General features: G+C 68.3%; 42 protein-coding genes and 1 tRNA gene. 15 read left to right on the forward strand and 28 right to left on the reverse strand.

The window, feature by feature from the left end; translation table 11 throughout:
* Positions 1-255 precede the first annotated feature (255 nt).
* Positions 256-330, forward strand: a tRNA-Met gene (locus AB4Z01_RS20780).
* 110 nt (positions 331-440) lie between these two features.
* On the opposite strand, the gene AB4Z01_RS20785 is transcribed toward AB4Z01_RS20780, so the two are convergent.
* The 6 genes from AB4Z01_RS20785 to AB4Z01_RS20810 form a co-directional block, all read right to left on the reverse strand.
* The gene (locus AB4Z01_RS20785; RefSeq protein ID WP_441696974.1) at positions 441-2,555 is read right to left on the reverse strand and encodes a beta-galactosidase; all 2,115 of its coding nucleotides are present in this window, start codon (positions 2,553-2,555) and stop codon (positions 441-443) included.
* A gap of 86 nt (positions 2,556-2,641) precedes the next feature.
* Positions 2,642-4,390: an ABC transporter ATP-binding protein gene (locus AB4Z01_RS20790; RefSeq protein WP_441696976.1), complete on the reverse strand. Its 1,749-nt coding sequence runs from the start codon at positions 4,388-4,390 to the stop codon at positions 2,642-2,644.
* Between the two features lie 11 nt (positions 4,391-4,401).
* Positions 4,402-5,577, reverse strand: a complete 1,176-nt coding sequence (locus AB4Z01_RS20795) for an ABC transporter permease (protein WP_441696979.1) — start codon at positions 5,575-5,577, stop codon at positions 4,402-4,404.
* On the reverse strand, positions 5,577-6,563 hold the full coding sequence (locus tag AB4Z01_RS20800) for an ABC transporter permease (RefSeq protein ID WP_441696982.1): 987 nt from the start codon (positions 6,561-6,563) through the stop codon (positions 5,577-5,579). Before AB4Z01_RS20800 ends, AB4Z01_RS20795 begins: the two co-directional genes overlap by 1 nt.
* Positions 6,564-6,582: 19 nt before the next feature.
* A complete protein-coding gene (locus AB4Z01_RS20805; RefSeq protein WP_441696985.1) occupies positions 6,583-8,691 on the reverse strand; it encodes an alpha-amylase family protein in 2,109 nt (702 codons plus the stop codon).
* A 47-nt stretch (positions 8,692-8,738) separates the two neighbouring features.
* Positions 8,739-10,667, reverse strand: coding sequence for an ABC transporter substrate-binding protein (locus tag AB4Z01_RS20810; RefSeq protein WP_441696988.1), 1,929 nt, complete (start codon positions 10,665-10,667; stop codon positions 8,739-8,741).
* 248 nt (positions 10,668-10,915) lie between these two features.
* Between AB4Z01_RS20810 and AB4Z01_RS20815 the strand changes: the two genes are divergently transcribed.
* Positions 10,916-11,932, forward strand: coding sequence for a LacI family DNA-binding transcriptional regulator (locus AB4Z01_RS20815; protein WP_441696991.1), 1,017 nt, complete (start codon positions 10,916-10,918; stop codon positions 11,930-11,932).
* Positions 11,933-12,063: 131 nt separating this feature from the next.
* Here the strand turns inward: AB4Z01_RS20815 and AB4Z01_RS20820 are convergent, their stop codons facing one another.
* Together AB4Z01_RS20820 and AB4Z01_RS20825 are read right to left on the reverse strand one after the other, a co-directional pair.
* A complete protein-coding gene (locus AB4Z01_RS20820) occupies positions 12,064-13,956 on the reverse strand; it encodes an ABC transporter ATP-binding protein (RefSeq protein ID WP_441696993.1) in 1,893 nt (630 codons plus the stop codon).
* Positions 13,956-15,713, reverse strand: coding sequence for an ABC transporter ATP-binding protein (locus AB4Z01_RS20825; protein WP_441696996.1), 1,758 nt, complete (start codon positions 15,711-15,713; stop codon positions 13,956-13,958). Before AB4Z01_RS20825 ends, AB4Z01_RS20820 begins: the two co-directional genes overlap by 1 nt.
* Before the next feature lie 393 nt (positions 15,714-16,106).
* Between AB4Z01_RS20825 and AB4Z01_RS20830 the strand changes: the two genes are divergently transcribed.
* Positions 16,107-16,334, forward strand: coding sequence for a hypothetical protein (locus tag AB4Z01_RS20830; protein WP_429226552.1), 228 nt, complete (start codon positions 16,107-16,109; stop codon positions 16,332-16,334).
* Positions 16,335-16,388: 54 nt separating this feature from the next.
* Here AB4Z01_RS20830 and AB4Z01_RS20835 read toward each other — a convergent pair whose 3' ends face one another.
* From AB4Z01_RS20835 to AB4Z01_RS20885, 11 genes are all read right to left on the reverse strand, one after another.
* Positions 16,389-16,988 carry a hypothetical protein gene (locus AB4Z01_RS20835; RefSeq protein WP_441696999.1) on the reverse strand — a complete coding sequence of 200 codons (600 nt, stop codon included), beginning with the start codon at positions 16,986-16,988 and terminating at the stop codon, positions 16,389-16,391.
* A gap of 250 nt (positions 16,989-17,238) precedes the next feature.
* Positions 17,239-18,528: an ABC transporter substrate-binding protein gene (locus AB4Z01_RS20840; RefSeq protein ID WP_441697002.1), complete on the reverse strand. Its 1,290-nt coding sequence runs from the start codon at positions 18,526-18,528 to the stop codon at positions 17,239-17,241.
* Positions 18,529-18,548: 20 nt separating this feature from the next.
* Positions 18,549-19,382, reverse strand: a complete 834-nt coding sequence (locus tag AB4Z01_RS20845) for a carbohydrate ABC transporter permease (RefSeq protein WP_441697005.1) — start codon at positions 19,380-19,382, stop codon at positions 18,549-18,551.
* Positions 19,372-20,265, reverse strand: coding sequence for a carbohydrate ABC transporter permease (locus AB4Z01_RS20850; protein WP_441697008.1), 894 nt, complete (start codon positions 20,263-20,265; stop codon positions 19,372-19,374). Before AB4Z01_RS20850 ends, AB4Z01_RS20845 begins: the two co-directional genes overlap by 11 nt.
* Before the next feature lie 77 nt (positions 20,266-20,342).
* Complete coding sequence (locus tag AB4Z01_RS20855) at positions 20,343-21,200, reverse strand: TauD/TfdA dioxygenase family protein (protein WP_441697011.1); 858 nt, start codon at positions 21,198-21,200, stop codon at positions 20,343-20,345.
* 105 nt (positions 21,201-21,305) lie between these two features.
* The gene (locus AB4Z01_RS20860; RefSeq protein ID WP_441697013.1) at positions 21,306-21,941 is read right to left on the reverse strand and encodes a TetR/AcrR family transcriptional regulator; all 636 of its coding nucleotides are present in this window, start codon (positions 21,939-21,941) and stop codon (positions 21,306-21,308) included.
* Between the two features lie 90 nt (positions 21,942-22,031).
* A complete protein-coding gene (locus AB4Z01_RS20865) occupies positions 22,032-23,414 on the reverse strand; it encodes a dipeptidase (protein WP_441697016.1) in 1,383 nt (460 codons plus the stop codon).
* Positions 23,411-24,169: an SDR family NAD(P)-dependent oxidoreductase gene (locus AB4Z01_RS20870; protein ID WP_441697019.1), complete on the reverse strand. Its 759-nt coding sequence runs from the start codon at positions 24,167-24,169 to the stop codon at positions 23,411-23,413. Before AB4Z01_RS20870 ends, AB4Z01_RS20865 begins: the two co-directional genes overlap by 4 nt.
* Positions 24,170-24,182: 13 nt before the next feature.
* Positions 24,183-25,208, reverse strand: coding sequence for a ketopantoate reductase family protein (locus AB4Z01_RS20875; RefSeq protein WP_441697022.1), 1,026 nt, complete (start codon positions 25,206-25,208; stop codon positions 24,183-24,185).
* Positions 25,205-25,906 (reverse strand): creatininase family protein, encoded by a 702-nt coding sequence (locus tag AB4Z01_RS20880; RefSeq protein WP_441697025.1) that lies wholly within the window; start codon positions 25,904-25,906, stop codon positions 25,205-25,207. Before AB4Z01_RS20880 ends, AB4Z01_RS20875 begins: the two co-directional genes overlap by 4 nt.
* Positions 25,903-26,892 (reverse strand): GntR family transcriptional regulator, encoded by a 990-nt coding sequence (locus tag AB4Z01_RS20885; protein WP_441697028.1) that lies wholly within the window; start codon positions 26,890-26,892, stop codon positions 25,903-25,905. The genes AB4Z01_RS20880 and AB4Z01_RS20885 overlap by 4 nt, the downstream gene beginning before the upstream one ends.
* A 208-nt stretch (positions 26,893-27,100) precedes the next feature.
* On the opposite strand from AB4Z01_RS20885, the gene AB4Z01_RS20890 reads away from it, so the two are divergent.
* From AB4Z01_RS20890 to AB4Z01_RS20920, 7 genes are all read left to right on the forward strand, one after another.
* Positions 27,101-28,681 (forward strand): ABC transporter substrate-binding protein, encoded by a 1,581-nt coding sequence (locus AB4Z01_RS20890; RefSeq protein WP_441697030.1) that lies wholly within the window; start codon positions 27,101-27,103, stop codon positions 28,679-28,681.
* Between the two features lie 157 nt (positions 28,682-28,838).
* A complete protein-coding gene (locus tag AB4Z01_RS20895) occupies positions 28,839-29,777 on the forward strand; it encodes an ABC transporter permease (protein ID WP_441697033.1) in 939 nt (312 codons plus the stop codon).
* Complete coding sequence (locus AB4Z01_RS20900) at positions 29,774-30,613, forward strand: ABC transporter permease (RefSeq protein WP_441697036.1); 840 nt, start codon at positions 29,774-29,776, stop codon at positions 30,611-30,613. Before AB4Z01_RS20895 ends, AB4Z01_RS20900 begins: the two co-directional genes overlap by 4 nt.
* Positions 30,610-31,599 (forward strand): ABC transporter ATP-binding protein, encoded by a 990-nt coding sequence (locus AB4Z01_RS20905; RefSeq protein WP_441697039.1) that lies wholly within the window; start codon positions 30,610-30,612, stop codon positions 31,597-31,599. The genes AB4Z01_RS20900 and AB4Z01_RS20905 overlap by 4 nt, the downstream gene beginning before the upstream one ends.
* Entirely contained in the window at positions 31,596-32,624 is a 1,029-nt protein-coding gene (locus AB4Z01_RS20910; protein ID WP_441697042.1) for an ABC transporter ATP-binding protein, read from the forward strand. The genes AB4Z01_RS20905 and AB4Z01_RS20910 overlap by 4 nt, the downstream gene beginning before the upstream one ends.
* Entirely contained in the window at positions 32,614-34,134 is a 1,521-nt protein-coding gene (locus tag AB4Z01_RS20915) for a carboxypeptidase M32 (protein WP_441697044.1), read from the forward strand. Before AB4Z01_RS20910 ends, AB4Z01_RS20915 begins: the two co-directional genes overlap by 11 nt.
* Before the next feature lie 209 nt (positions 34,135-34,343).
* The gene (locus AB4Z01_RS20920) at positions 34,344-34,523 is read left to right on the forward strand and encodes a hypothetical protein (protein ID WP_441697047.1); all 180 of its coding nucleotides are present in this window, start codon (positions 34,344-34,346) and stop codon (positions 34,521-34,523) included.
* A 250-nt stretch (positions 34,524-34,773) separates the two neighbouring features.
* On the opposite strand, the gene AB4Z01_RS20925 is transcribed toward AB4Z01_RS20920, so the two are convergent.
* From AB4Z01_RS20925 to AB4Z01_RS20955, 7 genes are all read right to left on the reverse strand, one after another.
* Positions 34,774-35,991: an AGE family epimerase/isomerase gene (locus AB4Z01_RS20925; protein ID WP_441697049.1), complete on the reverse strand. Its 1,218-nt coding sequence runs from the start codon at positions 35,989-35,991 to the stop codon at positions 34,774-34,776.
* Positions 35,992-36,018: 27 nt separating this feature from the next.
* On the reverse strand, positions 36,019-37,536 hold the full coding sequence (locus tag AB4Z01_RS20930) for a phosphomannomutase/phosphoglucomutase (protein WP_441697052.1): 1,518 nt from the start codon (positions 37,534-37,536) through the stop codon (positions 36,019-36,021).
* Positions 37,537-37,702: 166 nt separating this feature from the next.
* A complete protein-coding gene (locus tag AB4Z01_RS20935; RefSeq protein WP_342237089.1) occupies positions 37,703-37,978 on the reverse strand; it encodes an HU family DNA-binding protein in 276 nt (91 codons plus the stop codon).
* 110 nt (positions 37,979-38,088) lie between these two features.
* Positions 38,089-38,820 (reverse strand): ABC transporter ATP-binding protein, encoded by a 732-nt coding sequence (locus AB4Z01_RS20940; RefSeq protein WP_441697055.1) that lies wholly within the window; start codon positions 38,818-38,820, stop codon positions 38,089-38,091.
* On the reverse strand, positions 38,817-39,623 hold the full coding sequence (locus AB4Z01_RS20945) for an ABC transporter permease (RefSeq protein ID WP_441697058.1): 807 nt from the start codon (positions 39,621-39,623) through the stop codon (positions 38,817-38,819). Before AB4Z01_RS20945 ends, AB4Z01_RS20940 begins: the two co-directional genes overlap by 4 nt.
* 48 nt (positions 39,624-39,671) lie before the next feature.
* Positions 39,672-41,057, reverse strand: a complete 1,386-nt coding sequence (locus AB4Z01_RS20950; RefSeq protein ID WP_441697061.1) for a hypothetical protein — start codon at positions 41,055-41,057, stop codon at positions 39,672-39,674.
* 253 nt (positions 41,058-41,310) lie between these two features.
* A complete protein-coding gene (locus AB4Z01_RS20955; protein WP_441697064.1) occupies positions 41,311-42,717 on the reverse strand; it encodes a glycosyltransferase family 4 protein in 1,407 nt (468 codons plus the stop codon).
* 307 nt (positions 42,718-43,024) lie between these two features.
* Here AB4Z01_RS20955 and AB4Z01_RS20960 point away from each other — a divergent pair, with 307 nt between their 5' ends.
* From AB4Z01_RS20960 to AB4Z01_RS20970, 3 genes are read left to right on the forward strand one after another with little or no spacing between them, the layout of a single operon-like run.
* Complete coding sequence (locus tag AB4Z01_RS20960) at positions 43,025-44,215, forward strand: polysaccharide biosynthesis/export family protein (RefSeq protein WP_441697067.1); 1,191 nt, start codon at positions 43,025-43,027, stop codon at positions 44,213-44,215.
* Between the two features lie 25 nt (positions 44,216-44,240).
* Positions 44,241-45,749 carry a sulfatase-like hydrolase/transferase gene (locus AB4Z01_RS20965; protein WP_441697069.1) on the forward strand — a complete coding sequence of 503 codons (1,509 nt, stop codon included), beginning with the start codon at positions 44,241-44,243 and terminating at the stop codon, positions 45,747-45,749.
* Positions 45,750-45,774: 25 nt separating this feature from the next.
* On the forward strand, positions 45,775-46,584 hold the full coding sequence (locus tag AB4Z01_RS20970; RefSeq protein ID WP_441697072.1) for an alpha/beta fold hydrolase: 810 nt from the start codon (positions 45,775-45,777) through the stop codon (positions 46,582-46,584).
* Positions 46,585-46,599: 15 nt separating this feature from the next.
* Here AB4Z01_RS20970 and AB4Z01_RS20975 read toward each other — a convergent pair whose 3' ends face one another.
* Positions 46,600-47,931 carry a glycosyltransferase family 4 protein gene (locus AB4Z01_RS20975; protein ID WP_441697075.1) on the reverse strand — a complete coding sequence of 444 codons (1,332 nt, stop codon included), beginning with the start codon at positions 47,929-47,931 and terminating at the stop codon, positions 46,600-46,602.
* A gap of 447 nt (positions 47,932-48,378) precedes the next feature.
* On the opposite strand from AB4Z01_RS20975, the gene AB4Z01_RS20980 reads away from it, so the two are divergent.
* Positions 48,379-51,411 carry an alpha-mannosidase gene (locus tag AB4Z01_RS20980; RefSeq protein ID WP_441697077.1) on the forward strand — a complete coding sequence of 1,011 codons (3,033 nt, stop codon included), beginning with the start codon at positions 48,379-48,381 and terminating at the stop codon, positions 51,409-51,411.
* 256 nt (positions 51,412-51,667) lie between these two features.
* Here AB4Z01_RS20980 and AB4Z01_RS20985 read toward each other — a convergent pair whose 3' ends face one another.
* Complete coding sequence (locus AB4Z01_RS20985) at positions 51,668-54,268, reverse strand: glycosyltransferase family 4 protein (protein ID WP_441697080.1); 2,601 nt, start codon at positions 54,266-54,268, stop codon at positions 51,668-51,670.
* A 337-nt stretch (positions 54,269-54,605) separates the two neighbouring features.
* On the opposite strand from AB4Z01_RS20985, the gene AB4Z01_RS20990 reads away from it, so the two are divergent.
* Positions 54,606-54,871: sugar phosphate nucleotidyltransferase (locus AB4Z01_RS20990; protein ID WP_441697082.1), on the forward strand; the 266-nt coding region annotated here is incomplete at its 3' end.

Consider the following 54,871-nt stretch of genomic DNA (forward strand, 5'->3'; position numbering starts at 1 on the left):
GCGGCGGCGGGGCGGCCGCCGGGGCGGCGGGGGGCGGCGAAGCGGGCGGCGCGGCCTCCTGGGCGAAGGCCGGCGCGGCGACGGCGGCGCTCAGCAGAAAGGCGGCGGCGAAYCGGCGGACGGAGAGGGGCATCGCGGTCATGCCTCTAGGTACCGGAAGCATAGCCGCTGCGGCAAGCAGAGGTGGCGTTCTGCGACACTGTCCCGGGTGGCTTGACAGGGGCGGCGGCGGGCGCGTATACGCTCGGCCCCGATGGCTGGGTAGCTCAGTGGTAGAGCAGGGGAATCATAATCCCTTGGTCGGGGGTTCAAATCCCTCCCCAGCTACCAAGATTGGAACCGCGGAAACTCGCGGCTTTCCCTTGTAATTCAAGGCGCTTGCAGGCGGGATGGCGTTAAATCGCTATCCCGCCTTTCTGTTCTCGCTTTGTCGATTGCAATTAGACGAGCCGGACCACCAGAGCGTCTCGGGGCGGGAGCACCACTTCGCCATCCCCGAACCGGGCGCTTTCGGCCGCCCAATGAGTCGCGCCGAAACGGAGCGTCCCGTACCGGCTTGCGAGCGTGACGGTCGAGCGCTGGGTCTCGCGCGTCGGGTTCACCACCCAGAGCATCTTGCCCGCTTCGCCCTCATGCAGCCTGGCCTGAATCGCGCTGTTCGAGAGCCGCACATGCGGCTCTCTGCCGGTCCAGGTGAAGACGTCGGCAAAGTAGCCCCGGTTCGCCTCACCGGAGGTCCTGAAGTAGCCGACTCCCGGATGAGTGCCGACCAGCAGTGTCCGGCCGCGACCGTGGCTGTGCTCGACCATCGCAAGCCGGCCATCGGCGAACCGGCCGCGCTCGGTCCCGCCCGCCGGCGTGTAGCTCTGCAGKAACCCGCCGCCCGTCACGGTGCGGCCGGCATAGGCGAAGCGGATGCGGTCGCCGATATCGGGCATGAACTCGACCTCGTGCTCGCGCACTCCGAAGACACGGTGCAATCCGTGGTTCGGCTGCACGACGCCGACCTTGCCGCGGTCACCGAAATAGCCGATGCAGGCCTCGCTGATGAGGGTGCCGCCCGCTTCGACCCACCGGGCCAGCCTCTCCGCATGGGCCGCCGTCAGCATGATCGGGTACGGCGCATAGATCGTGTCGTAGGCGTCGATGTCGTCGACATGCACCCAGTCCGCCTGGATGCCGTTGTCGAAGAAGCCGCGATAGGCGCCCCACATCGCCTCGGCATAGGTCTCCGGGCGGTGGCGGTGGTTGAGCAGAAGGTCCCAGGCCTGGGCTTCCGGGATGACCAGGAGGCCGATATCGCCCTTCACCGGCCGCGCCGCGAACACCTCCTTCTGCTCGGGCGCGTTCGCCCACTTCGCGATGGCGCTGGCCATGTCGGAGCGCGGCGTCCGCGAGCCGTCCATCGCGTAGGAGCCGAAGGCGCCGAACAGCGGCCCGTCGAGCAGCGGCCGCCAGCGCAGGTTGAGAACGCCGGTCGCGCCGGCGGCGAAGGAGGTCATCGTCCAGACGCGAATGTCCTCCGGCTCGGCGACGCGGCCGTCCTCCTTGTCGCGGCCGAGCACCTGCGGTTGCAGCCAGAGCGGTCCGCCCTGCCGCTCGGCATGCCACCACGGTTTGCCCCGGGACGCCGCCCGCGTGAGGTCTGCGCCATAGAAATTGCGCCAGGGCTGGTTGCCCTTGCGCGCGGGCACCCAGGTCATGCCGTAGATCTCGACCTTTGAGGCCGCCAGCCAATCGTCGCAGCCATTCGCGGCCATGTTGGGAATGGCGCCGGCGATGCCATGCGCGGCGATCAGGCAGTCCTGGTCCACCGCGCGGATCGTGTCGATGCGCCACTGCATCTGGCCGTAGAAATTGTCCCGCCGGAAGTCGATCCAGTCGAGACCCTCTGGATAGGCGGCGATCTCGGCCGGCGGCTCGATGTCGTCCCATTCGGCATAGGAGTAGCGATGCCAGGCTTGGGCGAGCGTCTCGAGATCGCCGTATTTCCGCTTCAGCCAGTCGCGAAAGGCGGCCTTGGCGTAATCCGAATAGTCGACATCGGCGGCGTAGTTGACCTCGTTCCAGACATCGTAGCCGAGCAGCGCCGGATGCCCCTTGTAGCGCGTGGCGAGCGCCGTCAGGAAGGCGCCGGCCGCCTGCTTCACCTCGGGGCAGTTCATGGTCAGGGCCCCTGCCCCGCCGCCATTGTTGGCGAAGCCGCCCACCGCCGCACTGACGCCCATATTCGAGGTGAGCGGACGCCCGTCCATCCGGACCTGCCGGGCATGGGCGAATTTGCGGTAGGCCCAGTCGGGGACCGTGTGGGTCAGCTCGGCGATGATGGTCTTGAGGCCGCTTTCGGCCGCCAGGTCCATCTGCCGGTCGTAGTCGTCCCAGTCATAGACTCCGGGACGGCGCTCGATGACGCTCCACATGAACCAGTGGCGGAAGATGTTGAGTCCATCCTCGGCCGCCGTCCGGTAGTCCTGCTGCCAATCCTCGCGGGGCGGATTGGACTTGCGGAAATAGACCGCTCCGAACGGAATCTGCGGGACCTTGTCCGTGGGCATGGGACGCTCCTCTGGCGCAACACTCTTCCTTCGGCGGACGCGGTCCTGCGCCGCCGCCTCAATCGCTGGCGTGTGGATCCCCGGGGCTAGCTGGTCTTGCCGGCCGATGCCTCCCCGGGGACGAAACGGGTGCGGTGCATCATCCGCTTTCGGCGCGGATCCGGGCTTGGCACGGCCGAGATCAGGCTGCGGGTGTAGGGTTCGCGCGGCGTGGTGCAGATCTCCTCGGCCGGGCCCATCTCCACCAGCCGGCCCCGATGCATGACCGCGACCCGGTCGCAGAAATAGCGGACTACCGAGATGTCGTGCGAGATGAAGACGAAGCTCAGGCTCAGCCGCCGCTGAAGCTCGAGCAGCAGGTCGAGGATCTGCGAGCGGATGGACACGTCGAGCGCGGCGGTCGCCTCGTCGGCGATGACGATGCGCGGGTCGAGCGCGAGGGCGCGGGCGATGCCGATGCGCTGTCGCTGCCCGCCGGAGAAGGCGTGCGGATAGCGCTCCATCGCGAGCGGGTCGAGCCCGACCAGGTCCATGAGCTCGGCGACGCGCTTCGTCAGGGCCCGCCCTCGCGCCGTCCGGCTGACATGGAGCGGGTCGCCGATGATCTGCTTGACGGTCATGCGCGGGTTCAGCGAGGCGAAGGGATCCTGGAACACCAGCCGGACATCGCGGTGGAACGCCTTGAGCCCCGGCTTGCCGAGCCCCGTCACTTCGACCGGCTGCCCCTTGCCGTCGACATAAGTGATGCGGCCCGCGCTGGGCTCGATCGTCCGCAGGATCAGCCGGCCGAGCGTCGTCTTGCCGGAGCCGCTTTCGCCGACGATGCCGAGATTTTCGCCCGGAAAGAGGTCGAGGCTGACATCGTCGACTGCCGTGACCGCGTGCTCGCCACGGCCATAAACCTTCAACACGTTGCGCAGCGAGAGCACCGGCGACGCCTCGACCGGTTCGACGGCAACGGGCCGGGTGAGCGCGCGCCGGTTCTGCTCCAGCTTCACCGTCGCGTTCAGAAGCGCGCGGGTATAGGGATGCTTCGGATCGTGGAAGATGTCGTCGGCGCTGCCGCGCTCGACGATGCGGCCGTAATGCATCACCGCCACCTCGTCGGCGATCTCGGCGACCAGCCCCATGTCGTGGGTGATCAGCAGCATCGCCATGCCGCGGCTGTCCTGCAGCCGCTTGATCAGGTCGAGGATCTCGGCCTGGGTGGTCACGTCCAGAGCGGTCGTGGGCTCGTCGGCGATCAGGATGTCAGGGTCGCAGGCCAGCGCCATGGCGATCATCGCCCGCTGCCGCATGCCGCCCGAGAACTCGAAGGTGTAGCGGTCGACCATCCGGTCGGGATGCGGGATCTCGACCTGGCGCAGCAGGTCGATGGCCGCGTCGCGTGCCGCCTTCTTGCCGAGCCGGCGGTGGAGGCGCAGCGCCTCGACGATCTGGGAGCCGATCGTGTGCACGGGCGAAAGCGAGCTCATCGGCTCCTGGAAGATCAGGCCGATCCGCCCGCCCCGGATCTTTAGCAGCTCCGGGCTGCGTTCCTTGAGCCCGGCGATGTCGATCTCGCCGCCATGGCCCCGCAGCAGGATGCGGCCGCCGGCGATCCGTCCTTTGCGGTCGACGATGCGCAGCAGCGCCCGCGCGGTCACGCTCTTGCCCGAGCCGCTTTCGCCGACGAGGCAGAGCGTCCTGCCGCGCTTCAGCTCGAAGCTGACCTCCCGCGCCGCGTGGAGGATATGGGTGCGCAGGTTGAAGTCGAGGCTGAGCCCTTCGACCCGCAGCACCACATCGGCCTCGCTGGCGGCCGCGGCGGGCCGGTCCGCCGTCATCAGTCCCATCGCCGCCCCCGTCATGAATCGTAGGGGTCGGCGGCGTCGCGCAGACCGTCGCCGAGGAAGTTGAAGGCCAGCACCGCCAGCACCACGGCGCCGGCCGGCCAGACCAGAAGCCACGGCGCGCCGGCGATGGTGCGCACATTCTGCGCCTCCTGCAGCAGCACGCCCCAGGAGACCACCGGCGGCTTCAGCCCGATGCCGAGGAAGGACAGCGCCGTCTCCGCCACGATCATGGTCGGGACCGCGAGCGTCACCACCGCGAGGATATGGCTGGTGAGCGAGGGCAGGATGTGCCGGAAGATCAGCCGGCGCTCGCCCGACCCGTCCAGCCGCGCGGCGGTGACGAAATCCTCGCCCCGCAGGGCGTAGAACCGGCCGCGCACCTCGCGCGCCAGCCCGGTCCAGCCGAACAGCGAGACGATGAGGGTGATGACGAAATAGACCTGGAGCGGCGACCAGGTGAGCGGGATCGCGGCCGCCAGCCCCAGCCAGAGCGGGATGGTCGGCATCGCGCTGATCACCTCGATGATACGCTGGACAACCATGTCCACCGCGCCGCCGTAGAAGCCGGAGAGACTGCCGAGGGTGACGCCGAGCAGCAGGCTGATGCAGACGCCGATCAGCCCGATCGACATGGAGACACGGGTGCCGTAGATCAGCCGGCTCAGCAGGTCCCGGCCGAGCTTGTCGGTGCCAAGCAGATACATCGTGTCGCCCAGCCGCACCGGGCCGATCAGATGCCGGTCCATCGGGATCAGGCCCCACAACCGGTAGGCCGGGCCCTTCACGAAGAAGCCGATCGGCACGACCTTGGCTTCGTCGGCCACATAGCTGCGACGGAGCGAGGCCTGGTCCAGCTGCATGGAGTAGCCGGTCACATGCGGCAGGAAACGCGAGCTGCCGTCGGGCTCGGCCGCGAAGAACCGGATCTTCTGCGGCGGCGCGTTGGTGAATTGCGGCCGCGCGGCATCGGGCAGCGCCGGCGCCAGGAACTCCGCGAAGGCGCCGACGAGATAGAAGATGAGAATGACGACGCCCGAGGCGACCGCCACCTTGTTGCGGGCGAAGCGCCGCCAGATCAGCGCCCACTGCCCGGCCGCGGCGATCTCGCCCCCGCTGGTCTTAGGCTTCAGGAGGGTGACGGCGGGTGCCGTCTCCGCCGGCCCGTCGATGAAGATGTGCTCGCTCATCAGGTGAACCGGATCCGTGGGTCGAGCAGCGCCAGAAGGATGTCGGAGACGAGCATCCCGATCAGCGTCAGCACGCCCATCAGCAGGATGAAGCTGCCGGCCAGGTACATGTCCTGCGAGATCAAGGCCCGGAGCAGCAGCGGCCCTGCCGTCGGCAGGTTGAGCACGATGGCCACGATGGTGGCGCCCGAGATCAGCTCCGGCAGCACCCAGCCGAGGGCCGAGACGAAGGGGTTGAGCGCGATGCGCACGGGATAGCGCAATACCGCGCGGTATTCGGGCAGGCCCTTGGCCTTGGCGGTGATCACATAGGGCTTGTTCAGCTCGTCGCTGAGATTGGCCCGCAGGATCCGGATCAGCGCCGCCGTGCCGTGCGTGCCGATGATGATGATCGGAATCCAGAGATGCGCGAGGAGGTCGCCGATCTTGGCCCAGGACCACTGGGCGTCGATATATTCGGGGGAATAAAGCCCGCCCACGCTCTGGCCGAAATACTTGTAGGAGAGATACATCAGCGTCAGCGCCAGGATGAAGTTCGGCACTGCGAGACCGAGGAAGCCGAGGAAGGTGAACCCGTAGTCACCGAGCGAATGGCGGCGCATGGCAGAATAGATGCCGATCGGCAGCGAGACGGCCCAGACGAAGAGCAGCGAGGCGAGCGAGATCGCCAGCGTCGAGCCCATCCGTTCCCAGATCAGATCGGCGACCGGACGGTTCCATTCGAAGGAATAGCCGAAATCGCCGCGGAACAGGATGCCGCTCATCCACTTCCAGTACTGCAGCCAGACAGGATCGTCGAAGCCGTAGATTTCCCTGAGCCGCGCCACCTGCGCCGGATCCACGTTCTGGCCGGAATCCGTCATCATGGCGATCATCGAGGTGAGATAGTCGCCCGGCGGAAGCTGGATGATCAGGAACGCGATGATCGACATCCCGAACAGGGTCGGGATCATGTAGATCAGGCGCTTGATGACGTAGCGCAGCATGGCCGTCCGCGCTCCCTGTTCAGGCCCAGGTGATGTGCACGGCCTCGACCAGATCGATCCCCGGCACCGCCACCCTCACCCGGCCCGCCTCCACCCGCGCCTCCGCCGCCTCCCCGGAGACCAGCAGCCGCGCCTCGGCGAAGGAGCGGCCGGGGGGGATCGCCACCGAGACCTCCTGCCGCCCGACGGGATAGATCTCCCGCGTCGGTCCCTTCATCATCATCGGATTGGTCAGGTTCTGCAGCGCGACCACGAGCCCGTCCTCGCCCTCGCGCAAAGCGACATCCAGCACCGACCGCCCGGTCACCTCGACATCCGGCCGCTTGCCCAGCGCCCAGCGCACGGCGTTGGCGATCAGCCGCTGGTGATCGGCGGCGAGCACCTCCCAGAAGATCCCGCCGATGTTCCAGGGGATATAGACGGTGCGCGCCCCGCCCGGATGCTGCCGGGCCACCACCGCGGCCCCCTGCGGCGCCTCGCGCGGATAGACCTCCTCCATCGGCAGGTCCGGAAAATCGGGCACCGTGAGGAACGGCACCTCGGCATCGGCCGCAGCCTCTACGGCGATCAGATGCGTGCCGCCGATGATCCGCGCCGCTCCCTCAAAGCCCTCCGCGATCGGATGGCGGCCGTTGACCGCGACATAGCTGTTCTGGACCGCCCCCCGGGACGGCTTCGTCGCCGTCACGCCGAGCAGGCCGCCAAGCGCCAGGGTCCCGCGTGGGCGGTTGTTCTCGTCGCGCGTCGAGGTCTCATGGGCCGCGACCACGCTGCCCCCGCGGGCGACATAGGTCTCCAGCGCGGCGCATTGCGCATCGGAGAGGCAGGTCGCGTTGGCGAGGATCACGACCTTGAACCGGTCCAGCCGCTCCGGCGTCATCGCCTGGTCCGACAGCATCTCGAAGGGCAACTTCTCCTCGACCAGCGCCTGGTAGAAGCCGAGATCGTCGGCCTCGGCCTCCTTGCGCGTCTCCGGCCCGTGATGGCGCAGGGTGGTGGCCGGGTCGAGGATGGCGATCTCCGCCGCCGGCCGCGTCGCCGACAGGACCGGCTCGAGCGTCGCATGCAGGCCGAAGCTCTCGACGACCGGCACGACCCAGCGCTTGTCCGGCACCACACCGTTGAACTTGGTGAACCACGGCAGCATGCCCTGGACCACGCCGTCGAGCATCCACGACCGGATCTCCGCGTCCGTCGTGACCGCATCCTTCCAACGATACTTCTCCTCCGGCCCGATCGAGGTGATCAGGACCGCCGGGCGCTCGCGGAAGGTCGCCCGCATCCGCTTGCCGTTGCGGCCGGACATCCAGACCGGCTCGGTGCCGCGCCGGCCCTGGTCGTCGACGACCAGGAACGGGCAGTGCCGTTCGATCAGCTTCAGGTCGAACTCCATCAACGACACGCTGCCCATGTTGGGTATGAAGCTGGTGTTCGGCTTGATCGCCTTCATCGCCTCGTCCCATTCGACCACGAGGCGGCTCAGCACCGTGCGCCGCCAGGCCGTCCAGGCCAGCCAGGCCGGATCCTCGGGATCGGCGGCGAGCGGAAGGTCGTGGCCGGACGCGTCGCGGAAGTTCCGCCGGCAGGTCTCGCAGTAGCAGACGCCGTGCCCCTGCCAGCGATTGGCGAAGATCGCGTCGATGTCGTAGCCGCGGGTGATCTCGCGCAGCACGTCCGGCATGAACTTGAAGTTGTAGTCGCTGTAGGCGCAGGTGACCCAGACGCTCGGATAGGCCCAGTGGCGGCGCCGGTTGCCCTCCTTGTCGACCGCGATCCACTCCGGATGGGCATCGGCCGCGTCCTGGTGGACGGCATGCGGGTCGACCCGCGCCATGACATGCATGCCGAGGCGCCGGGCACCCTCGACCAGCGTGCCGAACGGGTCGGTGTCGCCCAGATATCGGCTCACATAATGGAACGGGACCTTCGACGGATAGTAGGCGATGTAGCCGCCGGCGCTGAGGCAGGTCGCGTTCGACCTGCTGCGCCGGAACAGGTCGATCCAGAACTCCGGATCGAAGCGGATCGGATCGTCCTCGGCGAGGGTCAGCTGCGTCCAGCGCGTCGCCGAGTTGTACCAGTCGGCTGTCCTCAGGCCCCCGGCCGATGGCGCAACGATGTCCAGCATGTCTCGCTTCCTGTGTCTCGGTCGAAAGATGCAACGAGGGGCGCCGGTCAGGCCTTGAAGAACTGCTCCGGCCGCGCGGGACCCGGGGTCGGCCAGCCGAAGGAATTCGGCATGGTCTTCGGGACGTTGACCATGCTGGTCTTGACGATGCCGTAGCCGTCCGGCGGCAGGCTGACGCCGAAGGTCATGAACAGATCCGCGGCATTCTCCAGGATCTGCCGCATCAGTGTCTTCTGCTGCTCGGGATCGCCCGTGGCCAGCAGCTTCTTGTAGAGATCCTGCTGCGCCTTGACGTCCGGCGGCGGCTCGACCGCGTCGGGGTTCTTCGGGTCGAGATAGTAGAGCGACCAGGCGGGGGCGAAGAGCGAGTTGGTCGAGAACGGCACGAAATAGCGGGCATCGAGCATGGCGGCGATGCCGCTGTTCGCCCCGAACTGATGCGCCGTCGCATCGAAGTCGCGCCCGCGGCGCACGCGCGTCTCCCAGAGGGAGCGGTCCATGCTGCGCACCTGGGCGTCGATGCCCACGGCCTGGAACATGGGAACCACCAGTTGGAACATATCGAGGAAGGTGGTGCGGGTCTGGTCGAGCTCGAAGATGACCGTCACCCGCCGCCCGGACTCGTCGAGCCGGTAGCCGTCCCCGTCCTTGTTCGGGACGATCTTGTCCAGCATCGCATTGGCCGCGTCGGGATCGTACTGCGTGAAATCCTTGGCCAGCCGCTCGACATAGAGCGGGTCGCCGGGCCGGATCGAGGCCTGCGCCGGCCCACCCTGCCCGACGAACACGGCGTCGATCAGCGCCTGCCGGTCGACGGCGATCGAGAGTGCCTGGCGGAACTCCTTGGTGTTGAACAGCTTGTTCTTGACCGGATCGGTGTGGTTGAGATTGAGCTGGAAGACCATCACATTGGCGGCGGTCTCCTTCAAAGTGTAGAAGCCGTAGCCGCCCTTCTCCTGGCCGTCGAACAGGACCGGTTTGTTCGCGGGTGTGGCGATGTACTGGTCCATCATGTCGATCTCGCCCTGCAGCACCTTCAGCAGCAGGACTTCGGGATCAGCCACCATCTGATAGACGATACGGTCGAAATAGGGCAGCTGGGTGCCCTCCGGATCGACCTTGAAGTAATAGGGATTGCGGACCGCCAGCGCCTGCTCGGTGCTCTGCCCCGGCGCCACCGTGAACATCCAGGCGTTGAGCGTCGGCCGGCCCGGGTTCTGGAAGAAGGTGTTGTCGTCGGCCAGGCCGATCTCGCGCTGGAACAGCGCGATCCAGCTTTCGAGCCCCCTTTCCTTGGCGAGCTTGTCGGCATCCGGATTGTAGCGGGCGTGAAACTGCTGCAGGTAATGCTTCGGCGTGCGCGTCAGCTGGTCCTGCTGCGCCCAGGCGAGGTTCTGGACGAAGAAGCCGTTGGGCGACGGGAAGACGACCTTGAACGTCGTCTCGTCGATCACCTCGATGCGGGCCGGCTTGCCGTCGGCAAACCACCAGGTGTTGCCGCCGGTGTTGGTGTCCTTGTCGGTGAAGAAGGCGTCGTACCAGAACTGGACATCCTCGGTCGTGAACGGATGCCCGTCTGACCATCGGTGGCCCTTGCGCAGGTGGAAGGTGTATTCGGTGGCGTCGGCATTGACGCTCCAGGACTCGGCCGTGTTCTCGACCAGGCCTGACCAGTCGGGGTTGAAGCGGACGAGCGGCTCATAGCCCTGATACCGGACCACCATCGACAGCGACCCGCCGCCGACCAGCGCGTGCTTCCAGTCGCCGCCCTGCTGGCCGATGCTCTCCAGCGGCGTGACGACCAGCGGATTGGCCGGGAGTCGCTGCGCTGCGGGCAGCAGCTTGCCGGCCGCCACCTGGTCCTTCAGGAAGGCTGATTCCTTGATCTCGGCGGCTCGGGCAAATCTGGGCAGCACCAGCGATCCGGCGACGGCGGAACCGGTGGCGATGAAAGCCCTGCGGCTCAATCTCACCATCTTGATGTCCTCCTCCCCTGCCCGGCCGGTTATGGGAGTGGCCGTGACAAATTGAAGGCTCTCATGAGTCTTTTTGTTAGGTAAAGCGTTATGCCCCAAAAAATCGTCTCTCCGCATGATCGTTGTCAATGAATCAACCCACAAATCCTGCTTCCTGGGAAAGGTCCGGAGGCAAGGCGAACAAAATCTTTATGTCTCGTTATGCCTCGGTGCTAGAACGGACCGGGGCTTGGGACACAGGATCGGCAATGGCCAAGGTCACGCTGGCAATCATCGCGCAACGCACGGGCCTGTCGAAATTCGCGGTATCGCGCTCCCTTGCCGGCAAAAGCGGGGTGTCCGATGAGACGCGTCGCCGCGTGCAGCAGGTGGCGGCGGAACTCGGCTACGCACGTCCCAGCACCGAGCCGGAGTCGCTCACCCTCGGGGTGATCTTCCACGACACCGATCTCATCAACAGCGAATTGCACCTGCTGATCCAGAACGGCGCCCAGTCGGAAGCCCAGAGGCTGGGCTATCGCCTCAACATGAGCTGGACCCATCGGCCTGACGAAATCCAGGCCATCGTGCGGTCGTGCCGCGGCGCCGTTCTGGTCGGACCGCATGGCCGCGAGGGCTTCGCCCGGGCCTATGCGCTGGGCAAGCCGATCGTACGGCAGGGCTGGCTCGAGCCGCTCGAACAGGCCGACCATGTCGGCGGCACCGATCATGAGGCTGGTTCCGCCGTCGCGAATTACCTGGTGACCCTCGGTCATCGCCGCATCGTCTATGTGCACGGGACGCCCGGCTACCGCGGCCGTGTCGAACGCTTTTACGGCGTCCGGGAAGTCCTGGAGAGGCATGCCGACGTGGAGTTCCGGGAGATGAAGTTCGATGCAGACATACGCTTCACTGAGCACCTGCGCGCCGCGCATGCGGACGGGTTCCACCCGACCGCCTTCTTCTGCGCCCATGACGGGCTCGCGCTGACGGTGATGTCGGAGCTGATGCGGCTCGGCTACCGGATCCCGGAGGACGCCTCGGTCGTCGGCTTCGGGGATTACTCCGCCGCCACCCAGATCTCGCCGCAGCTGACCACCGTCAAGGTCTTCGGCCAGCAGATGGGAGCCGCCTGCGTGCGCCTGCTCGACGACCGGATCAACGGGCGGATCCCGCCCGACATCCCCGTGCGCGTGCAGATCACGAGCCGCATCATCGAGCGCGCGTCCTGCGGTCCGATAACGACACCCGAGGCGGCAGCCCCGATCGTGCCGGCTGCTTTGTAGTCTTCCGAGTTGCCGATGAACTCGGCAGCGAAGCGGCTCGCCGGCCGCTCATACAGGTCCCGTGCAGTGCCGGACTGGATCATCTCGCTGTCCCGAGCCACCGCTGCAGCTCGACGGCCAGGGCCTGAGGCTCAGGTCGCCATGCCCACCGGCGCCTGGTTCATGACCATCCCGCTCGGGATGTCGTCAAACGACGCGTAGTTCATGTTGTAGAGCCGGGCGTAAAGACCTTTGACCGCCATCAGCTCGTCATGCGTGCCTGTTTCGATCGTCTCACCGTTCTGCAGCACGATGATGCGATCGGCGTGGCGGATCGTGGCCAGGCGATGGGCGATGACGAGGCCCGTGCGCCCCTTCAGCAAGGTGACCAGCGCTTTCTGGATCAGCATCTCGGTGTAGCTGTCGATATTCGCCGTCGCCTCGTCCAGGACCAGGATCCTGGCATCCGCCACCAGGGCCCGGGCGAAGCTGATGAGCTGGCGCTGCCCGATCGAGAGATTGCCGCCGCGCTGGTCCAGGACCGTCTCGTAGCCGTCCGGCAGACGCGCGATGAAGTCGTGGGCGCCCACCGCCTTCGCCGCGCGGATCACCGCGTCCAGGGTCGCATCCACCTTGTGATAGCGGATGTTCTCGAACACGGATCCCGAGAACAGGAACGGCTCCTGCAGAACCATGGCCACCTGCTGCCCGAGCGACTCCTGTGTCAGGTTGCGCACGTCATGGCCGCCGACCATCACCTGGCCGCCCCAGACATCATAGAAGCGATGCACGAGCGCCATGGCGCTCGACTTTCCCGAGCCCGTCGGGCCGACGAGGGCGACGGTCTCGCCCGGATTGACGCGGAAGCTCACATTCTTGAGCACCGGTTGGCCGGATCGATAGCCGAAGGTCACATCCCGGAACTCGACCGACCCGTCCGTGGCGGGCGACAGATCGATCGCGTCCGGCCGGTCCTCGATCTCCACGGGAATGTCGAGCACCTCGGCGATGCGGTGGCCCGAGGCCATGGCCCGCTGCATGACGCTATATTGCAGGGTCAGCGAACGGATCGGGTCGAAGAAGCGCTGAATATAGAACAGGAAGGCGACCATGATGCCGATGTCCAGGGTGCTGCCCAGGACCATCGAGCCGCCGACGACGATCACCACCGCCATGGCGACGCCGGTCAGCGAGTCCACGATCGGCACCATCACCTGCGCATATTTCGCGGCGCGGAGATGGCTGCGCAGATTGCTGTGGGCCTTGTCGTCATAGAGACGCAGGTTGAGCTGCTGGCGGCCCATGCTCTGGACCGTGCGCACGCCGTGGATGCCCTCGGCGAGCGCCCCGTTGGCCACCGAATTCGTTTCGTGCGCGGCCATGAAAGCGTTGCGGGCCCGCGGCAGCCACCACAGGCGCACGATGAACAGCACCGGCATCACCGACAGGGTGAGAAGGGCCAGCCGGACGTCCAGGAGCAGCATCACGGTGATGATGCCGGCCAGGAGCGCGATGTCGCCGACGGAAAGAACCGACGTCTCCATGAATTCCTGCATGGAGTTGACGTCGCCCTGCAGCCGCGACATCAGCCGGCCGACCTCCGTCTTGTCCATGAAAGAGAGGGACACGCGCTGCAGATGCGCGAACATGGCGCGGCGCATGTCGAACAGGACGTCCTCCGCCGCCTTGCCGACCACCGTCTCCTGCACCCAGCTCGCGCCGTAATTGACCAGGATCGCGGCGGAAAAGGCGATCGCGGCCCCCGTCAGGGCGCCGCGGCTGCCCGTCGCCATGCCATGGTCGATCGCGAACCGGATGATCAGCGGGATGGCGACCTGGCTGAGCGTGAAGAGCAGCACCGCGGCGACCGCGACGACCATCTTTCGGCGATACGGATACACGAATTGCCAGATGCGGCGGACGATCCGCCCGTCGAAGGCCGCACCGAACACCTCCTCTTCCGGGCGATGGGACCCGACGACGGCCCGCGGCGGACGGCCGCGCGGATCCCCGGCCTCGTCCCTGTCTTCGGGTTTATCGGACATCAGTGCACCGCCTGCTGCGAGGTGTCGTCGCCGGGACGCACCTGGAGGTCGTAGAGCGCGCGATATCGGCCGCCCTGGGCGAGCAGCTCCTCATGGGTGCCGCGCTCGATGATGCGGCCATCCTCGATGAACAGGATCTGGTCGGCGTGCATCAGCGAGCTCAGCCGATGGGCGATGACCAGCGTCACGCGGTCCTTGGCGAAGCGCCGCATGGCGCTGCGGATCCGCTGCTCGGTGCCGGCATCGATCGCGGCGGTGGAATCGTCGAACACCATGATGGCGGGTTTCAGCATGAGGGTGCGCGCGATCGACAGGCGCTGGCGCTGCCCGCCCGAGAGGGAGACGCCGCGCTCGCCGACGACGGTGCCGTAGCCCATGGGCAGCCCGAGGATGTAGTTGTGCAGCTGGGCGGATTCGCTGGCACGCGCGATCTGGTCGTCTTTCGCCCACGGATTGCCGTAGACGATGTTGTTCTCGATCGAGGTGGTGAACAGGAAGGAATCCTGCTGCACGATGCTGACCGCCTGCCGCAGGGAGCTGAGCGTGACCTTGCTGATGTCCTGCCCGTCGATCGTGATCCTGCCGCCGGTGACGTCGTAGAAGCGCGGGATGAGATGCACCAGGCTCGACTTGCCCGCCCCGGGGGATCCGACGATCCCGATGGTCTCGCCGCGCCGCGCCTCGAAGCTGATGCCGGACAGGACCTTGCGCTCCCCGGCCCCCGGATAGAGGAAATCGACGTCCTCGAACCGCAGGACGCCGTCGGTCACCACGAGGTCCTTCGCTCCCGGCTCGTCCTTGATGGCGAGATCGAGATCGAGCAGCTCGAACAGACGGGTCCCGCAGGTCGAGGCGCGGGCGAAGGAATTCACCAGAAGACCCAATTGGCGTACCGGCATCTGCAGGATGGTCGTGAAGGTCAGGAACGTCGCCAGCGTACCGACGCTGATCTCGCCATCGATGACCCTGTTGCCGCCGACCCAGAGCACCAGCCCCATCGCGAGAAAGAAGGAGAAGTTCATGGCGGAGGTGTTGACCACGCGGAGATCCACGCGCTCGTGCCCGATCCCGAGGGCGCTCTGCGAGGCCCGGTCGAACTTCTCGAGCTCGTGCTTCTGGGCCGCGAATGCGCGCACGACGCGGATGCCGCCGAGGTTCTCCTCCATGACCCGGCTCAGGACGGACATCCGATCCTGCAGGGTGAGCCAGGTCGCGCGCATGCGGAGCTGAGTCACCGAGGAGCGCCAGGCGACGAACGGCACGAAGCTCAGGCTCAGCAGGCCGAGCACCAGATCCGTGCTCAGGAGCAGATAGGCGCCGATGCCGATCAAGACCGTCAGCAGCACCAGCCGCACGACCCCGGTGCTGAAGAACATGCGCACACCTTCGAGATCCAGCATGCCGAGTGTGATCAGGTCGCCGGTATGCACCCGGTCGTGGAAGCTGAAGCTCAGGCGCTGCAACTTCTCGTAGCAGGCGAGCCTCAACTCGTAGCCGATATGGTGCCCGACCGATTCTCCGAAATAGTTCTGCAGCATCGTGAAGAGGCCGCGGAAGACGCTGATGGCGAGCAGCACCAGTGCGGTGGTCATCAGGGCCGTTTCGGCCTGAGTCGTCGATCCACCTGCGGCCGCGAGAACACCACGCGCCTGGTCGACGGCCTGGCCGAGGAGACGGGGGATGAACAGTTGCAGCGTCGCGGCGATGAAGGTCGACCCGATGGCGAGGCCGACCTGCCAGGGATGGCGCAACGTCATGCGGGTGATGCGAAGGAGTGCGCTGACTCCACGGCCCCATTGGGCCGATGCAATATGGGCACGCGAGTTGTCGCGCCTAGGCGCGCTCGCGATCGTATCGGTGCTCACGGGGCGATCCAGTGCTTCCAACACACTGCCGGTAAGGAGCCGAGGCTCGGTCGGGCAGTTCCATTCTTCGAGCCATAACGCACCTTTTTGACGGCGAGTTCAAGGGCGGCAGACCCTCCGCACATCGGCGTGCAGATCATCTGGCAGGGTGGCGGCCCGGGTCCAGGCGAGGATGGCTCGGTTGGCCGTGCCGCCCATGAGGCAATAGAGGCGGCGATCAGGCCGAGGGCGTAGAGTGCTCCGCGGCGACGCGGCCTATATCCGTACCAAACGACAGGAACCCCTATGACAGAGCGACGGGAACTCTATCGCAGCGCGAGCGGTGACGCGTGGTTTCTCGGACGCGAGCCGACCGATGGCCATGCGTTCATCATCCATCAGCCCAATGCCCCTTCTGGGGGCCGCCTGTCCCATATCGAGCTGGGTGAGTTCCTGCGCAGCGGCAGCGGGCCAGAGCAGCAGGCGTTGCTGCGCCTGATCGGAACGCTGGTCGAGGTGCCGCCATATGCCTGACTGCGCATGAGAGGAAATGCGGGTCCGGCCGATTTCAAATCAGAACGCGGCAGATCAAAATATGACCTTGGTCGCGGATGCGCGAATCTCGCCGCCGACGTCTTCATCATAGGCGCCCTTGTGCGTCGTATTCGAAAAAACGGCCCCTGTTAACGCCTGAATGTAGCGATGTACGTATGACGTCTTTACGTCAGCCGTGTATCCGCCAACTCGAACATCACGAAAGCCAAGCAGGTTCATTTCCGATTTCAGCCGTTCGGCCCATGGCAGCATTACATCGCCCGCCATGCCAGAGCCACAGGCATAGACATTTACCGCCTGGATTTGCTTTGTCAGTCCTTCCTTCGTCAGCAATGCGGCCATCTCTTTCGGCGTGTATTTCTTATATTCGCCGTCGGGACGTTGCGCTCCGACAAAGCGGGAATCCGGCTCTCCAGCGCCGTGTAGCAGTATATAGACCTTGGAGTCCGCAGGCACTCCCTTTAGACATCCGCCACTCGTAAATCTCGATAGCGCCTTTCCTAAACCTTCCGGAGACGAGTTGTGCAGAACCTCATAGGGAATCTTGCCCTTGTCCTGCTGACCCTGCGTCCAGTAACGAGCCTCTTCCAGCATTTCTTCCGTTGGAACGGGGAGGAAGATATAGCCGGCCATCAGACGCATTCCTCGTGCAGGGTAAGAGCGAACCTAGGCCCGGCAGATTTACAGGATTGTTTCAGATCTGACCGATTGCGCTACAGACGCAACCGTGGAGGCGGGAGCGAACGCTGCCACCTTCGCCATCGCCGATGCAGGGTACCCGTACCGGCGCCAAAGGTGCCCTAACGGCCGTGTAAGGTTCGAAGGCGGAGATGCACTCTGTCTCCGCCTTCACTGCCTGTCCCTGGCCGAATCCGAACCGCGATCAGGCCGGCAGCAGCGGGGTGACCCGCTCCTGGATCGCCGCCACCGCCTCCTGCGGCGATTTGCGGCCGAGCACCGCCAGCTGGACCTCCTCGAGGAAGGTCGCCTGGGCGCGCACCGCCTCGGGGAAGGCCGGGAAGGCCGGACGGGCCTTGGCCAGGACGGCCGATTCGATCTTGGCCAGCGGCTGCGCCGCGGCGAAATCCGGGTCGGCGTAGGTCGAGACGCGGACCGGGCCGTTGCCGTTGCGTGCCGCGCCCAGCGTCACCGCCTTGCTGGAGACCGCCTTGATGAAGCTCCAGGACAGCGCCTTGTCGGTCGAGTTCGCCGGGATCGCCATGGCCCAGGATTCGACCACCGCCGCCATGCCGGTGCCGGCGGGCAGCGTCGACGAGCCGGGGAACGCGACCGCCTTGATCTTGCCGGGGACCGAGGACTGCTCGGGGTTGTTGAGCTGGGCGAAGCGGGCGAAGGGCAGCACGCCGAAGGCCGCCCGGCCCTGCTGCAGCCAGGTCACCATGTCGTCGTTGCGGGTGTTGGCATAGCTGCGCGGCAGCGCGCCCGTCTGGAACAGATCGGCCAGCACCGCCAGCCCCTTCTCCATCGCCGCCGGGTCGGGCAGGAGCTTGCGGTCGGTGCTGATGAAGTCGCCGCCGAAGGCACGGGCGAACATCACCGGGAACACCGCGAGGTCGCTGGCCAGGATCATCCCGACCACCCGGTTTCCGGCGGCCGAGGTGAAGGTCAGCTTCTTGGCCTGCTCGACCAGCTCCTCGAGGGTGGCGGGCGGGGCGCCGAAGCCGGCCTCCTGCAGCAGCGCCTCGTTGTAGAACAGGGCCTGGGTGGCGTGCCGCACCGGGATGCCGGCCAGCTTGCCGTCGACGGTCACGGCGCGGCGCAGGCCGGGGGCGATGTCGTCGATGTCCTCGATCGGGTCGGACGCCTGGTAGCTGTCGAGCGGCTCGAACAGCCCGGCGATCTGCGGTGTCATCCGGTTGTCGATGAGGTAGCCGACATTGAAGGCGGTCTCGGCCAGGCTGGCCTCGCGGAACAGCCGGTCCTGCAGCGGATTGCTGTCGAGGGTGGTCCAGGCGATCTCCGCCCCCGCCGCCTGGCGCCATGGGGCTATAACGTCGCCGGCGGCGCCCTTGGTCAGCACATTCTGATGCACCAGATGCGACAGCACGTTCAGCGTCTTGGACTGGGCCAAGGCGGTCCGTCTCAGCGTCATGGTGGCGGCCCCGGCCACGGTGCCGGCGAGCAGGCTTCGCCTCGTCAGCTGCGTCGTCATGGTTTTCCTCCCTGTCTTGTTCATCCCTTGGTGGCGCCGGCGGTGAGGCCGGCGACCAGGAACCGGTTCATGGCGATCACGAACAACAGCACCGGCAGCAGCTGGATCGTGGCCGCGGCGAACAGCACGCCCCAGTCGACCCCGTCGACCGAGCTGATCATCTCCGACAGCACGAAAGGCGCGGTCTTGGCGCGGGTGGCGGTGAAGATGAAGGCGAACAGGAACTCGTTCCAGGCGAACACCACGACGAAGACGGCGACCGCCAACATGCCCGGCGCCGCCAGCGGCAGCACGATCCGGCGCAGCACGGTGAGGCGGCTTGCCCCGTCGATGATCGCCGCCTCGTCCAGCTCGCGCGGCACCTGGTCGATGAAGGTGCGCATCAGGATCGTGCCCAGCGACACGAAGAAGCTCGTGTACAGCAGGATCAGGACGAGATGGGTGTCGTTCAGCCCGAGCAGGTTGACGATCGGGAACAGCGGCAGGGTGACCACGATCGGCGGGATCAGCCGCACGCCGATCAGAAGATAGACCGAGCCCGCGAGGAACCGGCCACGGTGCCGCGAATAGGCATAGCCGGCGAGCGAGCTGACGGCGACGGCCAGGATGGCGGAGCCGGCGGTGACGATCAGGCTGTTGACCAGCCCGTCGAAGAAGCTGCCCCAGCGCTGCCAGAGATGCTGGTAATGCAGCAGCGTCGGCTCGAACAGCAGCTTGGGCGGTACCGCGAAGATGTCGCGGCCCGGCTTGAACGACGACAGCACGATGAAGGCGATGGGCAAGATCGACCAGGCGACCACCGCGGCGACGGCGATGGCCTTGCCGGCCTTGACCAGGAGGCGGTCAGCGCGCATCGGCGGCCATCCCCTTGCGCAGCCGCATGATGTAGGCCGTCGCCAGCAGCAGCGAGACCACGACCATGATCCAGGCGGTGGCGGCGGCGGTGCCGAAGGAGTTGTAGCGGAACGCCTCGAGATAGAGGTAGACGGCCACCACCTCCGTCGTCCGGGCCGGCCCGCCCTGGGTCAGCAGCCAGATCTCGGAGAACAGCCGGAAGGCGAAGATATAGCGGAATAGCATGGCGATCAGGATCGCCGGCGCCAGCAGCGGCAGGGTGACGTTCCGGAACAGCTGCAGCGGCGAGGCGCCGTCCGCTCGCCCGGCCTCGTACAAATCCTTCGGGATCGCCAGCCGGGCGGCATAGAGGATGACGAAGGTGAAGGGCAGGTGCAGCCAGATGGTCAGCAGCCCGACCAGCACCAGCCCGTGCGACGGGACGAAGGTCCAGTCCAGCGTCGGCAGGCCGAGATCCAGCAGCGCGTTGGTCACTGGGCCGACATCGGGGTCGAACAGGAAGCGCCACATCGCCGCCGCCGTCACCTCGCTGATCGCATAGGGCGCCAGCACGACGACCAGCAGCACGCGCCGCGCCGGCAGGCCGCTGGCGAACAGGAGGGCGATGCCGAGGCCGAGCAGCAGCTCCAGATGCACCGCCACCGCCACCACGGCGACGGTGTTCAGCAGCGACCGCCAGAAATAGGCATCGCCGAGCACACGGAGATAGTTGTCGAAGCCGACGAAGCTGGCCGCCTGGCCAAAGCTGGAGGCCTGGAAGCTGAGCCAGAGCACGAAGATCGACGGAATCACGATGACGCCCAGCACCAGGACGTGCACGGGCGCGACCAACGGCAGCGCCCCCGCCAGCCCCTGTCGCAGACCCTTCCAGCGTGCTTGCATTCCGCCTCCCGGGCCGTTCTTCGTCGGGGACGCCGCCTGCCCTGGCTCTGGACGGCGGCGGTGTCGATGGCGGGCCTTCAGGCCGCCGCGGCGAGCGGCACGCGGCCTTCGACGGTGGTGCGATACATCACCCGGCGATAGCCCGGATAGTCGTTGATCGCAGTGTGCAGCACGAAGGGGTTGTTCCACATGCCGAGCGTCCGCGGCGCCCAACGCAGGCGGCAGTGGAACTCCGGCCGCGTCGCCCTCGCCAGCAGGAAGTCGATCAGCGGCTTACTCTCCTCCTCGGTCATGCCCTTGAAATGGGTCAGGACGCTGCTGACGAAGACGTAGCGCCGCCCGGTCACCGGATGGGCGCAGATCACCGGGTGCTCGACCGCCGCATTCTCGATCGCCGCGACATCCGCGGTGACGCCGAGCCGCTTCTGCATCGCGTTGATCGCGAACACGCCGCGCCCGCTGTGGATGCCGGTCAGGCCTTCGAGGATCGCGACCAGCCGCGGCGACAGCGACTGATAGGCCTTCTCCAGGCTGGTGAAGCAGGTGTCGCCGCCGACCGGCGGCACCTCCTCGCCATACAGCATGGTCACCCCGGGCGGCTTCGCCAGCCAGGCCAGGTCCATGTGCCAGTCCTCGCCGATCACCTTGCCGGTGTCGTCACGCTCGCGCACGAAACGGACGATGTCGTCGAACCCGTCCATCGGGGTGTGCACGGGGTTGCCGCTGAACGGCCCGAAGCGACGGGCGACCTGCTGCAGCGTGGCGGGAACGAGGTCCTGATCGCGCACCGCCAGCACATGGTATTCGTGCAGGGCGCGCAGCACCTCAGCGAAGGTATGCTCGGGCGTCGTCCGCAGATCGACGCCGATGATCTCCGCCCCCAGCGCGCCGGTGAACGGCCGAAGCTCGAATTGCGTGAAGCGCTCGTCCCGCATCCCCTGCCCGCCTCCCTCGATGGCCGCGCTCTGTCGATGGCGTGGCGCTGACTTACGTGCAAGTAAGTACAGCGCGACGAAAGCACCGTCAACGGGTCTCGATGGTCAGCTCTGCGACTCTCCAGCGGCGCTGATCAGGCGGCCGAGCGCCCGGAACAGCAGCTCGATCTCCTCGAACCGGCCGGAATCCTGGGTCATCGGCGGGCAGGACAAAAGGGTGACGCGCAGCACCCGCACGACGTCCTCCACATCGGCCCCCGGCCGCAGCTGGCCTGCTTTCGCCGCCTCCCCGACCGCGTGGCGGAGGCAGAGATCGTAGGTCCGGTTGACGCGCTCGAGCGCGGCCACCGCCTCGTCGCCGAGCGTCGGCAGGTCGTGGCGCAGCCGCGACAGCGGGCTCCAGACATTGCGGTCGCGTTCGCCCCGGTTGAAGCGGTCGTAATAGCGGCGCAGATCGTCGAGCTGCATCGCCAGCCGCTCGGCGAAGGGGGCGCTGCCGGCCCGCCAGTAGCGTTCGATGCGGGCTTCGGCGTTCGAGGCGATATCCTCGATCAGCTCCCGCATCAGTTGCTGCTTGCTGCCGAAATGGTGGTGGATGTTGGCGCGCGTGGTCCCGATCGCGGCGGCGATGTCGCCGAAACTGAAGCCCTCATGCCCGCGCAGGACATAAAGCTCCGCGGCGACCGACTTGATGCGGTCGCGCGTGCCGCCGGCGGCATCGGCGCCGTCCTGACGTGCCATGTCGTGCGCCCCCTGTTCGACTGCTCCGAGGGCGTTGTGAGGCAAACGGCACGGCTTTGTACAGCCGGCGTCGCGGGACGCTGCCGTCGGTCAGCCCGGGCTGTGCCCGGCCAGGCGGGGAAGCAGGCGGGCCCAGCCGACTAGGCCGTCGCGGAACCGTTCCAGCCGGAAGAACTCGTTCGGCGAGTGGTAATCCTCGTCGGCGGTCGAGAAGCTGAAGAACACCGTCTCGATCCCCAGCACGCGGCGGAACACGGCGCCGATCGGGATGGTCGCGCCCATCGCCACCCGCAGCGGCGGCTGGCCGAACAGCTCGCCCAGCACCGATTCGGTCAGGGCCAGCACCGGATGGTCGGCCGGGATGGCGAAGGCCGGCGAGCCCGGGCCGTGGCGGCGGATCTCCAGGCGGCAGCCGGCCGGAGCGTGCCGGCGCAGATGCGCCTCGATCGCGGCGAACACCCGCTCCGGATCCTGGCCGGCGACCAGGCGGCAGGAGATCTTGGCACCGGCCTTGGCCGGGATCACGGTCTTGGTGCCGGGCCCGCCATAGCCGCCGGTGATGCCGTTCAGCTCCAGCGTCGGCTTCAGCCATTGCCGGACCAGCAGATCCTCGGCCGTGGGCATCGGCTGCGGCGCCGCCGCGCCGATCGCGGCGAAATAGCCCTGCGGATCGAAGCCGGAGGCCTGGATGGCCTCGATCAGCTTCGGGTCCGGCGGGGTGATGCCGTCGTCGAAGCCCTCGACCGCGACCTCGCCGGCCTCGTCATGCAGCGTCGCCAGCAGCCGGGCCAGGGCCGGCAGCGGGTTGGGCGCGCTGCCGCCGTGCCGGCCGGAATGCAGGTCCTTGCCGGCGCCGTGCAGCTCCAGCTCCAGCGCCAGCATGCCGCGGCTGGCGACGGTGACGGTCGGCAGGTCGGGCCGCCACATCGCCCCATCGGCCGACAGCACCACATCGGCGGCCAGCCGTTTCGCCTCGGCCGCAACCAGCGCTTCGAGATGGGCGCTGCCGCATTCCTCCTCGCCCTCATAGATGAACTTGAGGTTCACCGGCAGCCGGCCGTCGCGCTCCAGGAAGGCCTCGGCCACCAGGATCGGGATCAGCGATGGCCCCTTGTCGTCCGAGGCGCCGCGGGCGTAGAGGCGGCCGTCGCGGATCTCGGGCGCGAAGGGCGGCGAGGTCCACAGCTCCACCGGGTCGGGCGGCTGCACGTCGTAATGGCCGTAGACCAGGACAGTCGGGGCGCCCGGGGCGTGGCACCATTCCGCCACCACCGCCGGATGGCCCTCGGTCGGCAGGATCTCGACCCGCTCCAGCCCCGCCCGGGCCATGCGGTCGGCGACGAAGCGGGCCGCCCGCTCGACCTCCGGCTTGTAGGCCGGATCGGTGCTGACGCTCGGGATCGCGCAGTACTGCTTCAGCTCGTCGACGTGACGCTCGAACCGGTCCAGCAGCAGGGTTTCGATCGCGCTCATTTGCCTCCATCCACGCTCAGCACCTGGCCGCTGATCCAGCCGGCCGAATCAGAGGCGAAGAACAGCACGGCATTGGCGATGTCGTCGACCGTTCCGAGCCGGCGCAGCGCGATCGCGTTCATCAGCCGGGCCTGGCCCGCCTCGCCCATCGCCTCCCATTGCCGCTCGGTCGTCGGGTTGGAGCGGACGAAGCCGGGCGCGACGTTGTTCACGGTGATGCCCCAGGCTCCCAGCTCATGCGCCAGCTGCCGGGTCAGGCCGATCTGCCCGGCCTTGGCGCTGGCATAGGCCTGGATCCCGGTCAGGCTGATGCCGAGCCCGGCGCCGCTGGAGATGTTGACGATGCGGCCGCCGCCCTTGCGCTTCATGCCGGGTGCCACCGCCTGGGCGCACCAGAACGCGCCGGACAGGTTGACGTCGAAGATCGCCTGCCAGGCGTCCGGCCCGATCTCCTCGATCGGCCGGTGGATCTGGCCGAGCACGCCGCCGGCATTGTTGACCAGCACATCCACGGCGCCTGAAGCCGCCTCGGCCTCCGCCACCAGCGCCTGCACTGCGCCGCGGTCGGTGACGTCGACAGAGCGCACCGACCCTTGCAGTCCGATCAGCCGGCCGGTCTCGGCCAGCTCCTCCGCCAGCACGTCGCAGGCCCAGACCTTCGCGCCACGCCCGGCGAAGGCGGCAGCGATGGCCCGGCCGAAGCCGTGGGCGGCGCCGGTCACGATCACGGTCCGGCCGGTGAAATCCTGGGTCATGGCGGCCTCCCGCTCAGGCGGAAACGGTCTCGAGTTCGTCCAGCAGGGCCAGCGCCATCTCGCGCCGCCCGGCCTCGATATCGTGCACCAGCGCGATCAGCCGCGCCGTGATCGGGGTCGACATGCCGTGCTGCGCCCCGATCTCCACGATCGGGCCGAGCTGGGCGTCGACCTCGGTCGGCCGGCGGCGCACCGCCAGGTCGCGCCAGATGCCGGAATGGCTTTTCGCCGATTTGCGGTTGTGCGCCACCATGTCGTCGAAGGACCGGGTGGTCGCCTCCGCCGGCGCGCCGGGCCGGAAGGCCGAGGGATCGAAGCCGTCGAACGCCTCCGGCCGGAGGCCTTCCGCCGCGGCGACGGCGCCGACCTCCAGCCCCAGCCGGGTCAGCACCGGCCGGTAGCGCGGCGCCGCCAGCACGTCGGCGATCGAATCCGGCGTCACCGCCGTGGCGAACAGGAGCGCGCCGTAGATCAGCTTGCCCCAGAGATAGCCCCAGATGTTGTCGGTCAGCACCGCCTGCGGCTCGAACCGGCGCAGCAGGCTGTGCAGCTGCTCGATCCGCGGCGTGCGCTGGCCGTCCAGCTCGCCGGCCACCACCGCGCCGCGGCCGCCATAGAGAATCACTCCGGGCTCGATGTAGTCGGCGCCGAAATTGACGAAGCAGCCAAGGGTGCGGGCCTTGTCGATCCGGGCGGCGATCACCCGCTCGTTGAGCCCGTTCTGCAGCGAGGCGACATAGCCGCAGCCGGCCAGATGCGGCGCCGCGGCCGCGATCGCCGCTTCGGTGTGGTGCGCCTTGACGCAGAGGAAGATGCGATCGAATTCGCCCGTGACCGCGTCCGGCGTCACCGCGCGGGCCGGCACCGTGTATTCGGTGATGGGGCCGGTGATGCGCAGGCCGCGTTCGTTGATCGCGGCGACATGCTCGGCCACCTGGTCGACGAACAGCACGTCCACCCCGGCGCGCAGCAGGGCCGCGCCCACCGTGCCGCCGATGGCGCCGGCGCCCCAGACCAGGATCGGCGAGGATTCTCTCATGCCCAGGGTCCTTCGAGCAGGGTCCGGGTCTCCGCCACCGCCACATCCCAGATCGCCTGCATCTCCTCATCCGGGCGCTGGTAGTAGCCGCCGAAATTGCCGTCGCCGAGATAGCGCCGCACGGCTTCGGGATCCATCACCCGCATCCGGGCAAAATCGATCATCGGCTTGCGCTGGGTCGGCTGATCGACCCCGGCCAGCCGTGTCCAGGGGAAGTTCTCCATCCACGAGGCGTGCGAAGCCTGGGCATCGATCGCCTGCACCTTGGCGAAGGTCTCCGGCGCGTTCCACCAGTTGTGGAACTTCACAGCGGCGCCCGGATGGTCGGTCATCCATTCGGTCGCCACCGACTGGGCCGGCTGGTTGCCGCCATGGCCGTTGACGATCAGGATGCGGCGGAAGCCGGTACGATGCAGGCTGTCCAGAATGTCCTGCACCAGCCTGGCATAGGTCTCGACCCGCAGGCTGACCGTGCCGGGATAGGCCAGGAAATAAGGGGTGATGCCGTAGGCCACGACCGGGAACACCGGCACGCCCAGCGGCTCCGCCGCCTCGGCCCCGACCCGCTCGCTGAGGATGCTGTCGACCGACAGGCTCAAGCCCGCATGCTGCTCGGTGCTGCCCAGGGGCAGCACGACGCGGTCGTCGCGTTGCAGCCAGGCCTCGACCTGGCTCCAGTTCATCTCGCTGATCTTCACGGCAAAGCCTCCTGCGGTTCGGCGATGCCCTCGGCCTCGGGCGAGAGCAATGGGACGATCTGCTGGTCGACATCCACCGGGTCCGGGCTGTGCCGGTACTCGATTGCCCTGACCCCGGGGCGCAGCCGGGGCAGCACGCTCTCGGCGCCGGTCGACAGCACCATGACGTCGGACTGGTCGATCACGGTGTCGAGCGCCGGCGTGCCCAGCGCGGCACCGGCGACCCGGCGGATATGCGGGGCGAAGCGCTGCACCCCGGATTTCATGATCGGCAGGAAATCGGCGAAGCGCGAGGCGATGCCGAGCCGGGCCAGCGGGTCCAGCCCGGCCAGGGCTCGCCTCGTCTCCTCCGACGGAATGAAGCGGATCGCCATCACCCGGCTGTCCGGCAGCAGCGCCGCGGCCTCGCGCTGGCGGTTGGGGAAGGTCACCACCAGCTCGGCCTCCGCCGCCTGGCGGCGCGCCGCTTCGTCGCCGCGCAGCTCGTCCATGGTCAGCGGCTGCACCGCGGTGCCTTCCGGCAGCCGGGCCTGGATCGCCGCGGCATAGGCCCGGGTGGCGTCGCGGAACAGGCCGAGCATGACCACGGTGCGGGCAGGTCGCCGCGGTCGGCGCCGCGCCAGCCGCGACTGGACCATGCCGGTCAGGTCGGCCGGCGTCAGCCCGATCGCCATGGCGTCGTCGATCAGATGGTCGAGCCGGCGCTGGATCTCGGCGATCTCGGTGCGCGGCCGCTGCCTCGGCTCGCCGCTTTCGGCGACGAAGCTGCCGCGGCCGCGCCGGGTCTCGATCAGCCCGGCCTCGCGGAGGCCGCGATAGACCAGGGCCACCGTCATCGGCGCCACCGCCAGCGAGTCCGCCAGCTCGCGCACCGAGGGCAGCCGCTCGCCCGGGCTCAGCTCGCCACAGGCGATGCCGTATTCGATCAGGCCCTTGACCTGGAGCCCGAGGGGCACCGGCAGCTCGCGGTCGATCTGCAGCTTCATGGGGCAGGATTCTCCTGTATCAGTCCACTAGCACACTCATTCGAGCAACGGCAATGTGGTTTCCGGATTGCTTCCAAGCTGTTGCATTTGTTTCCGTATCAGATGCTTCCAACGTTGATTGACTCTCTCGCTTCCCTGGCGGTAGCGTACTAATACGCCAGAACACATGGCGACCCGGGAGGGGCTTCAAACAACAGTGGAGGTCGCGATGAGGATGCTGCTGAAGGCAGCCGTGGCGGCGGTTTTGCTGGCCGGGACCAGCGCCGGGGCGCTGGCGGTCGAGCGTGGCGGCGAGATGCGGTACGGGCGCTATGCCGACAGCCTGTTCCTGGACCCGGTGCTGAACGACGCCAATGTCGACATCTGGATTCTGACCAATCTCTACGACACGCTGCTGCAGCCCTCCGCCGACGGGCTGTCGGTGGAGCCCGGCCTGGCCACCGCCTGGACGATCTCCGACGACGGGCTGTCGGTTACCCTGACCCTGCGCGAGGGCACCAAATTCTCGGACGGCAAGCCGATCACGGCCGAGGATGTGAAATGGTCGCTGGACCGGGCGCGCAACCCGAAGAACGGCATCTGGAACAACCTGATCGCGTCGATCGCGGACATCACAATCCAGGATCCGAAGACGGTGGTGCTGAAGCTGCAGCACCCGGACCCGGCGCTCATCGCCGCGCTGTCGACCTTCAACACCGCGATCATGCCGAAGGCCGCCTTCGAGGCGACGCCCGGCGCCACCGATGACGAGAAGGCGCATGCCTTCGCCGAGCACCCGGTCGGCTCCGGCCCCTTCATGTTCGACAAGTGGGAGCGCGGGTCGTCGATGCGGATCGTGCGCAACCCGTATTATTGGAAGGCCGGCGAGGACGGGAAGCCCCTGCCCTATCTCGACGCCGTCGACTTCGAGATCATCCCGGACGACGCCACCCGCATCCTGAAGCTGCAATCGGGCGAGCTGGACGGGGCCGAGTTCATCCCCTATGCGCGGGTCGCCGAGCTGAAGGGCGATGCCGACCTGCAGATGCAGCTCTATCCCTCGACCCGGGTGCAGTACATCGTCATGAACGTCCGGCCGAAGCTGGCCGATGGCAGCGACAACCCGCTGGCGAATGAGAAGGTGCGGCAGGCGCTGAACTATGCCGTCGACAAGGACGCGATCATCCAGATCGTCACCCATGGCGTCGGCAAGCCGCAGACCTCCTACATGTCGTCGGCGACGCTGTATCATACCGGCGACACGCCGCTGTACCCGGTCGACGCCGCGAAGGCGAAGCAGTTGCTGACAGAGGCCGGCTTCGGCAATGGCTTCACCACCAGCGTCATGGCGCTGCCCGGCAACCAGGACCAGCTCGGCATCGGCGCCGCGGTGCAGCAGATGTGGGCCGCGGTCGGGGTGAAGCTGGACATCGAGCAGGTCGACAACGCCACGCTGACCGACCGCTACCGCAAGGGCAACTTCACGATGCGGATGGCGGCCTGGACCGACGACCTGAACGACCCGAGCGAGATCACCTCCTACTTCGCCTATTCGCCGGTAATCGACGCCCTGCATTCCGGCTGGAAGAACGAGGAGGTCGATAAGCTGTTCGAGGCCTCGCAGAAGGAGAGCGACGCCAAGAAGCGGGCCGAGCAATACGCCCAGATCCAGAAGACCTACGCCGCCTCCGGCCCGATCCTGTACCTGTACGAGACGCCCTATCCGGTGGCGCTGCGCAAGAATGTGCAGGGCTTCGTCCAGATCCCGCTCGGCAACAACATCTTCGCCGGGGCGTATCTGGCGAAGTGATTTTTTCAGCGTTGTCGACATCGTCATTGCGAGCGCAGCGAAGCAATCCAGGGGTCCCGGCGAACCGGCCCTGGATTGCTTCGTCGGCTTCGTCTCCTCGCAATGACGGTGAGGACGGGATCAAGGTCTCTGATCGCCGACACAGGAGATGCGGCCGGTGCCGAACCTGAATCACGTGGCCAAGCGACTGGTCCAGCTGGTCCCGACGCTGTTCCTCGTCCTGGTGGTGATCTTCGTCCTGGTGCGGCTGCTGCCCGGCGACCCGACCAGCGCCATGCTCGGCGACAAGGCGACCGACGCCGACGTCGCCCGGCTGAACGCCCAGCTCGGCCTCGACCGGTCTCTGCCGACGCAGTTCCTGTTGTTCCTGCAACGGATCGTCCAGGGCGATCTCGGCACCTCGATCCATCTCAAGGTGCCGGTGATGCGCCTGATCCTGGAGCGGATGCCGGTCACCTTGGCGCTGACCGGCTTCGCCGCGCTGCTGGCCCTGCTGATGGCGGTGCCGCTGGCCTTCGCCGCCGCGATGCGGCGCGGGCGGGCGGCCGACACCGCGATCCGCGGCGCCTTCCAGATCGGGCTGTCGATGCCGATCTTCTATCTCGGCCTGGTGCTGCTGACCGTATTCGCCGCCGGGCTGCGCTGGTTCCCGGTCGGCGGCTATGGCGACACCTGGGCCGATCGCGCCTGGCACCTGTTCCTGCCGGCCCTGACCCTGGCGTTGAGCCTGTCGGCCGTGCTGATGCGCAACCTGCGCGCCTCGATCATCGAGGTGCTGGGCGCGGAATATGTCGACTTCGCCCGGTCCAAGGGACTGGCGCCGCGGCTGGTGCTGGGCCGGCATGTGCTGCGCAACGCCCTGATCTCGACCGTCACCCTGTTCGGCCTGTCGGTCGGCACGCTGATCGGCGGCGCCGTGATCACCGAGACGGTGTTCGCGATTCCCGGCGCCGGTCGGCTGATGATCGACAGCATCTACGGCCGCGACTACCCCGTGGTGCAGGGGCTGACCCTGGCGATGGCGGTGCTCGTGTCGTTGGTGTTCCTGGCGACCGACCTGGTGCAGGCCGCGCTCGACCCGCGGGTGAAGGCGTGACCGCGGTCGGCCTCGCTCCCGTCCGCGCCCGGCGACGCCCCTCCGCCGCGCTGATCGCCGGGGTCGTGATCGCCGGCGCCAGCCTGGTCCTGGCGCTCGCGCCCGGGCTGGCGGCGCCCTATGATCCCACCGCCTTCGACTACCGTGCCCTGATGCAGCCGCCCGGCTGGGCTCACCCCTTCGGCACCGACAATTTCGGCCGCGACATCCTCAGCCGGGTGATCTGGGCCTATCGCCTGGACATGCAGATCGCGCTGTTCACCACCCTGTTCCCGGTGGTGTTCGGCACCGCAATCGGGGCGCTGGTCGGCTATTACGGCGGGATCTGGGAGCCGATCTTCGGCCGCATCGTCGACGTGGTCATCACCTTTCCCTTCCTGGTGCTGGTGATCGCCATCGTCGCCGTGCTGGGGCCCGGGCTGGTCAACATGTACATCGCGGTCGGCGCCGTCGGCTGGGTGTTCTACGCCCGGCTGATCGCCGCCGAGATCAAGGTGCAGAACCGGCTGGACTATGCCGCCGCCGGCAAGGTGATGGGCTATGGCGACGCCCGCATCATCCTGCGCCATCTGCTGCCCAACGCCGCCTCGCCGGTGCTGGTGTACTGGATGACCGACATGGCGCTGTCGATCCTGCTGGGCGCCAGCCTGGGCTATCTCGGCCTCGGCGCCCAGCCGCCGGCCGCCGAATGGGGCCTGCTGATCGCCGACGGCAAGAACTTCATGTCCCAGGCCTGGTGGATGACCATCTTCCCCGGCATCGCCATCGTCCTCACCGGCTTCGGCTTCAGCCTGCTGGGCGATGGCGTCGCCGACCTGCTGCGGCCCGAATCATGAGCGAGACGGTGCTGTCGATCCGTGGCCTGACCGCGACCTTTCCGGCAGGCGGGGCCGAGGCCGCCGCGGTGGCCGGCGTCGACCTGGACCTGCGCGCCGGCGAGGTGCTGGGGCTGGTCGGCGAATCCGGCTCGGGCAAGAGCGTCACCCTGCGCGCCGTGCTGGGCCTGGTGCGGCCGCCCGGCCGGGTCGGCGGCCAGGTGCTGTGGCAGGGCCGCGACCTGATGGCGCTGCCGGAGCCGGCGCTGCGCCGGGTGCGCGGCGGCGAGATCGCCATGATCTTCCAGGAGCCGATGACGGCGCTGAACCCGGTGCTGCCGATCGGGCTGCAGATCGACGAGAGCTTGCGGACCCACACCGATCTCGGCCGTCGGGCGCGGCGGGATCGGGCGCGCGAGCTGTTGGACCTGGTCGGCATCCCGGCCGCCGCCCGGCGGCTCGACGATTATCCGCACCAGTTCTCCGGCGGCATGCGGCAGCGGGCGATGATCGCCATCGCCCTGGCGTCGGAGCCGAAGCTGCTGCTGGCGGACGAGCCGACCACGGCGCTGGACGTCACCATCCAGGATCAGATCCTGACCCTGCTGCTGCAGCTGCGCGACCGGCTGGGGATGAGCGTGATCCTGGTGACCCACGACCTCGGCGTGGTGGCGCAGAGCTGCGACCGCATGGCGGTGATGTATGCCGGCCGGGTGGTAGAGACCGGCCCGGTCGCTGCCGTGTTCGAGCGGCCGCGCCATGCCTACACGCTCGGACTGCTGAATTCGGTGCCGCGCGGCGGCGGGCCGCGGCTGCCGCTGCGCTCGATCGAAGGCGCGCCCCCCCCCTTGACCGAACGGCCGCCGGGCTGCGCCTTCGCCCCGCGCTGCACTTTCGCCACATCGCGCTGCCGGGCCGAGCGGCCGGTGCTGGAGCCGGTGGGGCCGGACGCCGCGGCAGCCTGCTTCGAGAGCGATCGCGTCGCCGCCGCGAAGGATGCGGCATGAGCGCGCCGATCCTGGAGATCGCCGGGCTGACCAAGCGCTTCCGGCTGGAGCGCACGGTGGCCGACGCGCTGCGCCGCCGCCCCCACCCCGCGGTGCACGCCCTGAACGGCATCGACCTGTCGGTCAGGCGCGGCGAGACGCTGGGCATCGTCGGCGAATCCGGCAGTGGCAAGTCGACCTTGGCCCGCTGCATCGTCCGGCTGATCGAGCCCGACGAAGGCACCCTGCACTATGACGGCGTCGACATCCGAGCCCTGGAGGGGGCGGAGCGGCGTGCCTTCAACCGCCGGGTGCAGATGGTGTTCCAGGACCCGCGCGGCTCGCTGAACCCGCGCATGACGGTGCGCCAGACCCTGGCCGAGGCGCTGTCGGTGCACCGCATGCGCCCGAAGGCCCAGATCCCCGCCCGGATCGCCGAACTGCTGGATCTGGTGCGGCTGCCGCGCGAGGCCGCCGACCGCTACCCGCATGAATTCTCCGGCGGCCAGCGCCAGCGCATCGGCATCGCCCGGGCGCTGTCGGTCGAGCCGGAATGCCTGATCGCCGACGAGCTGGTCTCCGCCCTCGACGTCTCGGTCCAGGCCCAGGTGGTGAACCTGCTGCTGGAGCTGCAGCAGCGGCTGGGCCTGACCGTGCTGTTCGTGGCCCACGATCTGCGCCTGGTCCGGCACCTGTCGCACCGAGTCGCGGTGATGTATCTCGGCGGCATCGTCGAGACCGGCGAGACCGAGGCGCTGTTCGCGGCGCCGCAGCACCCCTACACCCAGGCGCTGCTGGCCGCGGCGCCGGACCTCGACCCCACCCGGCGCCACCGCGTGCCGGCGGCGCGGGGCGAATTGCCCAGCCCGGTCGACCTGCCGTCCGGCTGCCCGTTCCATCCGCGCTGCCCGCACGCCTTCGATCGCTGCCGGGTGGAGGCACCGCTGCCGCGCCCGACCGACACCGGCATTGCCGCCTGCCACCTGCTGGACCGGGCGCCCGCCGCCGCGGCGCTGCCGCAGAAGGAAGCCGTCCATGGGCTATGACCGCTTCGCCGAGGAATCCGGCCGGCTGAACGATGTGCTGAATGCCGTCAACCTGCTGGTCTGGGATTCCCGCACCCAGATGCCGGCCGGCGGCACCGCGGCGCGCGGCCGCCAGATCGCCACGCTGACGGCGCTGGCACGGCAGATCGCGACCGGCCCGGCGATGCGCGACGCCCTCGCGGCTGCCCGCGACGAAGTGGCGGGCGAATCCGAGAGCAGCCGGCGCCGCCGCGCCGTGGCCGCGATGCAGGAGGGCGTCGCCGCGCTGGACCGCATCCCCGAGCCGCTGCTGCATGAGGCGGCGCTGCTGAAGACCGAGGCGCAGGCGGCCTGGGCCGCGGCGCGGGCCCGGTCCGACTTTCCGGCCTTCCGGCCGTATCTAGAGCGCAGCTTCGCCCTGCAGCGCCGGATCGCCGACGCGCTGGGCTGGTCCGACCATCCCTATGACGCGCTGCTAAAGCAATACGAGCCGGGCATGACCCTGGCCCGGCTGCGGCCGCTCTTCGCCACGCTGCGGGACCGGCTGGTGCCGCTGATGCAGCGGGTGCTGGATCGGCCGCCGCCGCGGCGCGACTTCCTGGACCGCGACTATCCGGCGGACCGGCAGAAGGCCTTCGCCCGGGCGCTGACCGAGCGGGTCGGCTTCGACTACGGCCACGGCCGGCTGGACGAAGCGGTGCACCCGTTCGAGATCTCCTTCACCCGCGACGATGTCCGCATCACCGCGCGCTACCGACCCGGTTATCTGCCGGCCGGGCTGTTCGCGGCGCTGCACGAGGCCGGGCATGGGATGTACGAGCAGGGCATCGATCCGGAGATCGGCCGGTCGGCGCTGGCCACCGACATCGTCAACCTCTACGCGGTCGGCGGCGCCAGCTTCGGCCTGCACGAATCCCAGTCGCGGCTGCTGGAGAACCGGGTCGGCCGGTCGCGCCGCTTCTGGGAGCTGAATTTCGGCCCGCTGCGCGACGCCTTCCCGGAGCAGCTGGCCGATGTCTCGGCCCCGGAGTTCTGGCGCGCGGTCAACCTGATCCGACCCGGGCTGATCCGGGTCGAGGCGGATGAACTGACCTACGATCTGCACATCATGCTGCGGGTCGAGCTGGAAGCGGCGGTGATCGCCGGCGACCTGGCCGTCGCCGACCTGCCGGCCGCCTGGGCCGAGCGGATGCGGGCCGATCTCGGCCTGGAGGTGCCGGACGACGCCCGCGGCGTGCTGCAGGACGTGCATTGGTCGACCGGCTATGTCGGGTCGTTCCCGACCTACACGCTGGGCAACGTTATGGCGTCGCAGCTGTTCGCGGCGGCGGATCGGGACCCGGCGGTGGCGGCCGGGCTGGAGGCCGGCGACTACGCGCCGCTGAAGCTCTGGCTGAACCGCGCGGTGCACCGCCACGGCCGGTCGCGCACGCCGGAGGAGATCCTGCAGGCGGCGACAGGGAGCGGCCTCGATCCCGGCCCGTACCTCGCCTACCTGGAGAGCAAGTACCCGATCGCCGACGCGGCCTGAGGGCCCGGGAGAAGAGAGCCCGGCCCGAAGCGTGGTGGGGGAAGCTCCGGACCGGGCCGGGCGCCGTGATCGACGGGGCACCTGGAGATCAGCTTGAACCGAAGCGAGCCGGCCAGCCAGGGCTGCCGCCCCCCCTATTTTACGGCCGTCGAGCGCGGAACCACGGTGCCGCCGCCGCCGTTCCGTTAAGGCACAGCGTGGAGGCCAGCATGACGACGCCCCGCAAGACTATCGACGAGCAGCCGAAGGACAAGAAGACCGCCAACCGCAAGGTCGACGAAGCCTCGGCCGAGAGCATGGATGCGAGCGACCCGCCATCCTTCAACCCCGGCACCGCCGGTGCGGGCGAGGACCGGCGCTCGGCGGAGAAGGTGAAGGAGCGGCGCTGAGCCGCCTTGCCGATCGGTAAGTGGACGGGCACGGCCAGCCGTGGCCGGATCACGACCGCGCCGCCCGTCAGCAGCCGGCGCGGTGCCCGGCCCGGCCTCCCCCAAGGACATGACCCGGGCCGGGCGCTCTTGCTTCTGCCCGGCGTCTCGTGCCTGAGACCGGCACCATCGTCGCGATCCCGGCCGCCGGCTTGGCCTGGAGATGCCCGCTTTCGCGGGAATGACGGCAAGAGGAGGGGTTGTTCCGTCCTCAGGCCGCCCCAGCCAACGGCACCGGTCCCAACACTCCGGTGGCGATGGCTTTGTCCAGCTCCTCGATGGCGCAGATGATGTGGTAGAAGCTGCTGGCGGGCGCCGGCTCCTCGACGAAGGTCCCATCGGGCTGCAGCTTGTCGCGCCACAGCCCGGCCACCGGCACGTCGAAATAGCCGAACAGCGCGGTCACGCCGGCGGCAATGCGGCCGCGCCACAGCGCCTTCTCAGCCTCGGTCCCCGCAGCACCGGCCAGCGCCACCGCGGCCTTGATCCGCTCGGTCTGCGGCCACAGCCGGGCGCCGGAATCGACCGGCGCGCCGTCGTCGAGGATGGCATTGACGGCGACGTTGCGCACCGGGTCGACGCCGGTCTCCTCGGCCGCCCCGGCCATCCGCCTTGCGGCGGCGACCGCGTCCGGCCGGCCCCGCAGCGTGCCCCAGCGCACCAGCAGCCAAGCCCATTCGAACAGGTGGCCGGGCTCGACGATGCGGCCGTCCCGGCCCGGCGCCGGCCGCCATTCGCCGTCGAAGAACTCGCGAAGATAGCCGGTCTTCGGATCGATGAAATGCGACAGAGCCAGCCCGGCGATCTCGTCGGCCAGCGCGTTCCAGGCCGCCTGGTCGGGGCCCTGGCCAAGTTCGATCCAGGCCAGCGACGCCTCGAACAGATGCATATGCGGGTTGGCCAGCAACGGCAGCCTGCGCGGCGCCGCCTCCTCGAAGCCGCCCAGCGGATGCTTCAGCGTGGCCTCCAACCGCTGCCGCAGCCGCGTCGCCGCCGTGGCCAGCGGCGCCGGGTCGGCCACCACGGTGCTGGCGGTGGCCAGCGCGAACAGGGCGAAGGCCTGGTCGTACAGCACCACGCTGTCGTCCAGCATCGCCCCGTCCGGCCCGACCAGGGTGCGGAAGCTGCCGTCCGGCCGCTCATAGGCACTGCGGAAGAACTCCAGGCCATGCTCGACGGCCTGGCACGACGGGCCGGTCCAGCCCAGCCGGCCGGCGACGGCGAAGGTGAAGACCTGCCGCGCCTGCACCCGGGCGCGGCGCGGCTCGATGCACGGGCTGCCGTCCAGCGCCAGCCGCTCGTGGAAGCCGCCGCGTTCGCGGTCGGCGCCGGTCTCCCACCAGATCGGCAGCGCCTGCATGGTCAGCCAGGTCATCAGCCGGTCGCGCAGGCCCTGCAGGGTGGCCATCTGCTCGGTCGGGGTGGTCATCATGGTCTCCAGCGGCAGGTCTCGGTCTTATATCGTCTGATTGTAGGCGCCGACCTCGGGATTCTCACGCAGCACGCCGTCGACGGCCTTGAACATCTCGTGCAGCCGGTCCTTCGACACCGGGCTCTCGACCACCACCACCAGCTCCGGCTTGTTGGAGGAGGCGCGGACCAGCCCCCAGGTGCCGTCCTCGGTGGTCACCCGGATGCCGTTGACCGTGACCAGGTCGACGATGCTGTGGCCGCCCAACCCACCATTGGCGGCGATCTCGCGGAAGCGCTTCTCCACCCGCTCGACCACCTCATACTTCACTTCGTCGGCGCAATGCGGCGACATGGTCGGCGACCCCCAGGTCTGCGGCAAGGCGCGGTACAGATCGGCCATGCTTCGGCCCGGGTTGCGGTCCATCATCTCGCAGACGGCGATGGCGGTGACCAGGCCATCGTCATAGCCGCGGCCGATCGGCGGGTTGAAGAAGAAGTGGCCGGACTTCTCGAAACCGGCCAGGGCGTTCAGGTCGCGCACCCGGCGCTTGATGTAGGAATGGCCGGTCTTCCAGTAGTCGGTCTTCGCGCCCTGGGCCTGCAGCACCGGGTCGGCGGCGAACAGGCCGGTCGATTTGACGTCGACCACGAACTGGGCGCCGGGGTGCAGCGCCGACAGGTCGCGCGCCAGCATCACGCCGATCTTGTCGGCGAAGATCTCGTTGCCCTCGTTGTCGACCACGCCGCAGCGGTCGCCGTCGCCATCGAAGCCCAGGCCGAAATCGGCGCCGGTCTCGCGCACCTTGGCGGCGATGGCGTGCAGCATCTCCATGTCTTCGGGGTTCGGGTTATAGTTCGGGAACGTGTGGTCCAGCTCGACGTCGAGCGGGATCACCTCGAGGCCGATCGCCTCCAGCACCCGCGGCGCGAAGGCACCGGCGGTGCCGTTGCCGCAGGCGGCGACCACGCGCAGCTTGCGCTCGATCCTGCGGCCCTCGGTCAGCTCGCGGACATATTGCTCGGCGAAGCCCTCGACGAAGCGGTAGCCGCCGCCGGTGCGCGGCTCGAAGGCGCCGGTCAGCACGATGTCGCGCAGCCGGCCCATCTCCTCCGGCCCGAAGGTGACCGGGCGGCTGCAACCCATCTTCACCCCGGTCCAGCCATTGTCGTTGTGCGAGGCGGTGACCATCGCCACGGCCGGCACGTCCAGCGCGAACTGGGCGAAATACGCCATCGGCGAGACCGCCAGGCCGATGTCGTGCACGATGCAGCCGGCGGTCATCAGCCCTTGCGCCAGGGCGATCTTGATGGCCATGGAATAGCTGCGGAAGTCATGGCCGACCACGACCTCGGGCTTGACGCCCGCCTCGTGCAGATAGGTGCCGAGGCCGAGGCCCAGCGCCTGCACGCCCATCAGGTTCAGCTCCGGCGGCTTGTCCGAGCCGGGATGCCCGAACCACCAGCGGGCGTCGTATTCGCGGAAGCCGGTCGGCTTGACTAGCGGCGTGGTCTCGAAGGCGTAGGTGTTCGGAACCAGCGACGCGGAAGGCTTGGGCAGCATCGGGAGATCCTCGGGGCGGCAGGAGGGGGCGGGCATGGAACATCCGATCGCCGACCCGGTGGCCCGGGCCGGCGGCAGCGACGAAGGCGGCTGTGCCCTCGGATCGGATCGATTGTCGGTCTTCAGTCGGGACCCGGCGGCGCGGCCGGATCCCGGCCCAACGCGCTCAGGCGTTGAGCGCTTCACGCACCGGCTTGGACGGGCTGAACACCACCTTCTTCGAGGCGGCGATGGTGATCGGCGCGCCGGTGGTCGGGTTGCGGCCCTCGCGCTCGGGCCGGATCGCGACCTTGAAGCGGCCGAATCCGGAGATCGAGACCTGGTCGCCGCGCGCGGCCGAATCCGTGATCGCCTGGAAGATGCTGTTGAGGATGCGCTTGGCCTTCACGCGCGACAGCTTGTGATCCTGGGCCAGCTGTTCGATCAGCTCCGAGGTGTTCATCGACATTCCTCTAGATGGCAATGGGTGCCGTGCACCCGGTGGAAGGCACAGGGAAGGTCCCATGCCCGTGGCGCATGCTCGGAAGAGCATGTCTGGACAGACGGCGGAGGTCAGGGGAGCGGCACGGGCAGCTCGTCATCCTCATCCTCCTCGTCGAACTCGATCGGCGGCTCGTCATCGGCGGCGAAGTCGTCGGCCTTGAAGGCCAGGATGGTGTCGCGGACCGACTCGTATGTGGTCAGCCGGGCGTCGGACAGGATCGCGCCGGTGTCGGCGAAGCGGCGCAGCATCCGCGGCCGCTTGGTGGTGAAGACCAACGTCGCCTCGCGCCGCCGGGCGTCGACCAGGCGCTCGCACCAGTCGCGGAAGCCCGGCGGCCCGCCGATCACCGATTCGTCGGCGAGATAGATGTCGAAGGGCAAGGCGTAGGCGGTGGTGAACAGCAGGCGGCTGCGCTTGTCGCCGGTATAGGCCGAAAAGGGCTTATCGAAATCGGTGCCGATGCCGCTATGCGCCTCGACGAAGCGGATCACCTCTCGGGCATCGGCGCCGTAGATGCGGGCGGTGAACCAGACATTCTCGCGCCCGGTCATGGTGCTGACGAAGGGGCCGGCGGTGCCGACCAGGAACGACACCCGCCCTTGGCGCAGCACCCGGCCGGAATCCGGCGGGACCGACCCGGCGATCAGGCGGATCAGGGTCGATTTGCCGGCGCCGCGCCGGCCCAGGATGCCGACGGTCTTGCCCGGCTCGAACACCGCGCTCAACTCGTCCAGGACAAGCTTGCTGTGGCCGCTGCCATGCGACCGGTAGCGCTTGCTGACGCGGTCCAGCACGATCATTTCGCGGCCATCCGGCGGCGGCGCGACGCCCGCTCCAGGATCAGGCCGAGGAAGATCGAGCCCAGCGCCCAGGACAGCAGATAGGTCTTGTCCAGGCATTCCGTCGGGTAGGTCAGGTAGAAGCCGGTGCGGAACCATTCCACGCCGTGCAGCACCGGGTTCCAGACCAGCCAGTCGCGGATCTGCGTCGGCATGTAGTCGGGCACGTAGAACACGGCGCTGAGGAACAGCAGCGATCGGCCGAACACGCCATAGACCACCGCCCACAGCCGGAAGAAAGCGCCGATCACGCCGTTGACGATGCCGACGCCGATCGCCGTGGCCGTGATCACCAGGAAGGCGGAGACCACCTTCAGCGGCTGGATCGGCGCCGCCTCCGGCACCCCCATGACGATGTGGATGAAGCTGAACAGCAGGATCGCCACCACCGCGAGCTGCAGCGTCTCCAGAAGGGCGCGGGCCACCAGCAGGTCCAGCGGCTTCACCAGCGGCACGCCCTTGCTCAGCCCGCCGCCGCGCAGCGCCGTCATCGCCTTGGACGAGATGTGCATGAAGACGAAGTACGGGATCATGCCGGTGCCGAGGAACAGCAGCATGCTGGTGCCGAAATCCGCCTGCCGGCCGATGGCGGAGAACACCGCCATCATCATCGACAGCTGCAGCATCGGCTCGAGCATCTCGAGCAGGTAGCTGAGGCGCGAATGCTTGGCATGCATCCGCATCTCGCGCAGCATCAGCGACACCACGACCCGGACCTGGACCGCCAGGGCCGTGCCGAAGCGGGGCCGCGCCAGCGCGGTCATGACGCGGCTCCGGGCTGGCGGGTGATCATCGGCGTCATGCTGTCCGCCTCAGATCATGTGGTCGCGCACGGAGTGCACCGTGAGCATGGTGATGGCCCAGGCCACGAAGGCGATCAGGAACACGATCAGCACGTCCTCGACGCGTTCCGGATACAGCGCGTACTCGGCCAGCTGCGGCTCGACATAGGGCATCAGGTAGGTGCGGTCGGACATCGCGCTGCTGCGCACCTGGTCCAGCGCGGTCAGCATGTTCTGGTAGCTCTGCTGCGCGAATTGCAGCTCCAGTCGGATGTCCTCGTAATCCGACAGGGTCGCGGCGTAGCCCTCCTTGGAGGGGCTGGCACCGCCCGGGGCGTTGCCGGCGCCGAGCTCGCCCTCGATCTTGTTCAGCTGGTCCCGGGTCGCGGCGATGTTGTTCTTCAGCACCTTGATGGTCGGTGCGTCCGGCGACATGTGTGTCGACAGCGAGGTGAGCTGCGCCTCCATCTGCGCCAGGTTGGTGCGCAGCTGCAGCGACAGGCCCAGGGTCGACGACGCGCTGGTCGACAGGTCCGGGGTCTGCTGCACGTTGCGGAACTGGCGCAGCTTGGCGGTGACCTCGCGCAGACGGTCCTCGGCATTCTTGACGTCGCGCTCGGCGAAACGGACCGAATCTTCGCGCGAGCGTTCGGCGATGCGGTTGACCAGGTCCTCGCTGGAGGCGATCAGGGCTTTGGCGACGCGCAGCGACTCCTCGGCCGTGAAGGCCCGGACCTGGACGATCGAGATGCCGGTCGACACGTCGAAGCTGGCATCGACCCGGTTCTGCCAGTACTCCACCAGCTTCTCGACCGGCACGGTGGGGTCGAGCCGGGACAGATAGTCGGCGCTCTTGTTGCTGTAGATCGCCCGCAGGTCGACGGTCTTCATCAGGTCCGCCACCGCCTCGCGGCTGGTGATGTAGTCGGCGACGATGAAGTTGTCGCTGAACGCCGATAGCCGGGCCGACTGGCCCAGCGCGGCACCGACCAGGTCGGTGGTCGCCGACGAGGCCGAGGCGTTCGACGACTTCACCGCGAAGCGGAACTCGGAAACGTACTGATCGGCGGCGACATAGAGATAGTAGGCCGCGCCGAGCCCGGTCGGCAGCACCACCATCAGCAGCAGCGACAGCCAGAACCCGGCCGACAGCCTGGCCTTGCGGTTGGGCAGCCGCAGCGTCTCGGGCTGGCTGTCGAAGCGGCGCTCGAGCGGCGTGCGCCGGGCCGCCGGTGGCGGCGCGGACCGCACCGTCGGCACATCACGGAAGCCGGTCACCAGCTCGTCGACCTGCCGCCGCCGGCTGGGCAGCGAGGCGATCTTGGCTTCGGCCGGGGCGGCAGCCTCAGCCGGCGCGGCCTCGGCCGCAGGCTCCGCCTCTTCCTGGACGGTGTCGCCGCCGCGACGGGCTGCCATCTTGGCCCGTGCGGCGCGCAGTTCGGCAATGCTCCGCCGCGACCTCCGTTCGTCCTGGGAGTCCGGGACGGATGCCTGCTGGTCCAGCTTTTCGGAGAGATCTTCCGAGGGATTGTCCGGTGTCTTGCCCAAGCCTTACCTCTCACGAGAGTCGGGGCGGCTGCGCTTCCGTTCGCTGCACCGCAGCATAGCAGATGGAAGGCGTCGAGGAAACCTGCGAAACCACCAAACCTTTCACAGAGTTCCGGATTCTTCAGCGAAACCTTTGATCGGCATCGGCCAGAACCGGCGTCGCGGTTGCGGCGGCCGCTTCCGCCGCGGCCTGCGCCCGCGACCCGGCCGGCAGCAGCCGCCGGTACATTTCGCCCAGCCGGGCACGGTAGCGCTCCGGCGAGTACAGGGCCGCCTGCCGGGTGCCGCGCTGCGCCAGATCGCCGCGCAGCTCGGCATTGCCGTCGAGGCCGCGGATGGCGTCGGCCAGCGCGTAGGTGTCGTAGGGGTCGACCAGCAGCGCCGCGTCGCCCGCGACCTCCGGCAGCGCGCCTTCGGTCGAGGCCAGCACCGGCGTGCCCAGGCGCATCGCCTCCAGGACCGGAAGGCCGAAGCCTTCGTACAGCGACGGGAAGGTCACCGCCTTGGCGCCGCGGATCAGGCTGACCAGCAGCGGGAAGGGGGCGTAGTCAATGCGCAGCACCCGGTTGCGGGTGAAGGTCAGGGTGTCGACCTGCTCCAGGTAGCGGATGGTCGAATCGTTCAGCAGCTTCAGTTCCTGGTCGGTCTTCCAGGCCAGCTTGCCGATGATCACCAGCGGCGTCTTGATCTGGCTGGCGAGGTAGCTCTCGATCAGCCGGCCGATGTTCTTCTTCGGCTCGATCGCGCCGAAATACAGCAGGTAGCCCTTGTAGGTCAGGTTGAAGGTGCCCTCGACCTCGCGCTTCACCGCCTCCTCCGGCTTCTCGGCGTATTTCGCCGGGATGTCGACCGCCTGGTAGGTGTTGGTGATGCGCTCCTCCGGGAACCCGAACAGCTCGACGATGTCGCGCTTCGAGGTTTCCGATACCGTGACGATGTGGTCGGCCTTGCGCAGCAGCATCCGGGTCAGCCGGTGGTAGCGGCGTTTGTTGTCGAGCGTGGTGTAGGGCAGCCGCAGCGGCACCAGGTCGTGGATGGTGTAGATGTTGCGGGCGCCGGCCATGCGCAGCGGCAGCGGATAGGTCCAGTGCATCAGCTGCGGCGTGTCGCGCAGCGTCACCGTCATCCGGTTGCGATAGATGGCGAAGTGCCGGTAGGAGCGGCTCCACAGGTCCGGCACCGAGCTGATCTGGTCATAGTACGGCATCCGCGACCGGTAGGTCCGGGCGATCACCTTGCCGGTGATCGGCACCGGCTTGGCCCGCACCCCCGCCGGAGAATGGATCAGCTCGTTGACGTAGCGCAGGAACTCCAGCCAGCGCGGCGCCTCGCCGACATTGGTGGGGTCGAAGAAGGCGATCTCGCGCAGCAGCTGCTGGGTGCTCGGCGCCGCCCTGCCGCCATACAGCACCTCGGTGCGGTAGCCGAGATTGTGCAGCTCGTAGCTCAGGTTGCGGGCGTAGGTGGCCACCCCGGTGCCGGTTTCGAGGCCGAGATTGTAGCCGTCGATCATGATCGTCTGGGTCACGGCGTGGTCCTGCTGTCCTGCGACTCGAAGCGAAGGCTCCGGCACACCCCCATGGCGGTGCGCTGCATCGGAACACAGCTGCGACCGCACCGCCATCAGAGATTAGGCATGCCCCTATAGATATAAAACCTAAAGCCGTCCACGAAAACTGAAATTTGAGGTTCGAAGTCCTGGATGCCGCGCACCGCCTTGGTTGCCGGGCTCGAACCTGCAAATGTGGGTGCATGTAGCGTTGGCTATCGCGTTCGAAATCTGGTATGCACCCAAGCATTCGCGCCGTGGCGCACAGCTGAGAGACGACGGATCCATGACCTGGCGACTGGCTTGGCTCATTCCCGCCGTTCTCGCGCTCCCCGCCTGTGGCGAGCTGCCGAGCAACGGTCCCCTGGCCGGCCAGATTCTGGCGTCGGGCGAGAAAGCGCCGGCTGCCGAAGTGGCCAAGGAGGTCGATACCCGCTACGCCATCGTCGATCTCAACGAGACCACGATCGCGGCGTTCAGTCGGGCCCCGCGGCCCAGCCTGATGCAACGCTTCGGCGACGACGCGCCGGCGCCGTCGCAGCAGATCGGCGTCGGCGATACCGTCTCGGTGTCGATCTGGGAGGCGGGCACCGGCCTGTTCGCAGCCGGCGGCGGCGGCGCCGTGACCCCGACCGGCGCCGATGGGGCGCACAGCGTCACCTTGCCGCCCCAGGTCGTCGACCAGCGCGGCAACATCTCCGTTCCCTATGCGGCGACGCCGATCCGCGCTGTCGGCCGCACCCCGACCCAGGTCGCCGCCTCGATCGAGAAGGCGCTGACCAGCCAGGCCAGCCAGCCGCAGGTGATCGTCACGGTCCCGGAATCGAGCTCCTCATCGGCCTCGGTGCTGGGCGACCAGACCGGCGCGGCGCGGGTGCCGCTCAACATCCGGGGCGAAAGGCTGCTCGACGTCGTCGCCCAGGGTGGCGGCATCCGGTCGCAGCCGGCTGAGACCTTCATCACCCTGACCCGGGCGGGGGTCTCGGAGACGGTCGGCCTTCCCACCATCCTGCAGAATCCGACCGAGAACATCTACATCCAGCCCGACGACACCATCTACGTCACCCGCCGGCCGCAGACCTACACGGCGCTGGGTGCGGTCAGCAGCTCCGGCGAGCTGCCGATCGACCAGGATCCGTTCACCCTGGCCCAGGCGGTGGGCCGGTCCGGCGGGCTGGCCCCGAACGCCGCCGATGCCAGCGCCGTCTTCGTCTTCCGCTTCGAATCGCGGCCCGTGTTCCAGTCGATGCGGCCGACTTCGCCGCTGCTCGCCTCGCGGCAGCCGGTGCCGGTGGTCTACCGCCTCAGCTTCGAGGATCCGCGGGGCTTCTTCTACGCCCAGCAGTTCCCGGTGCGCCCGCGCGACCTGGTCTATGTCGGCACCGCGTCGTCGGTCGAGTTCCTGAAGTTCCTCTCGGTGGTGCGTGGCGCGATCTCGGTCGGCACCCCGGCGACCACGGTGGTATCGGGCGGCTGACGCCGGCTGCTGGGGAAGCGGCGCCATGCCGGTCGTGCCCGAGCTGATCGGCCTGGCCGGCGGCGCCATCGCCTGGGAGGCGGTGGACGCCCTGGCCCGGCCGCGGCGGGGGATGTTCGGCGGCAGCCGCGCAGCGATTCCCGGCCGGGCGGTCGTCTTCCTGCTGCTGCTCGGCGCCTGGCTCGGCCTGTTCGGCCGCTTCTGGTTCGCGCTGGTGGCCAGCCTGGTCACACTTGCCATCCTGGTCGCGATCTCGAACGCCAAGCGGCGCAGCCTGTACGAGCCGCTGGTGTTCTCGGACTTCGCCTTCATCCTGCCGATGCTGCGGCACCCGAGCCTGTTCTACATCGAGCGGCGCGAGGGCCTGGCCCTGATCGGCATCGCAGCACTGCTGGTCGCGGTGATCGCGGCCTGGGTCGGGATTGAGCCGCGCAGCATCCCTGTCCCGGTACAGCTGGCGCTGCTGGCGGCCGAGGCGGTGCTGCTCGGCCTCGCGGCGGTCGCTATTCCCTGGCCGCGAGCGCTGACCTTCGCCGATCCCTGCGACCCGCGCGACACGATCCGCCGCTTCGGCCTGGCCTTGTCGCTGCCGACCGCCTGGCTGCGCTGGCGGGGCGAAGGGCGCCGGCCCTTGGCCGCGTTTGCGACGGCAGGTCTGCGCCAGGATGTCGACGCCGTGGTCGTCGTGCAGTCCGAATCCTTCATGGACCTCCGCCGCATCGGCATCGCGACGGAGCTGCCGGAGTTCGACCGGCTCAAGTCCCGCGCCGTGGCCCACGGCCTGCTCGAGGTGCCGTGCTTCGGCGCCTACACGCTGCGGCCGGAGATCGCGGCGATCACCGGCCTCGGCGCGGCGGAGCAGTCCTTCGACGGCCTCCACCCCTATCTGCGGCCGCAGCGCTTCGCCCCGGCTTCGCTGGCGGCGGCGCTGCGCGGCCAGGGCTGGCGCACCGTGTTCCTGCACCCCTATGACGAGCGCTTCTTCCGCCGCAGCGAGGCCATTCCGGCGCTGGGCTTCGAGCGCTTCATCGGCCAGCGCGACCTGCCGGATGCGGAGCGCTGCGGCTACTACATCTCCGACGCCGCGGTGGCCGGGGTGATCGAGCAGGAACTGCGGCGAGCGCGGGACGACGGAGTCAGGCTGTTCCTGGTCTGCGTCACCATGGAGGCGCATGACCCCTTCCGCCCGGGCCGGGTGCCGGGCCGGGACGAACCGCTGCAGCAATACCTGCACCATATCGGCCATGCCGATGCGATGCTGGCCCGGCTGGCCGCCCATTTCGACGCGGCGGCGGAGCGGGTGCTGCTGGCCTTCTACGGTGACCACGCGCCGGTGTTGAAGGAGGTCGATCCGGAGCATGAGCGGCGCACCGACTTCATGATCCTGGATTGCGGCCGTGCCGCGCCTCAGCCGGCAAGCACCGATGCGGTGCAATGGCGGCCGGAGCAGATCAACCGCTTCATCCGCTCCTGGCTGGCCAACGCCGTCGATGCGGACCCATGGGGAACCGGGAACGGGGCTGATCCGTCATAGGGAAAGCAGCTTCAGGGGATTGCCCATGCTGACCCTCGATCGGCGCTTCACCTTCCGCGGCCAAAGCGTGGCCTGGGGCATGTTCGGCGACGGGCCGCCGCTCGTCCTGGTGCACGGCACACCGTTCTCATCGCAGGTCTGGCGCCGGATCGCGCCGCTGACGGCGACCCGGCGGCGGGTCCATGTCTTCGACCTGCTGGGCTATGGCCAGTCGGAGCAGCGCGACGGCCAGGACGTGTCTCCGGCCGTCCAGACCGTGCTGTTCGCCGCCCTGCTGCGCGAATGGGGGCTCGGGCAGCCGGAGGTGCTGGCCCATGATTTCGGCGGCATGACCGTGCTGCGGGCCCATTATCTCGAAGGCTGCCGCTACCGGCGGCTCACCCTGGTCGATCCGGTGGCGCTGCCGCCGTCCGGCTCGCCCTTCTTCCGCCATGTCGCGGCGCATGAGCAGGCCTTCGCCGGACTGCCGGACTACGCCCATGACGGGCTGCTGCGGGTCTATATCCAGGGCGCGGCGCGCAATCCGCTGACCGAGGAGGCGATGGCGATCCACATGCGGCCGTGGCAGGGGGAGGTCGGGCGCCCCGCCTTCTACCGCCAGATCGCGCAGATGCACGACCGCTATCTCGAGGAGATCGAGCCGTCCTACGGTCCGATGGACTGGCCCGTCGAGATCCTGTGGGGCGAGGAGGATGCCTGGATCCCGATCGCCCAGGGCGAGCGGCTGGCGGCGAAGCTGACCGGCGGCGCGCTGACCCGCGTGCCCGAATCCGGCCATCTCATGCAGGAAGACGCGCCCGAGGCGATCGTCGCGGCCCTGTTCCGGGGGATGTGACCGCCCGTCGGTCTCTCAGCAGATGCTGTATTTGCGGCGGACGTCGGCGACGACGTCGTCGAAAATGTTGAAGTGCTTATCCCAGGTCGGCGCCTTGAAGCGGGCCAGCCGCGCCATCTGCGCCTGCCGGCGCGGCGAGTTCGGCTTGGCGTATTCCATGATCATCTCCATCCAGCCGGGGCCGTCCAGCGGATCGAGATATTCCGGGATGTTGTTGCCCAGCTCGTGGAACACCGGCAGGTCGGAGCAGATCACCGGCACCGAGCAGGACAGGCCTTCGACCAGCGGCAGGCCGTAGCCTTCGGCGAAGGACGGGAACAGCACGCCGCGGGCGCCGATCATCAGGCGGTGCAGCACCGCGTCGGGCACCCGGCCGCATTCGATGACATGGTCCGAGATCTGGTCGCAGCGCTCGATCATGTCGATGACGTTCTCGTTCTCCCAGCCGCGGCGGCCGACGATCACCAGCTTCGGCGCGGCCGCGCCCAGCTTCTGCACCAGCGCGCGCCAGACCTGGAGCATGAACAGGTGGTTCTTGCGCGGCTCGATCGTGCCGATGATCAGGAAATAGGGCTCGCTTTCCAGGTCGTTGACCTTCTGCGGCGCGAAGCGGCGGTCGACCCCGAGCGGCGCGACGAAGACGCCGTCCATGCCGCCGTGGTGGCGCTCGACATGCTTCAGCAGGTCGCGCTTGGTCTGCTGCGAGTTGACGATGGTGGCGGCGGCGGTGGTCGAGATCGCCTCGATCCGGGCCACGTGCCGCGCGGCATAGCCGGGGCGGACATATTCCGGATGGTCGATCGGGATCAGGTCGTGCACCAGGTAGATCGGCGCCAGCTTGCGGCGCGACACCAGGCGCTGCAGGGTCGCCGGCTGGTGCAGCCCCTCATGCGAGACGTTGACGTAGATCGCCTGCTGCCGGCGGGCGCTGATGCTGATCATGCGCGACAGCAGCCCGCGGGCGCCGAGCAGAGCGTCCATGCCGAACTGCAGCAGGGGCGCCGACGGCCGCGGCGCAGGGGCCGTCGTGACCGCCATGTGGCCGTTGCTGAACTGCTCCGCCGGCACGCCGATGAAGCGCGCGATCCGGTCCGCCTCGCTGCCGCGGATGCGGTGGGCGCCGAAGCTCCAGCGCTCGAGCCGGCTGGCGATGAACTGGGCGAAGGCCGGAGTCGAGAGCTGCCAGTAGCGCGAGCGCCACCGGGCGATGAACTGGACATCGCCCGGATAGCGCTCCAGCATATGCCGGCCATAGGTCAACTCGACCCGGTCGACGCCCGTCGGCGTGGCGCTGCCGGATCGGCGCACCAGCCGGGTCGCGTCGAACAGGATCTGGTCCTGGGCCATAACGCCTGCTCCTCATCCAAGCTGTCGTCCGGCCGCCGGAGCCCGGCGGCACGGTCATCAGGGGTCACATCGTCCGAACCGAAACCTTCCGGGACGTTGCGTTCCCCCTGGCCCGCCGGTATCCGGATCGTGGGATCCTCTCCGGCGGCGCGACGGTGTTACGACGACCGCCTGTGCATGAACCCGAAACCAACTCCGGGTAAGCTATCATCAGTTCCAGGGAAACAGGAAATCTTTTTTGCATTGCAAAACAATTGCTAAGATGAGGGTTAAAATCTGTAAAATCCAAGCGACCCGAACCCCTCCGGCTAGGCTTCGCACGCGGCCGATTTAATTACGGCGGCGTGCCTGCGGCGGCGGAATGCGCTAACTAGGAGGCGAATCGCGTCTCCCCAGATCCCCGCAGGCGGCATCGCCGTCCCGTCCTTGCCCATCGGAGAGATCGGAATGAGCCTGTCCATCGCCCAGCGCCTGCACCGCCTGGATGCCCGCATCGCCGAGATCCTGTGCTGGCGCGGGAGGGCGAGCGAACCGATCGGGGGATGGCGCTGCGACGGCCGTCCATTGTCGCTCGGCGATCCCTGGCCGCACCGGGAAGGCGTGCTGGCCTTTTCCGCCGAGGCCGAGGTTCCGGCCGCCTGGCCGCTGGCCGAGACCAGGCTTCATCTCGATGTCGGTGGCGAAAGCCTGCTGACGCTGCATGAGGACGGCGCCGGATCGACCCGCTTCGGCCTCGACGTCAATCACCGCGAATTCCCGCTGCGCACCCGCCGGATCCGGATCGAGACCGAAAGCGTACCGCGCCTGCCCTTCGGCCAACCGGTGCTTCACCCACGCCTGGCCGAGGCCCGGCTGGTCTGGATCGACCCGGCGGTCCATCGCCTGGCGCTGCTGCTGCGCCAGGTGTGGGAGACGGCGCTGGCGCTGGAGGAGCACGAGGCGGTGCCGCATCTGCTGGCGGTGGCCGAGGCGGCCTTGCGGTCGCTCGACTGGCCGTCGGCCACCGGCGCCTATCTCGCCCGCACCGCGCCCTTGCCGCAACAGCAGGCGATCTGGCGCCTGCCGCCGCTGGATCCGCAGCCGCCGGCGCTGGGCGAGGCGGAGCGGGCCTCGGCCGTCGCAGCGCATGACGGGCTGGTGGTGGCGCTGCGCGGGCTGAAGGAGCGGTATCCGCCGCAGGGCAGGCTCGCCATCACCGGCCACGCCCATATCGACCTGGCTTGGCTGTGGCCCTATGCCGAGACCCGACGCAAGGCCCGCCGCACCTTTCACACCGCGCTGCGGCTGATGGAGCAATTCCCGGACTTCGTCTTCAACCAGTCGACCGCGGCCTATTACGCCCAGGTCGAGGCCGACGATCCGGACCTCTTCGCCCAGGTCCGCGAGCGGGCGGCGGAGGGCCGCTGGGAGACGATCGGCGGGCTGTGGGTCGAACCCGACACCAACATGCCGACCGGCGAGAGCCTGGTGCGCCAGGCGCTGTATGGCCAGCGCTACTTCGAGCGCGTCTTCGGCCGCCGCCACACCGTCTGCTGGCTGCCGGACTGCTTCGGCTTCTCGCCTGCGCTGCCGCAGATCCTGCGCCAGGGCGGCATGGACAGCTTCTTCACCATCAAGGTGAACTGGTCGGAGACCAACCGCTTCCCCCACGACCTGTTCCACTGGGAAGGCCTCGACGGCAGCCGCGTCCTGGCCCACACCTTCGACAACCCGATCCAGGGCTACAACGGCACCATCCGGGCCGATTGCGTGCTGCCGACCTGGCGCAACTTCCGGGGCAAGACGGCGCATGACGAAAGCCTGCTCGCGGTCGGCTTCGGTGACGGCGGTGGCGGGGTGACGCCAGAGATGCTGGAGCGCCAGGCCCAGCTGGCGGATTTCCCGGCCCTGCCGGAGCTGCGTCCGGCCCGGGTGGAGGAGTTCTTCGGCCGGATTCGCGAGCGGGCGGCGGAGCTGCCGGTCTGGCTCGGCGAGATCTATCTCGAGCTGCACCGCGGCACCCTGACCAGCCAGGGCCGCACCAAGCGCCTGAACCGGCAGGCCGAGCGGGCGCTGATCACGGCCGAGGTCGCCGGCAGCCTGGCCACGCTGCTTGGCGGCCCGTCCTTCGGCAGCCTGGAGCCGGCCTGGCGCGGCCTGCTGAAGAACCAGTTCCACGACATCCTGCCTGGCTCCAGCATCCGAGAGGTCTACGAGGATGCTGAGCGGGAGCTGGTCGCCGCGCGCGACGCCGGCCTCGACCGCCAGGCCGAGGCGATGGCGGCGATCGCCGCGGCGCTGCCGGCGGGCGGCACTGCCGATGCGCTGGTGGTGGTGAACCCCGACCTGTCGCCACGTCCGCTGCGGCTGGAGCTCGAAGGACAGGCCGTCGCGCCGGACCTGACAGTGCCGCCGCTCGGCATCGTCGTGCTCGACCGATCGGCGCTGGCCCCAGCGCCGGGGCTGTCGGCGGGATGGTCGACCACGGGCAGCCATCTCGAGAACCGTTTCCTGCGGGCGGAGATCGGCGCCGATGGCACCATCACCCGGCTGCTGCACAAGCCGACCGGCCGCGACGCGCTGGCCGGGCGCGGCAACCAGCTATGGCTCTACCCCGCTGACAAGCCGCGCAGCTGGGACGCCTGGGACATCGAGGCCGACTACGATCGCCAGGGCTTCGAGCTGACCGGGCTGGACTCGTCGGAGCTGGTCGAGGACGGGCCGGACCGGGCGGCGCTGCGGCTGGTCCGCCGTTACCGCGACTCGACCATCACCCAGACCCTGACGCTGTGGGCGAACTCGCCTCGACTCGACATCCACACCCGGCTCGACTGGCACGACCGGCGGGTGTTGCTGCGCGCTTTGGTGCCGGCGGCGGTGCGGGCGGAGACGGCGAGCTTCGAATGCGCCTTCGGCGTGGTGCGCCGGCCGACCCACCGCAACACCTCCTGGGACCAGGCCAGGTTCGAGGCACCGGGCCACCGCTTCGCCGACCTGTCGGAGCCGGGCTTCGGCGTCGCGCTGCTGAACGACGGCAAATACGGCCACAGCACGCTCGGCAATGTGCTCGGCCTCAGCCTGCTGCGGGCACCGATCTATCCCGACCCGCTGGCCGATGAGGGCGTGCAGGAATTCACCTATGCGATCCTGCCGCATGCGGGCGACTGGCATGAGGGCGGGGTGCGCGAGGCGGCGGAGGACCTGAATCAGCCGCTGCTGGCGCTGCCGGCGCGGAACCTGGCGGCCGGGCTGCACACGCCGCTGATGGTCTCCGGCGTCAAGGCCGGCCTCGCCACGCTGAAGCCGGCGGAGGAGGGCGGCGGGCTGGTGCTGCGCCTCTACGAGCCGGCCGGCGCCCGCGGGCCGCTCTCGGTCACCGTGCCGGAGGGCTGGCGCCTGGGCGAGGCGGTGTCGTTGCTGGAGGAGCCCGCGGAACGAGACCGGGGGCACGACCTGGAGCCGTTCGAGCTGCGGAGTTGGCGGCTGCAGCCGGATCGTTAGAGCGGGATGAATTGAGGCCGGGTGATGCCACGGGAGAGGTCGGGCTCGCGCGGTGAGGGCGGCTCGGCTTCGATGCCAGGATCAGCGTTTCAGAGCAGGGCGGATCATTCGCTCGCTCGCGGCGAAGCGGTGCTTTCGGCGAGGCCGCGATCCCCTCACCCGGGCCGCTTCGTGTCTCCGGCCTCTCCCGCAAGCCATGCGGGAGAGGCTACGCAAACGATGCTCAAGAGATGCGCGAACCGGGGCGCCCGTGTTGTCAGCGCTGCCGCGCCAGCTGGTCGCGGATCCGGGTCGACAGGCCGCTCTGCCAGTCCTCGAAGCTGTAGTCGGCAAAGATCCGCGCCTGACCCTTGAGCGCCCGGGCCTTTGCCGTCTCGCGGTCGGTCAGGACGGCGCGCATCGCCGCCGCAGCCTGGTCGACCCGCGGGCTGCACCAATGGCCGACATAGGATTTGCTGCGCATCTGCTCCGGCGGCGTCGGCACCACGTCGACATCGATCAGGAACGCGTTGTCGGCCTCGCAGAAATCGGTGGTGCCGGAGTAGTCGGAGACGATCACCGGCTTGCCCAGCATCATCGCGTCGGCGATGCCGTAGCCGAAGCCTTCGGCCCTATGCAAGGCGACAAAGACGTCCGAGGAGTCGATCAGCGACCAGTATTCCGCATCGGTCAGGTTGCCCTCGACGATCTCGATCCGGCTGTCGCCGGTGATGCGCTCCTCCACCTCTTCCCAGTAGCCGTCGAAGTTGCTCCAGTGGCCAGGGTCGATCTCGCGCATCTTGAGCAGCAGCCGAACCTCCTCGTCGCCCTCGGCGAAGGCCTGCTGGAAGGCCTTGACCACCGACAGCGGGTTCTTGCGCACGATCGAGGAGCCGAATTCCGCCAGCGACAGGAAGATCAGCTCGCTGGGGCTGCGCCGGAAGCGGTCGAGGAACGGGCTGAACACCCGGGCCGGCGGATGGGCCAGGCCCTTGCGGATGTTGCTGATCGGGGTCGAGGTGATCTTGCGGTAGCCGTCGGCGACGAAGTCCGACGGAGCCCAGATCTCGTCCACCGCATTGGCGCCGAGCAGATGCGTCTCCGGCGGGGTGTCGGTCTCCCACAGGTAGAAGCCGATGATGTGCGCGTCCTCGCAGATCGAGGCGAAGCGGGCGATCATCTCCGGCGCCCGGTCGGCGTTGACGCAGAGCACCACCACCCGGGCACGCAGGTTCATGTCCTCGCGGTACCGCCCCTCGGGATTGACGCACTGGCCGTCATCGGCGTTGAACACCAGCGGGTCGAAGCCCGACAGCGCCTCGACGAACATGTTGAGGTTGCGGCCGAGGCCGGTGGCGTTGGCGTGGCCGATCACCACCAGGTCGATGCGCTCGATCGCCGGCTCGGCCTCGGGAGCCGAGGCCAGATCCTGCGCCACCGCCGAGATCGCGGCGAGCCGCGGCGAACGGCTGTAGACTTGGTCGATCAGCTGCCGGCGCAGCACCTCCGGCCCGCGCTCGGCGATCAGCTCCTCCGGCACCGCGCGGCCGTTCAGCAGCGAGATCAGCGCCAGGTCGAAGCGGGTGAAGTGGCCCGCCACCTCCTGCGGCGTCGAGCCCCAGTAGGACATCCAGTTGCGCGGGTTGAAGGAGCAGCGGTTCTGCTCGATCAGATCGGCCAGCACCTCCTTGAACGACAAGGTCACGGCATAGCCGGCCTCCATCATCTTGTGGGTGGTGCCTTCGTCCTCGTGCCGGAACAGCCAGTACCAGCTCCACGGCAGGGCCCGGCTGCGATAGGCGTCGACCACCGCGCTCAGCCGCTCCTTCAGCGCCTTGGAGATCAGCAGCTGGTTGTTCTTGTCGCTGATGAAGGGCGCCGTGGCGAACTTGTACTGGACCTTGCGCAGCCCCTCGTCGCTGAAGATGTCGATGTGCTGGTAGTGCCGGCGCCAGAACGAGAACAGCGCCAGCGAGACGTCGTTCTTCAGGGCGCGCTTGTTGAACACCCCTTCGGACAGCGCCTCATGGATCTCGTTGGTCATGCAGAAGATGCTGCGCCGGTCGGCATATTCCATGACGTCGGAGATGATCCACTGCGCCGTGCCCTGGTAGCCGACCAGGTTCTTGGTGTCGCAATCGTACCGGTTCGCCATGTAGCGGACGAATTCCGGGATGCGGCCCTTGACCTTGTCGTCGCCCGCGGCGTCGAGCCGGGCCATGGTCTTCGGCAGGTGGCATTTGGCGGTGTAGCGCGCGCCGAGATAACCGGTGCGGTTGACCATGTCGGCCAAATGGTCGGCCAGCTCGTTCAGCGCGTCCGGGTCCTTCCAGAAGGACAGGGCGGTGAAGGCCGGGCCCGGCACCACCGTGCCGTCGAGCTCGAAGCCGAGCGACCGGTGCCGGCCGTGCAGCCGGGTGGCGGCGAAGGCGATGCGGCCGGTGGCCGGGTCGGTCTTCGCGTCGAAGATCCGGCGGCCGTCGACCACCAGGCCGAGATCGACCGGCTGAGACGGGTCGAGCTGGTTGATGCCCCAGAGATGGAGCATGCCGTCCTCGACGAAGACGCCGCCGATTGCCGCCTGGTCCAGCGGCGACAGCACGTGGTTGTGCTGGGAGAGGCAAAGCGCCGCAGCCGCCTTGGTCGCGGCCACGGGGTCGAAATCCTCCTCCGAATCCCGAGCCACGCTGTACAGCCGGTCGAGCAGGGTGGTGCGCCGGGCCTGCGGCGCCCCGGCCGCGCCATCGCGCGACTCCGCCGACCGGGCATTGACCCCGTCCCAGTCGGCGGCGTCGATCAGATCCTGTAGCTCATGGGGATCGATCGCCGAGCCGGAGGCATCAGGAATCACAGCTGCGACCAGGGCTTGAATCTTCATTGCCGACGATCCTTCGACCGGGGAAACCTGGGATTCGAACGGGCGACTGGACGTGCCGTTCGAAATCGAAGACTATGCTGCAGCGCACCTAAATTCAAATCATAATGACACGAAATCTGGTTTCGTGTCCTTCCAGTGGCGGAAACCCCATCCCATCCAACGCCGGAGAATGGTTCCGCAGGGTCTTCCCACCATAATATCCTATGACGCCGCCTCGGGGCGACATCGGGCAATCCGGAACCGCGGAAGTTTTCGAGGGTTTTGATGGGTTTGTGAGTGTTGAATTCACAAGCCCGATGGCTGATAGAACCTCAGCCCCTGGAATCTGGAGCAGACCATGAGTCGGATCGATCAAGCGGTGGTGCCGGTGGTGTTGTCCGGCGGTTCGGGGACGCGGTTATGGCCGCTGTCGCGGGCCGGCTATCCCAAGCAGTTCCTGCCGCTGGTGTCGGACAGCACCATGATCCAGGAGACGGTGAGCCGGGTCGGCGAGGCCGACGGCTTCGCGCCGCCGGTGTTCATCTGCGCCGACGACCACCGCTTCATCGTCGCCGAGCAGATGCGCCAGATCGGCGTGGCGCCCGACGCCATCATCCTCGAGCC

The sequence above is a fragment of the Inquilinus sp. YAF38 genome (genome assembly GCF_052113205.1).
In the GTDB taxonomy this organism is placed as follows: domain Bacteria; phylum Pseudomonadota; class Alphaproteobacteria; order DSM-16000; family Inquilinaceae; genus Inquilinus.

Excerpts from the sequence above, each read along its gene's own strand:
- AB4Z01_RS20790 (WP_441696976.1), bottom strand. The coding sequence starts at position 4,390 with ATGGGACTGATGACGGCGGACCGGCCCGCCGCGGCCGCCAGCGAGGCC.
- AB4Z01_RS20795 (WP_441696979.1), bottom strand. The coding sequence starts at position 5,577 with ATGAGCGAGCACATCTTCATCGACGGGCCGGCGGAGACGGCACCCGCC.
- AB4Z01_RS20800 (WP_441696982.1), bottom strand. The coding sequence starts at position 6,563 with ATGCTGCGCTACGTCATCAAGCGCCTGATCTACATGATCCCGACCCTG.
- AB4Z01_RS20805 (WP_441696985.1), bottom strand. The coding sequence starts at position 8,691 with ATGCTGGACATCGTTGCGCCATCGGCCGGGGGCCTGAGGACAGCCGAC.
- AB4Z01_RS20810 (WP_441696988.1), bottom strand. The coding sequence starts at position 10,667 with ATGGTGAGATTGAGCCGCAGGGCTTTCATCGCCACCGGTTCCGCCGTC.
- AB4Z01_RS20815 (WP_441696991.1), top strand. The coding sequence starts at position 10,916 with ATGGCCAAGGTCACGCTGGCAATCATCGCGCAACGCACGGGCCTGTCG.
- AB4Z01_RS20820 (WP_441696993.1), bottom strand. The coding sequence starts at position 13,956 with ATGTCCGATAAACCCGAAGACAGGGACGAGGCCGGGGATCCGCGCGGC.
- AB4Z01_RS20825 (WP_441696996.1), bottom strand. The coding sequence starts at position 15,713 with ATGACGTTGCGCCATCCCTGGCAGGTCGGCCTCGCCATCGGGTCGACC.
- AB4Z01_RS20830 (WP_429226552.1), top strand. The coding sequence starts at position 16,107 with ATGACAGAGCGACGGGAACTCTATCGCAGCGCGAGCGGTGACGCGTGG.
- AB4Z01_RS20835 (WP_441696999.1), bottom strand. The coding sequence starts at position 16,988 with ATGGCCGGCTATATCTTCCTCCCCGTTCCAACGGAAGAAATGCTGGAA.
- AB4Z01_RS20840 (WP_441697002.1), bottom strand. The coding sequence starts at position 18,528 with ATGACGACGCAGCTGACGAGGCGAAGCCTGCTCGCCGGCACCGTGGCC.
- AB4Z01_RS20845 (WP_441697005.1), bottom strand. The coding sequence starts at position 19,382 with ATGCGCGCTGACCGCCTCCTGGTCAAGGCCGGCAAGGCCATCGCCGTC.
- AB4Z01_RS20850 (WP_441697008.1), bottom strand. The coding sequence starts at position 20,265 with ATGCAAGCACGCTGGAAGGGTCTGCGACAGGGGCTGGCGGGGGCGCTG.
- AB4Z01_RS20855 (WP_441697011.1), bottom strand. The coding sequence starts at position 21,200 with ATGCGGGACGAGCGCTTCACGCAATTCGAGCTTCGGCCGTTCACCGGC.
- AB4Z01_RS20860 (WP_441697013.1), bottom strand. The coding sequence starts at position 21,941 with ATGGCACGTCAGGACGGCGCCGATGCCGCCGGCGGCACGCGCGACCGC.
- AB4Z01_RS20865 (WP_441697016.1), bottom strand. The coding sequence starts at position 23,414 with ATGAGCGCGATCGAAACCCTGCTGCTGGACCGGTTCGAGCGTCACGTC.
- AB4Z01_RS20870 (WP_441697019.1), bottom strand. The coding sequence starts at position 24,169 with ATGACCCAGGATTTCACCGGCCGGACCGTGATCGTGACCGGCGCCGCC.
- AB4Z01_RS20875 (WP_441697022.1), bottom strand. The coding sequence starts at position 25,208 with ATGAGAGAATCCTCGCCGATCCTGGTCTGGGGCGCCGGCGCCATCGGC.
- AB4Z01_RS20885 (WP_441697028.1), bottom strand. The coding sequence starts at position 26,892 with ATGAAGCTGCAGATCGACCGCGAGCTGCCGGTGCCCCTCGGGCTCCAG.
- AB4Z01_RS20890 (WP_441697030.1), top strand. The coding sequence starts at position 27,101 with ATGAGGATGCTGCTGAAGGCAGCCGTGGCGGCGGTTTTGCTGGCCGGG.
- AB4Z01_RS20905 (WP_441697039.1), top strand. The coding sequence starts at position 30,610 with ATGAGCGAGACGGTGCTGTCGATCCGTGGCCTGACCGCGACCTTTCCG.
- AB4Z01_RS20910 (WP_441697042.1), top strand. The coding sequence starts at position 31,596 with ATGAGCGCGCCGATCCTGGAGATCGCCGGGCTGACCAAGCGCTTCCGG.
- AB4Z01_RS20915 (WP_441697044.1), top strand. The coding sequence starts at position 32,614 with ATGGGCTATGACCGCTTCGCCGAGGAATCCGGCCGGCTGAACGATGTG.
- AB4Z01_RS20920 (WP_441697047.1), top strand. The coding sequence starts at position 34,344 with ATGACGACGCCCCGCAAGACTATCGACGAGCAGCCGAAGGACAAGAAG.
- AB4Z01_RS20925 (WP_441697049.1), bottom strand. The coding sequence starts at position 35,991 with ATGACCACCCCGACCGAGCAGATGGCCACCCTGCAGGGCCTGCGCGAC.
- AB4Z01_RS20930 (WP_441697052.1), bottom strand. The coding sequence starts at position 37,536 with ATGCTGCCCAAGCCTTCCGCGTCGCTGGTTCCGAACACCTACGCCTTC.
- AB4Z01_RS20935 (WP_342237089.1), bottom strand. The coding sequence starts at position 37,978 with ATGAACACCTCGGAGCTGATCGAACAGCTGGCCCAGGATCACAAGCTG.
- AB4Z01_RS20940 (WP_441697055.1), bottom strand. The coding sequence starts at position 38,820 with ATGATCGTGCTGGACCGCGTCAGCAAGCGCTACCGGTCGCATGGCAGC.
- AB4Z01_RS20945 (WP_441697058.1), bottom strand. The coding sequence starts at position 39,623 with ATGACCGCGCTGGCGCGGCCCCGCTTCGGCACGGCCCTGGCGGTCCAG.
- AB4Z01_RS20950 (WP_441697061.1), bottom strand. The coding sequence starts at position 41,057 with ATGGCAGCCCGTCGCGGCGGCGACACCGTCCAGGAAGAGGCGGAGCCT.
- AB4Z01_RS20960 (WP_441697067.1), top strand. The coding sequence starts at position 43,025 with ATGACCTGGCGACTGGCTTGGCTCATTCCCGCCGTTCTCGCGCTCCCC.
- AB4Z01_RS20965 (WP_441697069.1), top strand. The coding sequence starts at position 44,241 with ATGCCGGTCGTGCCCGAGCTGATCGGCCTGGCCGGCGGCGCCATCGCC.
- AB4Z01_RS20970 (WP_441697072.1), top strand. The coding sequence starts at position 45,775 with ATGCTGACCCTCGATCGGCGCTTCACCTTCCGCGGCCAAAGCGTGGCC.
- AB4Z01_RS20975 (WP_441697075.1), bottom strand. The coding sequence starts at position 47,931 with ATGGCCCAGGACCAGATCCTGTTCGACGCGACCCGGCTGGTGCGCCGA.
- AB4Z01_RS20980 (WP_441697077.1), top strand. The coding sequence starts at position 48,379 with ATGAGCCTGTCCATCGCCCAGCGCCTGCACCGCCTGGATGCCCGCATC.
- AB4Z01_RS20985 (WP_441697080.1), bottom strand. The coding sequence starts at position 54,268 with ATGAAGATTCAAGCCCTGGTCGCAGCTGTGATTCCTGATGCCTCCGGC.